Here is a 54,529-nt window from a genome sequence, read left to right on the forward strand (position 1 = left end):
GATGGGTGTGACTGACGAGCACACACAGCACGGACGGCGAAGTCGTGTGGTCCTGGCGCCCCGACGCTGGCGCTAAGTTTCGTGCGAACACATTCGCACTAGACGACGGTGGCAAGAAAGCCCGGTCACCGGGGAGAGTACGAAGTAAGCCGTAACACCATCGCGCAGGGAAAGCCGGAATGCTTCGGTTGAACCTGTGGTCCTACTCCCGTGCTTTTTGTTGCACGGGACCCATGGGTGCAACCGGCACCCGGCTTTCCCTGCGCCCTCTGTTCGATGAGAGGGTGAAAGTGATGCAAAGCTCGGGCAGCGAATGCCGCGAGAACGCGGACTCACATCCTCTCGCTGTTTGACAATTGAACCGTGATCTCTCCCCACGTCGTCCCGGGCTTGCCCGCCTCGGCGAAGCCCCTTGGCGTGGCCGGGACCCGGGACCCATAACCCCAGGCCTTTGTTGCATGCTCCGCTACCACCGCTTGCTTCTGCCACAACCACAGCCTGTGGTTATGGGTCCCCGCCTTCGCGGGGACGACAGCGTAGGATGGGTAGAGCGCAGCGAAACCCATCCTCCGCGGCTTGCGTCCAGCGGGCCCACAAATTCAGCAAACGTGTTGTGCCCGCCGGTGAGATCGTCGGCCGGAAGCCTTAATTGCTGCATGATGCTGTGCCGGAAATGGTGTGCACGTCGTAGGCATCTGCCTTGCTGGATGCAATCCAACGATGGCGGTACGCCGTGGCTTTACGCTGGCGCGCCCTGGCTTTACGCTAGAATGTACCTTGCTCCAATGCGGGAGGTGTGGCGATGCCGAGAAAGGGAATCACCGGCCACGACGAATGGGTCATCACCGAGGCGCTGGCGACGGCGCTCGTCGCCCTCGAGCAGCTTCCCTCAAAACACCAGCCGCGTCCGCACATGGAAGACATCCGAAAGCTGCTTGCCGCCGGCTGCGATCGCGGAACCGTCACCCTGCATCTGGCGCAAGCGAAGTGCCGGCTGTTTCCCGACGCCGATCCGCTGGCGATTTACGAGGAATACGGGCTCAGCGACGGGCAAGGCTAAGAGGCTAGCGGCTGATCCGCCAGATCGTGCCGTTGGCGTCCTCGGAGATCAGCAGCGTGCCGTCGCGGGCCACGGCAACGCCGACCGGGCGCGCCCAAACCTCGGAATCGTTGATCACGAAGCCGGTCGCGAAGTCCTCGTATTCGCCGGTCGGCACGCCGTCCTTCAACCGGATGCGGATCACCTTGTAGCCCGTGCGCTTCGACCGGTTCCACGAGCCATGCAGGGCCGCGAATATGTCGCCGCGATACTCGGCGGGAAAGCTCTGGCCGTCATAGAACGTGAGGCCAAGCGAAGCGGAATGCGCCTGCAGCAGCACGTCCGGGACCGTGACCTTGTCCTTCAGGTCAGGCCGCGCGCCAGCGTGCCGCGGATCCTGGTTGGCACCGATGTAGAGCCATGGCCAGCCGTAGAACGCGTTCTCGCGGACGCGGGTCACATAATCGGGCACGAGGTTGTCGCCGAGGCCATCGCGCTCATTGGTCGAGCACCAGGGCACGCCCGTTTGCGGCTGGATCGCAAGTCCGACGCAATTCCGGATGCCGGTGGCAAAGGTGCGCTGGTTCTTGCCGTCGGGATCGAAGGCCAGCACCGCCGCGCGGTCGGCCTCGTTGCCCCAGGCGGCACCGAGCGGGCGCTCGCGCTTCCAGGCTTCCAAGCCACCCGGTGGGGTACCCATACCCTCCCCCGAATTGCCTGCCGAGCCGACCGAGACCAGCATCCGCTTGTTGTCGGGCGTAAAGACAATGTCCCGGGTCGAGTGACCCGAGCCGTGCGGCAGCTTGGCGACGACTGTCTCCGGCTTGCCGGAAGCCTTGAGGTCGCCATTGCGATAGGCAAAGCGGACCACGCTTCCAGTGTTGGCGACATAGAGCCATTGCGGGTTGTCGCCATTCGGAAAGAAGGCGATCCCAAACGGACGATCGAGGCCGCTGGCGTAGACTTCGTTGATCGTGGGCTTGGTCGCCCCATCGGCGGCGCGCAGCACCCGGATACGCCCGGCGCGCGTCTCGGCCACGAAGATGTCGCCGTTCGGCGCGGTCTTGATGATGCGCGGCCCGTTCAAGCCGTCGGCGAACAGATCGGCCTTGAACCCTGGCGGCACTTGAGGAATTGCGGAGGCCGTTCGCGGCACCACCCGCGACATGTTCGCGCTCGATGGCGTCGCGCCGGGTTTGGGCAGATCCTGCGGCGTGATCAGGCGCAACGTGCCGGGCTTGTCGCGCCGCCAATCGCCATAGGCTTCCTGTCCCTTCAGCACAGCAGGCTGTGCGCTTGCAGCCGCTGCATTCATCAACTCAAGCAAGGCCGCCATCGCGACGCTCGCTGCAACTGGCTTCCAGGGCATTTCATATCCTCACGCGAGACGATGATCTCGCGAACACGCATCCATAGCCCAGAACCTTGGCTGGCTCATTTCACAATCGCGTCTGTGGTTGCGACGATTTGGCCGTCAATGTCCTCTTGCCGGCGCGTTGAGATCGATCGAGCGCATGCTCAGCGCGAGCGGGATCATCAGGGCGCCGATGACGGCGAGCGTCCAGAACACATCGATATAGGCGAGGAAGTCGATCTGGCGCTGCAATGTCTGGCCGACCCATGCGATCGCCTGCGAAGCCGCCTCGGAAGCGTTGGAGCCCTGCGTCTGGAAGTAGCGCGTCATCGCATCGATGGTCTGCTGGTAACCGATGTCGGATGGCGCGGCGTGCTCGACCAGCCGGCTCTGATGGAATTGCTGGCGTTGCGCCAGCACGGTCTGCGCCAGCGCGACTCCCATCGAGCCGCCGATGTTGCGCGCGACATTGATCAGCGCCGACGCCTGGTTGGTCTTCTCCGGCGGCACGCCATCGTAGGAGGCCGTCGTCACCGGCAGGAACAGGAACGGCAGCCCGATGCCGAGAAAGATGCGCGACCACGCCGCATAGCCATAGGAGATATCCTGGGTGAGCCCCGTGAGATGCCACATCGAGAGCGTCACGATGACGGCGCCGACCATGATCAGATATTTCGGCTGCACGCTGCTCACGAGCCTGCCGACGATCGGCATCATCATCATCGTGAAAATGCCGCCCGGCGACAGGGCGAGGCCTGCGAGAGTCGCGGTGTAGTTGAGCTCGGCCTGCAGCAGTTGCGGCAGGATCTGGGTGGTCGAAATCAACACTGCACCGGTACCGAGCATCACCAGGAAGCAGGCGGCGAACTGCCGCTGGCCGAGCAGGCGAAGCTCGATGATCGGCTCCTCGCGCGTCAGTTCCCAGGGGATCAGCGCCAGCAGGCAGAAGCCGGAAATCAGCGCAAAGCCCAGGATCATGTTGGATCCGAACCAATCGTTGCGCTGGCCTTCGTCGAGCACGAATTCGAGCGAGCCGAGCCCGATCGCAACCAGAGCGAAGCCGACATAGTCGACACGAAGTCCTTTGCGGAGCAATGCCCTTCGCTCCTCCTCCGCACCCGAGGGTTCGTTCACCAGCGTCCCGACAAGGAACAGCGAAAGCAATCCCATCGGTACGTTGATCAGGAACACCCAGTGCCACGAATAAGTATCAGTGATCCAGCCGCCGAGCGTCGGCCCGATCACCGGCGCCACCACGACCGCGATGCCGTAGATCGCAAACGCCTGGCCGCGCTTGGCCGGCGGAAAGGAGTCGGCGAGGATCGCCTGCTCGGAGGTCGCCATGCCTCCTCCGCCAAGGCCTTGCAGGATACGGAACAGCACCAGAGATTCCAGGCTCCAGGCAAACCCACACAACAGCGAGGCCACGGTGAAGGTTGCCACGCACATCATGTAGAAGCGCTTGCGTCCGATCACGGTGGCGAGCCAGCCGGAAATCGACAGCACAATCGCGTTGGCGACGAGATAGCTGGTGATGACGTAAGTGCTCTCGTCGATCCCGACCGCCAGTCCGCCCGCGATGTGGCGCAGTGCGACGTTGGCGATCGTCGTGTCCAGCACCTCCATGAAGGTCGCGATCGAGACGACGAAGGCGATGAGATAGGGATTGTGTCCACCGGCGGCGGAGCGCTCCGGCGACCAGCCGCCGGCCTGCGTCGCGTCCGTCATCGTACTTTCGTCCACGGCACGACCGACATGCCGGGACCGACGGGCACGTCGGCGGGCCAATGATCGACCACGATCTTCACCGGCACGCGCTGCACGACCTTGACGTAGTTGCCGGTTGCGTTCTCGGCCGGCAGCAGGCTGAACGCCGTCCCCGAGCCGGGCTGCACCGAGTCCACGCGTCCGGTCAGTTTGCGGTCCGGATAGGCGTCGATCCTGAACTCGACCGGCTGGCCTGGGCGCATGTCGCGAAGCTGGGTCTCCTTGTAGTTGGCGACGATCCAGACCTCGTCGGGCACGAACATCATGATGCTCTGCCCGGCCATCGCGTACGTACCCTTGGCGCCGCTCAGCTTGACGACGCGCCCGGACTGGGCCGCTGTGACGTTGGTGTATTCGAGATTGAGCTTGGCCTGATCGCGCTGCGCCTCTGCCTGTTGCAGCGAGGCCTTGGCGCTCTCGCGTTGGGCCTGCAGCGGCTTGATCCCAAGCTCCGCCACGGTTACCGCCGTCCTCGCACGCGTGGTGTTGGCCTGCTGCGCTTCGAGATCGGACTTGGTCTGCTGCTGACGCTGCAGCGTGCCGGCGCCCTTCTGCAGAAGATCGTCGGCGCGCGCGGCCTCCTGCTGCGCGAATTGCAGTTGCGCTTCGGCTTGCGCGAGTTGCGCTCTCGCCTGGTCGATCTGGGCCTGCTGGCTGGTGATCTGAGCTTCGAGATTGGCGATGTTGGCCTGCGCGGCTGCAACCTGCCCTTCGGCCTGGTCCACGGCGATCCTGTAGTCGCGATCGTCGATACGGGCGAGGAGATCGCCCGCATTGACGTGCTGATTATCGGTGACGGGTACGTCGACAAGGTAACCGCCGACCTTCGGAGCAACCGAGAAGCTGCGGGCAGCGACGAAAGCATCGTCGGTAGATTCGTAGTTGTGGACTTCGAGCCAATAGACGACGCCGCCAATCAGCGCAGCCAGGAGAACGCAGCCGCCTATGATCGCCAACAACCAATGCTCGCGGAGCCGATCGCGCATCGATGGCTTCTCGGGCGCAGTCGGCGGGCTGTCTTGCGTTTCGCTGACATCCCTGAATTCAGGCTTCTGTTCGGGAGCGCGTTCCGGAGGCCGCGTTTCTTCTGCGGACGGCCCATGCTCTCGGGTCATGGCATCCACGACAGCACCTCAAGCGAAGGAGATCATTTGCAATCGATTTGGCTAACCGCGCGGTCAGACCATGGTTCCGGCGAACGACCGGGATTACCGATTGGAATTGGAACCCTCACACAGAGTGCCGGTTCTCTGTGCTTCATTTCGCTCCAACGCATCGCGAGTTTATGGCGCGTATTTTGATCGGGACATCGGGCTGGCACTATGATTCCTGGCGCGGGCCGTTCTTCCCTAAAGGCCTGCCGCTCAAGAACCAGCTTCGCTACTACGCAAGCCAATTTCCGACCACGGAATTGAACGGCGTCTTCTATCGCACGCCAACGCCCGAAGCGGTGAAGGGCTGGCGCGAGCAGACGGATCAGGATTTTGTCTTCGCCTGGAAGGCGTCCAAGTTTATCACACATTGGAAGCGCCTGTCGGAGAACTCGGTCAACAGTCTCGAGCTGCTCGAAGCTCGCCTGTCGCTGCTGGGAAACAAGGTCGGTCCCATCCTGTTTCAACTGCCGCCGCAGTTTGAGGCCAAGCCGGATCGCCTCGCCTCCTTCCTCAAGCTGCTGTCGAAGGAGCGCCGCTACAGCTTCGAGTTTCGGCACCCAAGCTGGTATGCCCCGAAGGTCATGCGACTGCTGTCCGATGCGAACATCTCGCTGTGCATTTCGGACCATCACGACGCGCCGGCACCGTGGAGGCGCACCGCCGATTTCGTCTACGTCAGAGGCCACGGCCCCGGCGGCCGATATAAGGGCCATTATCGCGATGCGACACTGGTGGAGTGGGCCAAGCGCATTCGTTCCTGGAAGAAGCAGGGCTGCGACGTCTACGTCTATTTCGACAACGACCAGAAGAGCGCCGCGCCCGCCGACGCGGCTGCCCTGCGACAATTGATTGAAGGGGGAAAGTAGGAACCAGCAGATCGAGCGTCTCGATCAGCTGTTGCAGCCGGTTGATCAGGCAACTTTGCTGACGAAAAATGCCGGCTCATGGCCGACATTTTTCTTGATCGCATCGGTCTAATATCGGCCGCCCGATTGCGTCCCCTTGTCGCTCTTGGTCCCGGCACCATGGCTGGAAGGATGGGCCGCGCGGCTCGAACCGCCGCCAGCGCCGGTCGTCATGCCCTTCTTATTCATGTGCGTACTCGTATGCGGTGTCGCGCCAGGCCCGACATTGCCCTCGCTGGATGCACCGGGCGCGGGCTGGGCCTGCTGCGCGAGCGCGCCGCCGGCAGACAATGCCAGAACGCATGCAGAGGCCAGAATGATCTTCTTCATCGGTATCTCCTTGGATTGACCTTTCGGCACAACCCGGCGCCGCCCGAACCGGTTCCTACCGCCGTGGACGCAAGTTCGTGCGTTTCGCCATCCACGCTCAATAGATCGCGAGAACACTTAGGAACCAAACACGGCAAACCGGGTTCCCCAGTAAATTCGAGGAACCGACATGTCGGCATGGTTCAAGGACGAGTCCTTTCCCGTGCTGCTGGAGAGCGCGGTACAGATCGCGTGGGACTACCTCAGGCGGGCTGGCGAAATCGATGACCCGGTGGAAGCACACCATTTCCTGATCGAGAAAGTCGCCTTCATGATCAGCCAGGGCCAGCACAACAGGCTTGTGCTGTCAAACCGCGCCATTTCCGCGTTTCAGCAATACAAGCGCGCACGCACCATCGAGCTGTCGTTGATTTCGCGATAAGATCGGTCATAGGCGCAGCGCGCCTTGCCTAGTGGATGATGTCTAGCGGCAATCGACAAATCTCGTCACCGTCTTCGTTGGTGACAAGGATCGAGTAGTGCCTGTTCTTCAGGTCCGGGTGTTCGCCGAGCAGCCGCCGTGCGATGTTGTCGGCCGAATCCATCGCGGCAATATCGTCAGCGAGTTCCGCGCCGCCTTGATCGGCAACCGTCTTGGTGTTGACGAGATCGAAATGGTAGAGCGGCATTTTGCGCTCCCGCCTGGCATCGTCTCACCCGAGTCACCCGAGACTACGCACGACAGCCCGACTTGGTTCCCGGTCGCAGCCGCCGTTCGGTCCCGCCTTGAAAATCCTGCGGCCCGAAGGAACGCCGATCCGCAACATCGGTTAGGCGCTAAACGACGACAGCGAGGTCTGCCATGAGAGTTTGCGATGCGATGACCCCCGACGTTCAGCTCTGTACTCCTGAAGATAGCTTGAAGGATGCGGCAGAGGCTATGGGCGCACTCGGCGTCGGACTGCTGCCGGTCACCGAGAACGACCGCCTCGTCGGCATGGTGTCCGACCGCGATATCGCTATTCGCGGCGTCGGCATGGGCCGCGGGCCGGAGGCGCGGATCCGGGACGTCATGACTGCCGAGGTGAAGTACTGCTTCGAAGATCAGGATCTCGACGAGGTGACGGCAATTATGGGCGAGATTCAGGTCCGTCGCATGCCCGTACTCAATCGCGAAAAGCGTTTGGTCGGTATCATTGCGCTCGGCGATATTGCGCAGGCCAACGGCGGTGACAGCGCTGGCGTGGCGCTGAGCGAGATTTCTCGTCCCAGTGCCCAACATGCACAGCTATAGCGATGCACGAGCATCAACACGACAAAGTCAGCCTCAACCTAGACCTGCTTTGCGCGACATTGGCGATCGTCAGCGCGGCACTGCTCACGGGGATGCTGAGATATCTGCTGGGATGAACAGTCCCAACCATGTGCGGCAGACCGCCGGTTCGCCGACCGTGTCCCTATACTTGCCGAGTTTCCTGATCGCCGCTGGCGTCGTTATCGCCTTGGGTGCGATCGCTTGTTCGCGAATGGCTTATGTCGAATCCGACTAGATCCCGTCGGTTCTGGTTGACGAGGCTCGGACGTCGAAAGATGCGATCGGGGCGACGGCGCCATCTGACGTGAGCTGCTGCTCATCCTTCGTCTCGAAAGTCATCGAGAGGCCGCCCGTTGGATCGATGGCTCGCTCGAGCCATTTGATCGATTCTTCGATCCAGTGATCGCTATTTGCTGGATCGGCTTGCGCCCTCGCCCGGCAGGCATCGGCCTGCGCCAGACAGGCAGCCTTGCGATCCATCGTCATCTCAGCGCGGCGATTGCAGGCCGGGCGATGTCAGCCACTCGTTCAGATGAGCGGCGGTTTCCGCTTGCCTTGCCTTCTTCAGCAATGCGTCGCGCGCCTCACCTTGCGGCAACTGCTCGGCTGCCGCGCGTGCCTCGTCTGCCGCTCTCTGGAGCCGCTCGTCGAACGGCACGCTGTTCTTTCTTCGATTGCGCTTTGCCGTCATGGAAGTCTCCCGCTTCGCAAGTGAGTATAGAATCGCGCTTCCAACAATCTATCGTCGCTAACTCAGGTTACTTCGCGCGAACAAAATAAACGGCTAGGCGGGAACGGATCACTCGAAAAACAGCCCAACAGGCCTCTCTTGGCAACCCTCGCTCCTCCGCAGCTAAGGCTTGGACTGCATGGCGGCTTCGCCCTGCTCCCGCGCCGGCACGCTCACATGCACTTCATGGCCCTGCCGAATCGCCAAAGATGCAGCAGCGACGGCCGATTCGAACGCGGATTCCTTGGTCGCATATTCACCGTTCACAACGCCGTCATGCAGCACTCCCCATTGGTCGCGAATTGGCACGATGGCGTATTGCGCAAGTCCCATCTTCCTCTCCGTTGCAAACGTCTTCGCGATTACTTCTTGTCGGGATCGTTCGGGCGAACGGTCATGTTGCTCTCGGGCATTCTGTCCCGGCCGGCGTCGCCATTGTTGTCCCGCCCGCCTGAAGTCGATGTCCCGCTACCGCTCCGGCTCGGCCTCGTTGCACTGCCGGTTGTCGGTGCGGAGCCTGGCGTGGCGGAGCTCGCGGCCGGGTCTCCCGTGGTCGATCCGCGCCCGCTCGGTGCGCCACCCGTTTGCGCCAGTGCGAGCGCGGGGCACAGCATGAATCCGAAAGCCAACGCAATTCGTGTCAGTTTCATCGCAAGCCATCCTTAAGACGTCGATGAAACTAATCGGCCAGTGACGAGAACGTTCCTAATCGCGGCTTCCGATGCCTGATCCGTCGCGGCTATGCAGTGCGCGAACTGAGCGCCGGCTCCGATCCTGGCGCATTCATATCTCGATATGAAGCAGCCTCCGTGCGCGGCTTTCCCTGCAACGGCACCGTTAGGCGACAGACCAGGCCTTCAGGGCGCCAATCGAAATCGGCATTGCCGCCAAGCTGGGTCTCGATGCTGGCGATCACGCTCCTTGTGCCGAATCCCTTGGAGGTCGGCTTGGTCACGCGCGGCCCACCTGTTTCAACCCACGCCAGGATCAGCCTATCGCTCTGCACTTCCCAGGTGATGGCGAGCCGGCCTGACAGCGAGGAAAGGCTGCCATACTTCGCGGAGTTGGTGACGAGCTCGTGCAGCGCCAGCGCCAGCGTTTGCGCCGTGGCAGGCTCGAGCTGGACCTCCGCACCCTCGTACTGGATTTGTCCGGCTTCCGAATACGGCGCTACTTCTTCGGCCACCAGTCGCCGGATTTCCGCGCCCTGCCAGCTCGACAGCGACAGCACGGTGTGAACCCGCGCCAGCGCCGTGATCCGGCCCTCGACCGCCTGCACATAGGCGTTGACATTCTGCGCGCGCGTCAGCCGTACGATCGACTGCGCCAGCGCGAGAGCGTTCTTGGCGCGATGATCGACTTCTCGCGTGAGCAGGCTCTGCCGTTCTTCGGCACGCTTGCGATCGGTGATGTCGACGGTGACGCCGCTGACCCGCACCACGCGGCCCTTCTTGTCGGTGGTCGCAGCCGCCGTGCCGACGCACCAGCGCACCTCGCCGTCGGGACGGATGATGCGGAATTCGGCTTCATATGATTTCACGCCCTTCGCGAACTCGGTCCAGGCCTCGCGCAAGCCATCGAAATCCTCGGGATGAAACAGCGCTTGAATGTTCGCGGATGTCAGCTCGAAGCTCTTGGAATCGACGCCAAAGATCTTGTACTGGCCATCGTCCCACATCCAGTCGCCGTTGACCCAGTCCCAGTCCCAGGAGCCCATCTTGCCGGCGGCAATCGCCATGCTGCGGCGCTGTTCGCTTTCGACCAGCCGCGCGGTCGATTGCTCGAGCTCTGCGGTGCGCGCGCGGACGCGGTCCTCAAGCTCGGAATTGAGCCGCTCCAACTGCCGGGTCTTGCGGTAGAGCTCGGCGAAGACACGGATCTTGGCGCGCAGCACTTCCGGCACCACCGGCACCGGAACGTAGTCGACCGCACCCATCTCATAGCCGCGCAGCCGGTCGAAATCACTGACCTGGATCGCCGAGATGAAAATCATCGCGGTCTTCTGAAAGCGCGGATGTTCGCGGATCATGGCCGCGAGCTCGAAACCATCGAGCTCGGGCATGCAGACGTCGACCAGGATGACCGCGACTTCGTTCTTGAGCAGAAACTCGAGCGCTTCCCGCCCCGACGCGGCCACCACCAGATTCTCGCCGAGCTCCTTCAGGATCACTTCATAGGCCAGCAGCTTCGCCGGCTGATCGTCGACCAGAAGGATGTTTACCTTTTCATGGTCCATCATCTTCATGCCGCTTCAGCGATGTAGCCACATGCGGATGGCGAGCAGCAATTGCTCGGTGTTCACCGGCTTGGCCAGATAATCCGACGCGCCCGCTTCCAGGCATTTCTCTCGGTCGCCCTTCATCGCCTTTGCGGTCAGTGCGATGATCGGAAGACGGGCAAGCGCCGCATTCTGCCTGATCACGCCGATGGTCTGATAGCCGTCCATCTGCGGCATCATGATGTCCATCAGGACGATGGCAATCTTGGGATTGGATTCGACTAGCGCGATCGCCTCGTGGCCCGTCGTAGCCGTCAGTACCTTCATACCACGCCGTTCGAGCACGCTGGAAAGCGCGAAGATGTTTCGCGCGTCGTCGTCGACGAGAAGCGCCGTCTTGCCAATGAGATCCTCATCGGAACTGTTAAGTTTCTCGAGCATCCTCTGCTTTTCAATCGGCAATTCCGTGATGACACGATGCAAGAACAGTGACGTTTCGTCGAGCAGGCGTTCCGGGGATTCGACGCCTTTTACGACAATGCTGCGCGCCATTGTGTGAAGCTCGGCATCCTCCTCGGCCGAGAGTTCCCGTCCGGTGAAGACTACGATCGGAACATTGGACAGGCTTTCATCCTTGCGGATTTCGTCGAGCACCTCAAAGCCGCTCATATCGGGCAGCCGCAGATCAAGTACGACGCAGTCGCAAGGGATGCTTCGCAAGGTCGAGAGCGCCCCGGCTCCGGTACCGGTGGTGACGATCTCGACGTCCTTGTGATCCAATAGTTCCTTGATGCTGAGCCGTTCGGCCGGATTGTCCTCCACGATCAGAAGCCGCTTGCGTCGCGGCCTTGCATATTCCTTGATCTGGGCGAGCGCCGCGCTGACGCCCTCGGTCGTCGTGGGCTTGTTGACGAACGAGAAGGCGCCGCGCGCCAGCGCATGCTGCCGGTCCTCGTCGAGCGTGATGACCTGCACCGGTATGTGCCGGGTCAGCGGACTGTGCTTGAGCTGGCTCAGCACGGTCCAGCCGAGCATGTCGGGTAGGAACACATCGAGCGAAACCGCGGTCGGCTGGAACTGCTTGGCGAGGTCCAATGCCTCGGCGCCGCGGTTCGCGACCAGGACCTTGAAACCCTTGTCCCGTGCGAGATCGACCAGGACCCGCGCGTAATGCGGGTCGTCTTCGACGATCAGGAGGATCATATCTCCGGGCTCGAGATCGAGCCGGTCGTCCAGCACCTCCGCCACGCGCTCCTGCGTTGCGGGCGCCTGCAACGCCGGCGCACCGCCCTGCGATAAGGGCAGCGCGGGGGGCACGCGAAGCGCAACGCTCGGGCCGGAATATTTCAGCGGCAGATAGAGCGTGAAGGTACTGCCCCTGCCGGGCGCACTTCGCAGATGGATCTCGCCGCCGAGCAGGCTCGCGAGCTCGCGGCTGATCGCAAGGCCGAGACCGGTGCCGCCATATTTGCGGCTGGTGCCGGCGTCCGCCTGCTGGAACGCTTCAAAGATCAGCTTCTGCTTGTCCAGGGGGATACCGATGCCGGTATCGCTCACCTCGAAGGCAACGACCGCGGGTGCGGTATTGAGAATTGGATGCTCGGCGCTCCAACCGCCGACCGCGGCCGAGACGGTCAGCTTGACGCCGCCCTCGGCGGTGAACTTGAAGGCGTTGGACAACAGGTTCTTCAGCACCTGCTGCAGGCGCTTGGAGTCGGTGACCATGCTGCGGGAAAGCGTCTCGTCGACCTCGATGCTGAACGACAGATGACGGTTTTCCGCCTCATGGCGGAACGGTCGGCCGACGGTTTCGAGCAGGCTCGATGTCAGGATTTCCTCGGCGTCCACGGTCACGGTACCGGACTCGATCTTCGAGAGGTCGAGGATGTCGCTGATCAGATTGAGCAGGTCGGTGCCGGCGCCGTGGATGGTGCGGGCGAATTCAACCTGCTTGGGCGCAAGATTGCCTTCGGGATTATCCGAAAGCTGCTGGCCGAGGATCAGGATGCTGTTCAACGGCGTGCGCAGCTCGTGCGACATGTTGGCCAGGAATTCCGACTTGTATTTCGAGGTCAGCGCAAGCTCGCTCGCCTTTTCTTCCAGCGCACGGCGCGCCTGCTCGATTTCCTGGTTCTTGCGTTCGACCTCAACGTTGCGTTCGGCGAGCTGTTGCGCCTTCAGTTCGAGTTGCTCGTTGGTCTGCTGCAATTCCCGCTGCTGGGCCTGAAGCTCGCCCGCGAGTTGTTGCGACTGCTTCAGCAGACTCTCGGTCTGCATTGTCGCCTCGATACTATTGAGCAGGATGCCGACGCTGTCAGTGAGCTGCTCTACAAAGGTAATCTGCGAGGCGGTGAACGACGCGAGCGAGGACAGCTCGATCACAGCCTTGACCTGGTTCTCGAACAGGACCGGGAATACCACCACGTTCTTGGGCAGCACGCGCATCAGCGCCGAATTCACCGGGACCACGTCATCAGGAATGTCCGAAAGCAGCCGTTGCCGCTTGTCCAGTGCGCATTGGCCGATCAGTCCCTCGCCCAAGCGCACGATTGATGGATGCGGTTTGGCGCCGTCGTCGGCATAGGCGGACAACAGACGCAGTTGCGGGATCTCGGCGCTCTCGACCTGGTAGATCACGCCCATATGCGCGTTGATCACGGGCGCCAATTCGGTCAGCAGCAGCCGTCCCACGGTCGACAGATCGCGCTGCCCCTGCAGCATATTGGTGAACCTGGCGAGATTGGTCTTCAGCCAGTCCTGTTCGGTATTGCGGTCCGTCGTCAAACGGAGGTTACCGATCATGGTGTTGATGTTGTCCTTGAGCTCGGCCACCTCGCCGCGGACGTCGACCTGAATGGTGCGGGTCAGGTCGCCTTTTGTCACCGCGGTTGCGACCTCCGCGATGGCGCGGACCTGCGAGGTCAGGTTGGCGGCCAGCAGGTTGACGTTGCCGGTCAGATCCTTCCACGTGCCGGCGGCGCCGGGCACGTTGGCTTGCCCGCCGAGCCGGCCCTCGACGCCGACTTCGCGCGCCACGGTGGTGACCTGATCGGCGAACGTCGCCAGGGTCTCGGTCATGTTGTTGATGGTGTCGGCGAGCGCGGCCACCTCGCCTTTCGACTTCACGGTCAGGTTCTGCTTCAGATCGCCATTGGCGACCGCCGTCACGACCTTGACGATGCCGCGCACCTGCTCGGTCAGGTTGGCGGCCATCACGTTCACGGTATCGGTCAGGTCCTTCCAGGTGCCGGCGACGCCGCGCACCTCAGCCTGGCCGCCGAGCTTGCCTTCGGTGCCGACTTCGCGCGCCACGCGCGTCACTTCGCCCGCAAACGCGTTGAGCTGATCCACCATGGTGTTGATGGTGTTCTTCAGCTCGAGGATTTCGCCCTTCACGTCGACGGTGATCTTGCGCGAGAGGTCGCCGCGCGCCACCGCAGTCGTGACTTCCGCGATGTTGCGCACCTGCGTGGTGAGGTTGGCCGCCAGCAGGTTGACGTTGTCGGTGAGGTCCTTCCAGGTGCCGGCGACGCCAGGCACCACGGCCTGGCCGCCCAGCCGGCCCTCGGTGCCGACCTCGCGCGCCACGCGCGTTACTTCAGCCGCGAAGGAGCGGAGCTGCTCCACCATCGTGTTCAGCGTTTCCTTCAGGAGCAGAATCTCGCCGCGGACGTCCACGGTAATCTTCTTCGACAGGTCGCCGCCGGCGATCGCGGTCGCGACCTCCGCGATGTTGCGGACCTGGGCCGTCAGGTTCGACGCCATGAAGTTGACGTTGTCGGTCAGGTCCTTCCAGGTGCCGGCGACCTCCGGCACTTCTGCCTGGCCGCCGAGCTTGCCTTCGGTGCCGACCTCGCGCGCCACGCGCGTGACTTCGGAAGCGAAGGCGTTGAGCTGGTCCACCATCGTGTTGATGGTGTTCTTCAGCTCAAGGATTTCGCCCTTCACGTCGACCGTGATCTTGCGCGACAGGTCGCCGCGCGCCACGGCGGTGGTGACTTCCGCGATGTTGCGGACCTGGGCGGTCAAATTGCCGGCCATCGAGTTGACGCTGTCAGTGAGGTCCTTCCAGGTGCCGGCCACGCCGGGCACATTGGCCTGGCCGCCGAGACGCCCTTCAGTGCCGACCTCGCGTGCGACGCGCGTCACCTCACCCGCGAAGCGGTTGAGCTGGTCGACCATGGTGTTCAGCGTTTCCTTGAGCTGCAGGATCTCGCCGCGCACGTCGACCGTGATCTTGCGCGACAGGTCGCCGCCGGCGATCGCGGTCGCGACCTCCGCGATGTTGCGCACCTGCGCCGTGAGGTTGCCCGCCATCGAATTCACGGAATCGGTCAGGTCCTTCCAGGTGCCGGCGACGCCAGGCACTTCCGCCTGGCCACCCAGCTTGCCGTCGGTGCCGACCTCGCGTGCGACGCGCGTCACTTCGCCCGCAAACGCATTGAGCTGGTCCACCATGGTGTTCAGCGTCTCCTTCAATTGAAGGATTTCGCCTGACACGTTCACGGTGATCTTCTTCGACAGGTCACCCTTCGCCACCGCAGTTGCGACTTCCGCGATGTTGCGAACCTGGCCCGTCAGATTCGATGCCATCGAATTGACGCTGTCAGTCAGGTCCTTCCAGGTGCCGGCAACGCCGCGCACCAGCGCCTGTCCGCCGAGCTTGCCTTCGGTACCGACCTCGCGCGCCACGCGCGTGACTTCGGACGCGAAGGCGTTGAGCTGGTCGACCATCGTGTTGATGGTGTCCTTCAGCTCCAGGATTTCGCCGCGCACGTCGACCGTGATCTTCTTCGAGAGGTCGCCATTGGCCACGGCCGTCGTCACTTCCGCGATGTTGCGGACTTGGGCGGTCAGGTTGGACGCCATGAAGTTGACGTTATCAGTCAGGTCCTTCCAGGTGCCGGCAACGCCGAGCACGTTAGCCTGACCGCCGAGCTTGCCTTCGGTGCCGACCTCGCGCGCGACGCGCGTCACTTCGGACGCGAACGCGTTGAGCTGGTCCACCATGGTGTTCAGCGTCTCCTTCAATTGAAGAATCTCGCCTGACACATTCACCGTGATCTTCTTGGAAAGGTCGCCCCCGGCGATCGCAGTGGCGACGTCGGCGATGTTGCGGACCTGGGCGGTCAGGTTGGACGCCATGAAGTTCACGTTATCAGTCAGGTCCTTCCAGATGCCCCCGACACCGGGCACCTGGGCTTGGCCACCGAGCTTGCCTTCGGTGCCGACCTCGCGCGCGACGCGCGTCACTTCGCCCGCGAAGGCGTTGAGCTGGTCGACCATCGTGTTGATGGTGTCCTTCAGCTCCAGGATTTCGCCGCGCACGTCGACGGTGATTTTCCGCGACAGGTCGCCGCGCGCCACCGCGGTCGTCACGTTGGCGATGTTGCGCACCTGCGCGGTCAAATTGCCGCACATCGCATTGACGGAATCGGTCAGGTCCTTCCACGTGCCGGCCACGCCGGGCACGATCGCCTGGCCGCCAAGCTTGCCGTCGGTACCCACCTCGCGCGCGACGCGCGTCACTTCGGACGCGAACGAGCGCAATTGGTCGACCATGGTGTTGATCGCTTCCTTCAACTGCAAGATCTCGCCGCGGACGTCGACCGTTATCTTCTTCGAAAGGTCGCCATTGGCGACTGCGATCGTCACCTCCGCGATGTTGCGGACCTGACCTGTCAGGTTGTTGGCCATCGAGTTGACGCTCTCGGTCAGATCTTTCCAGACACCGGTCACCTCCGGCACCTGGGCCTGCCCGCCAAGCCGGCCCTCGACGCCGACTTCCCGTGCCACGCGCGTCACTTCCGACGTGAACACGCCGAGCTGCTTGATCATCGTGTTGACGATGTTCGCCGACTGCAGGAATTCGCCGCGCAGTGGCCGCCCCTCGACGTCAAGCTGAACGGTCTGCAGCAGGTCGCCTTGTGCGACCGCCGCGACCGCGCGCGTCACTTCCCGGGTCGGCCACAAAAGGTCGTCGATCAGCGTGTTGATCGAGCCTTCCATGTCCGCCCAAGAGCCACTTGAAAGGCCGAGATTCACCCGTTGGCGGGTCTGTCCCTCGCGGCCGACGACTTGGCCGACGCGCTCGAGCTGCTGGGCCATGCGCTCGTTCGCCGCGGCGATCTCGTTGAAGGCGTCCGCTATCTTGCCGTCGATCCCGAGATAGTCGCCGCGCATGCGCGCAGTGAAGTTACCGGCCCGCATCGCCTGGAGCGATTGCAACAGGTCCTGGGCGGGATCGATCTTGCCGTTTTGTTTGTTACGGCGGGGTTCGCCACGACTACGAGGAGCCGGACCCAAATCGCTCATAAAATTCCCCCTGCACGCTGGCCGGCTTTAGATTTTCGAAGTTCCGGACCATCGGATGCATAAGACGGATAGGTTGCGATCTAATCAAGACAGAAAAAATGAGCGATAACGCGCGGAGACAGCCGAACGATACCAATGAGAGATCTGACGGAAGGTTCCCGGTCCTCGGGAACTTTTTTGCGACTGCTCAGCAACCTGTTAGACCCAAGCCTAAAGCGGGAACGAAAGTCGCGCCTTGGCGTTTGCAGTCGGGGGGCAGGATTTCAAATGGCCAAGAAGACCAAACAGCTCGAACGGGATTATTTCGAGAGCGAACGCAATTTCCGTCTTCTGGTCAAGGCCGTTACGGATTACGCGCTCTACATGTTGAGCCCGCAGGGCATCGTCGCGAACTGGAATGCCGGTGGCGAGCGAATCAAGGGCTATTCATCCGAAGAAATCGTTGGCCAGCACTTCTCGCGTTTTTATACCCCGGCGGATCGGGCGGCAGGCAAGCCCGCTCGAGCGCTGAAGATCGCCGAGGAGACCGGCCACTACGAGGAAGAAGGTTGGCGCGTCCGCAAGGATGGCTCGTTCTTCTGGGCGAGCGTTGTGATCGACCCGATTCGCAACCGCTCCGGCCGATTGATCGGCTTTGCCAAGATCACCCGCGATATCACCGAGCGTCGCGAAGCGCAGCTCAAACTGGAGCAGATCCAGCGCCAGCTTGCGGAATCCCAGAAGATGGACGCGCTCGGCCAACTGACCGGCGGTGTCGCGCACGACTTCAACAATCTCCTGATGATCGTCTCGGGCAATCTGCACAAGATCAAGAAGGAGGTGACGAGCCCGGGAGCCCGGCGCGCACTGAGTGCGATTGAGACCGCTACTCAACGTGCTGCTTCCCTCACCAGCCAACTCCTCAGCTTCGCCCGACGACAGAGTGTCAATCCGCGGACCATCGACGTCGATCACCAGATCTCGTCCGTGCGTGAGGTATTGGCGAGTGCGCTCGGCAGCATGGTGACGTTGCAGATCGATATCCAGCCCGACGTCTGGCCAGTCTTCCTCGATCCCGCCGAGCTTGAAACCGCTCTCCTCAACCTTGTCATCAACGCTCGGGATGCGATGCCGGAAGGCGGCACCATCACCGTCTCGGCGCGCAATGATTTGGACAAGGATCAGGTCCTGATTTCAGTCGAGGATACCGGCACGGGCATTCCACAGGATGTGCTCAGCAAGGTGTTCGATCCCTTCTTCACCACCAAGCCCCTCGGCAAGGGAACCGGCCTCGGCCTCTCCCAGGTGCATGGCTTCGTCCATCAGGCCGGCGGGACGATCGACATCGAAAGCGCGCTTGGCAAGGGCACCATGGTCCGCCTCCGTCTGCCCCGGGGCAGCGCGGCGGAACAGCACGGACAGGAGAGTTTGAGCAAGCAAGCTTCCGCAACCGTCCTGCTGGTCGAGGACAATCCCGCTGTCGCCGACGCGAGCGCCGGGCTGCTCGAGCAACTTGGCTATACCGTCCGCTGGGTGCCTAACGCCGAGACGGCGCTGCAGGAAATCGAGGCTGACGATGTCGACCTCGTATTCAGCGACATCATCATGCCCGGCAAGATGGACGGACTGAAGCTGGCGCGCGCGATCAGAGAACGAAATCCGACGTTGCCGGTCCTGCTCACGACCGGTTATTCCGATTCCGCCAAGCACGTCAGGATGGATTTTCCAGTCCTCCGGAAGCCCTACCAGCTTCACGAGCTCAGCCGTGAGCTGTCCAAGCTGACCGGGCACGACTGACCCCGCGGCGCGGGTCGCCATTTCTTGCGGCTCGCAGGAACCTGCCCGCCCCCAGATATGTTGTTGCGGCAGCCATGGGAAATGCTGCTGGAGCATCGATGGCCAATGACCACCCGCAGGAGACCGCCGAAACGCAGCAAGCTCGCGCACGGGAGGGATTTGGCGGCATGCCGTCCGCTCGTGCTCGACGATTCCAGCTCCGATGAATTGCTGGACGATTGGATGGTCGCCTATCCGGGCACCGAGTTGGTCACGCAGGCGGCCTGATCTGAAGCCTTGGCGACCCCATCAACCGGCCTGACTCGTGGACGGCCAGCTTCCCCGGACCAGCCGGACCCGTTCGATGCGCCCGCATTGCTCGCAGCGATATTGAATGACGTCCTTGCCGTCCTCGCCCGGCGCGCTCCGCTCGAGCCGCATTGTCTTCCTGCAGATGACGCAGGAGATCAGTGTGAGCAGCGGGTTGCGATCGTCATTCATCGTTCCCGTCCGACACAAAACTCACCGAAGTTAACCTATGTGGCGGTTGCGGCGGCTGAAATGGGCTACGTTATCACTATTCGATGTAGTTGTTATCGATGGCCGCCGGGGGCCGAGCTTATGGAACGTAAGCGATCTCCATTGGAGCGACAGGCGGCCGACGCGCTGCGCCGCGCACGCCGGCTCCCCGTCGGCGCCGGCCGCAACGATCTTCGCCAGCTTGCAGGCGGACTGCTCTTATTGCACCGCCGTGGCATGGACGCCCTGCTGGAAGGTCGCCTCCAGGGGTTTTCCCGGCTGAACCGGCCTCTTTCCGAAACAATCGTCGATTGACAGTCCAAGCACGGGAGCATCGGGCCGACGCGGCGCAATACTCGCTGCGCCATTCCGGTTGCCAGAGATCGGCCAACTGCCCGGCCGCGGTTCACCGAGCAGATCGACTTGGTTCGCGTCAGCCGCTCTTTTCGGCGGTATCGATACTTTCGCGATGAATCTCGATGCCGGCATCATCAAGCACCACGACCGCATAACCTTTGCCGAGATATTCCTGCCCGCTCTCAGCGAGATCGATCGCAAGCCGCTTGGCGTGCACGAGCGCCTGGTCGCGGTCACCCACCGGTCGTCCGATGGCATCGAGCGCCCGATCGTGGTCAACAATCCAGAAGTGATAGCGGGTCATCGGTATGCTCGCGGCTGCGACCGCCTTCAGCTGGTATTGCTCTCCCGCCACTTTTCGAGGTCAGGTTTCGGATCGCCGGATCGCTGCTCCTTCTCCGGCTTCTCCTTCCACGGTTTGTCGGTCTGCTTGTGCGAACCCCAGTCGGTCTGCTGCCGGGGATCATCGAGTGGCGTTTCCTTGCTCATGCGACACCTCCTGGAGGAAGCAAGCGCAAGCGCTAAATCTGTTCCTAACGCGGACACTCCGTCGCGGTCACGTCGCAGGTTCGAGCTCTCGCCCGACCAGCATCGCGCGCCTGTGCTTGAAGCGCCGATAGTCGTCGATCGCCCTGTTCGCCAGCAGAAGGCGCCGCCGCTCTCCCCGTCGCACCATCAGTTCGATATCGTCGACCAGAAAGCGGCTCGCGACTGCGCCATCGTCAAGCTCGCCGGCGCGCTCGAGAAAGTCCCAGGCGATCTGCACCGAATCTTCGATCAATATGGGCAAGGGCTCAGTCATGGTCTCCTTGCGGTGAAAACGCGCGGAGACGACGTCCGTTCCTGGTCGGAAGCGGCGGGAGCACATCGTGCTGTGCTGTCGCGCAACTGCCCGCCTATCTATCCGCAAACGCGGCTAGCGAGGCTGGTTGGCGCGTCAATCCTTCTTCGGTCGCACAACCGGCTGGCGTTTCAGGTGCTCTCTGACGTCGGGCAGCCGTTCGCTGCCGCCGGCAGCTTTCCACTGACCGATCAGCTCAGTCATCTCCGAGCGCATGGCAAGCAGCCGGCGCGCCGCCTCCGTGCAATCGTGATCGTGATTGACCTGATCGCGGACCACGCCCTCGGCAACGATCATCTCGTCCCGTAGCGCACTGATCTTGCGACGGATTTCATTAATTCTATTGTCCATGGCTTGTTAGAACAAAAATAGAACATAAAGTCAAGTCACGGATTTGAGACTACGAGGCAGCGGACCATGAGGACACCGGTGGCGAAATATGGCGGGGTACGCGAGCGCGCCAGTGCTCAAATGACCCGCGCCCAGGCATTGCGATTGAAGCGTCTTGCGGAGGAGGCCTACCAGCCCGGGCAATACGCGGGGGATCTGAGCTTTGAAGAAGCCGAGCGGCGTATTCAGGCGCTCGAGGCGGAAATCGCGCTGGCGGATTCCTTCTAGCCGATGCTGGCAGCCCCTCGCCTCCTGTTAACAAATGATATAGCCGGGTGACTTAAGCGTCGGTTGGTCGTTGCCCGGAGCGTCTCTTGCTGGATATCGAAAGGAATTCGCCGCTCCCGTTCCCGCTTGCGTTGAGGGACGGGCGGACGATCGCGACCGTTGGCGACGTGGCGGATTTCTTTTCATCACTCACTGAGGATCAGCGCGAACGCGTTCACTGGCGAACGGCGATCCTGATGCTGAACAATGCCATGAAGGAATCGCGCTATCTGAAGATCGCCGCCATCAACCTGCGCTCCGCGCTCGCCTATGACCGCTTGCTGGCGGAGGACGCGCCGTGACCGTGTTCGTAGGGGCATGGCCGAATCGCGGCTCTCTGCGGCAATCCGGCGTGGCCTTGGAGACCAGGCGCCCCGTTTCCTGTCAGAGCAGTTTTGCGCGCACGAACAGCGCGCGCAGCGCATTAGTCGCCGGGATCGCCAGCATCGCGTTGTCGGCGGCTTTCTCCAGCGCGCTGACCGCCTCGTCGTGCAGCGTGCGGAATTCCATCCACTCCACCGAGTTCAGATTGGTGATGAAGCGATAGGCCTGGCCGACGGTCGCAATCGTGACGGTCTCGCCGTTCAGCTTGATCTTGAACGTCGCCTTCAGCGGTGTGTCGGAACTCGATACGTCACCCATGACGCGGTTGTGCAACGGGCGTAGCCAAAGTCAATCTAATTCTATCTCCCGCCCTGGACCTTCATCCCCACAGGCCCGATCTCTGTTAGCTTTCTCCGGGGTGATTCGTGCTCGCGGACAGCAAAGACACATATCTGGATGCGCTCAATCCTGCGCAACGGCGCGCCGTCGAGCACGGCGTCGGGCCGGATGGAACCATTGGCGCGCCGCTTCTGGTGATCGCCGGCGCCGGATCAGGCAAGACCAACACGTTGGCCCACCGCGTTGCGCATCTGATCGTCAGCGGTGCTGACCCACGCCGCATCCTCCTGATGACCTTCTCGCGCCGCGCGGCGGCGGAAATGACCAAGCGCGTCGAACGGATCGCCCGCCGCGTGCTCGGCGACAACGCGGGCGTCATGACCGATGCGCTCACTTGGTCCGGCACCTTTCACGGCATCGGCGCGCGGCTACTTCGGGAATATTCCGAGCGGATCGGGCTCGATCCTGCCTTCACCATCCATGACCGTGAGGATTCCGCCGACCTCATCAACCTCGTCCGGCACGATCTCGGCTTCTCCAAAACCGAGAGCCGCTTCCCGACCAAGGGCACTTGCCTTGCGATCTATTCCCGCTGCGTCAATTCCGAGACGCCGATCGATAGCGTGCTCGGCATGTTCTATCCCTGGTGCTCGGGCTGGGCGGATGAACTGAAGCGCCTGTTTGCCGCTTATGTCGACGCCAAGCAGCAACAGAACGTACTCGATTATGACGACCTCCTGCTCTATTGGGCGCAGATGGTGACCGACGCTGCGCTTGCCGACGAGATCGGTGGCCGCTTCGACCACGTCATGGTCGACGAATACCAAGACACCAACCGCCTGCAATCATCGATCCTGCTCGCACTGAAACCCGGAGGGAGCGGGCTTACGGTCGTGGGCGACGACGCGCAGTCGATCTATTCGTTCCGCGCCGCCACTGTCCGCAACATCCTGGATTTTCCGGATCAGTTTACGCCGAGGGCGGAGCTCATCACGCTCGATCGCAACTATCGCTCGACCGAGCCGATCCTATCGGCCGCAAACGGCGTGATTGCGCTGGCCAAGGAGCGTTTCACGAAGAATCTCTGGACCGAGCGGACATCGTCGCGCAAGCCACAGCTCGTCGCCGTCCGCGACGAGGCCGATCAGGCGCGCTACATCGTCGAGCAGGTCCTGGCGAACCGCGAGGAAGGCGCGTTGCTCAAGCACCAGGCGGTCTTGTTTCGCACCTCCTCGCATAGCGGTCCGCTGGAAGTCGAACTCACCCGCCGCAACATTCCCTTCGTGAAGTTCGGCGGCCTGAAATTCCTCGACGCCGCCCATGTCAAGGACATGCTGGCGTTATTGCGCTTCGTGGAGAATCCGCGCGACCGCGTCGCCGGTTTCCGCATCCTGCATTTGCTGCCGGGCGTCGGGCCAAGCTCGGCGCAGCGGGTGCTCGAACGCATGGCCGAGGCTGCCGACCCGATTGCCGCACTCTGCACCTTGCCTTCGCCGCCGCGCGCTGGCGAAGATTGGAAGGGATTTGTCCGCGCGATCGAGAACCTCCGCTATTCCGAGTGGCCCGTCGATATCGAGCGGGCACGGCTGTGGTACGAGCCGCATCTCGACCGCATCCACGAGGACGCCGAGGTCCGCCGCGCGGATTTGATCCAGCTCGAACAGATCGCAAGCGGCTATCCGTCGCGCGAGCGCTTCCTGACCGAGCTCACGCTCGATCCGCCGGATGCGACCAGCGACCAGGCCGGCCCGCCTTTGCTCGACGAGGACTATCTGATCCTCTCGACGATCCATTCCGCCAAGGGACAGGAATGGAAGTCGGTCTTCGTGCTCAACGTCGTCGACGGCTGCATGCCCTCCGATCTTGGCGCCGGGACCAGCGCCGAGCTGGAAGAGGAACGCCGCCTGCTCTACGTCGCCATGACCCGCGCCAAGGATGATCTGCACCTGATCCTGCCGCAGCGCTTCTTCGTGCACGGCCAGAGCGCCAAAGGCGACCGGCACATGTACGCCTCGCGCACGCGTTTCATCCCGGAGAGGCTGGTGCCGCTGTTCGAGCGCACCACCTGGCCGATTGCGCGTCCGGCGACCGCCGCGCCGGCAGATCGTGCAGCGCCGGTCGACATCCGCGCCAAGATGCGCGGGATGTGGCGTTAGCCGAGAGAGCAATCGGGAACGATCGCTACCGCGCTACGTTGATGCCAGGTCCAAAACTTTTGCGATGGCCCCCGTGGCGAACGATGAAGCCGCGAAAGCCGTCGTCCGATGAGCAGTCGTGAAAACCTTCCCGTGTGCCGTGCTGTTACTTTCTCGCGAAGATCTGCTTGAGGTAGCAGAGTCCATCGTAAGTCAGCCGCGTCTCGCGGGTCTCGCCCTTCGCTACTTCGCCTTCCAGGAACGTCTCGAGCTCCGGAAGCGCGCGCTCGAACTTCTCCGTGATGCCCATCATCACGCAGGTTTCCTTGATGCGTTCGATCGGTTTTTCGAGAACGTCGATTTGAACCATCGCCTTCAAATTCATGATCCAGCGCTTTGTTCCGACCGCTGCGGTGGAAGCCCGCCGTCGGTCTTGGAGAATCATCTGGTGATCGCTTAACCGGCCGAGAGTCTACTTGCCATGCGTGTCAGCAAGAAGAAGGAGCGATCGGACAAGGCGGCGCGGCTGTGGCCTCTGCTCGCTCTGAACTTCTTCATGGCCGACATGCAGTCCGGCATCGGGCCGTTCGTCGGCGTCTTCCTCCAGGCGCATGGCTGGGCGAGCGGCTGGATTGGGACCGCGATGACGATAGGCAACGTCGCGGGCATGCTGATCACGACGCCGATCGGCGGCTTCATCGATGCAAGCCGCCACAAGCGCGCCTGGGTGATCGTGCCGGGCGTCGCCGTTGTCACGGCCTCGGCCCTCATTCTGCTGTCGCAAAACTTCTGGGCCGTCGCCGCATCGCAAATCGCAACCTCGCTTGCCGGCGCCGCCATCGTTCCCGCCGTCACCGGCATCACGCTTGGCATCGTGAGGCAGAAGGGCTTTAACCGGCAGAACGGCCGCAACCAGGCCTTCAACCATGCCGGCAACATGGTCGGCGCGGCCGTATCGGGCTATCTCGGTTGGAAATACGGCTACACGGCCGTGTTCCTGCTGGCGGCGCTCTTCGGCGCCATTGCGATCGCATGCGTTCTTCTGATCCCTGCCGACGCCATCGACAACAGGGCTGCGCGTGGCACCAAAGAGGATGATCCGGAGAGCCAGCCAAGCGGCTTCACGGTGCTGGCGAGGCACAAGGCGCTGCTCGTCCTCGCATTGGCATTGGCGGCCTTCCATCTCGGCAATGCCGCGATCCTTCCGCTGTATGGGTTGGCGGCGGTTGCCGACGGCTTTGCCAAGGGGCCGGATTTCGTGGCGACCACGATTGTGATCGCGCAGGCCGTCATGATCGTGACCTCGATCGTCGGCATGCGCGCGGCGGAAAACCGCAGCTATTGGCCGGTGCTGCTCGCGTCCTTCCTGGCACTGCCGCTGCGCGGCATCCTCGCGTTCTTCCTCACGGGCTGGTGGGGCGTAGTGCCGGTGCAAATTCTCGACGGCATCGGCGCCGGCCTGCAGAGTGTCGCGGTCCCGGGAATGGTCGCCCGCTCGCTGAACGGGACCGGCCGTATCAATCTCGGACAGGGCGCGGTGATCACCGTTCAAGGCATCGGCGCTTCGCTCAGCCCCGCGCTCGGCGGCTGGATCGCGCAATGGATCGGCTATCCGCCGACATTCGTCCTGCTCGGCGCACTCGGCCTGGTGTCGGTCGCGCTGTGGGTCGGCTTCGCCCCCGAGATGAAGAAATATTGATGCCCGCTGGCCCGCTCTGGTTCCGGCGGACCGGAATGACTAGATCGACATGACCACCCTTCCGCCGATGTCCCTCTGTGAAGAAATCCGTGGTCATTCTCGTCCTGCTGATTGTCGTTCCGCTTGCCTTTTCGACGGGCGCCTATTTGCTAGGAGACAGGCGCGTCGATTGGCAGACGGCCGACCGATCGAGCGCCGGCCTGCTCCCGAAAGCCTCCGAGCATCCGGCCGCCGTCGTCCGCGTTTATGCTGCGCGCACCGTGCGCTGGCGCGGGATTTTTGCGGTCCACACCTGGATCGTGGTCAAGGAACAGGATGCGCCGCGCTACAGCCGCTATGACTACACGGCGTGGGGGCAACCGATCCGGGTCGACGGCTTCGAGGCCGACGGCCGATGGTCGGTGCCGTGCCGGAAGCAATCGTGAGCGTGGACGGCGCGAACGCCGTGCCGCTGATCCCGAAGATCCGGGCGGTCATCGAGAATTACAGGTTTCGCGACTATGGCGATTACAGCGCCTGGCCGGGCCCGAACTCGAACACGTTTGTTCAGGCGGCACTCGACGCCGTGCCGGAACTGCAAGCGGTGCTACCGCCGACGGCGATCGGCAAGGACTATCCTTACCGGGGCGAGTGGTACGGCGTCACCGCGTCGCGCACGGGTGTCTTCGCCACATTGGGCGGTTATCTCGGTCTGACGATCGGTTGGATCGAAGGGATCGAGCTGAACTTGTTCGGCGGAGTCCTTGGCATCGATATCCGTCGCCCTGCCCTGAAGTTCCCGGGCGTCGGCCGGCTCGGCCTGCCGCTTGCCCGGTCATAGCTGGCTGCCGGGCTGGTTGTCAGAAGAAGCTATTCACTCGCGGAGTATCTCGTTGCCTGTTCTCAGTCATATGACCAGCGCCGCCTTGGGGTTCATTGTCCTGCTTGCTTTCCTTGGTCCGCCGACAGATCGGGAGGCAAAGGCACAAAGCGCGACCGCTGCAGCCGTCGCCAAGCCCGTATCATTACCCGACATCGCAATCGGCTCACCGAAGGCGCTAGTAACGATCGTCGAATATGCCTCGATGAGCTGTCCGCATTGCGCAGCGTTCGGCGAGAATGTCTTTCCGATGCTGCGTTCGAAATATATCGACACCGGCAAGGTCCGGTTCGTGTTTCGCGAATTCCCGCTCGACATCAAGGCCGCAGCCGCCTCGATGCTGGTGCGTTGCATCGGCAAGGACGATCCGGAAAAGCATTTCGCCGTCATCGAGACGCTGTTCAAGCAGCAGGCCCGCCTGATGGATCAAACAAAGGAAACGCTGTTCCTGGTCGGCAAGCTGAACGGGATGAGCGAGCAGGACGTCGAAACCTGCGAGACCGACCAAGCGCTGCTCGACAAGATCGCCGCCGACCAGCGCTACGCAATGGAGACGCTCAAGGTCGACGCCACGCCAACCTTCTTCGTCAATGGCGAACAATGGAAAGGCGCGATGTCCTACGAAGAGCTGGACGCGAAGCTCAAGACCCTGCTCAAGCGCTAGAACGCCCCGCTCTCGCACATGCGATTGTGCAGAGCGGCATGCATCGCCTCATCGTCACAACGCAGATGTGCCCCGCGCGCTGGTGGGCTTGCCGTTCGCCGCGGCCCAAGGATAGCTTCGCTGACCATAGGCGGGGCGAAGGGCGCGACGCCCGCTTGAAATGAACAGGCGCCAAGGGGAAACGCCATGTTCGAGATTCTCGATCGCCGGAGGAGTCTGACCGGCAACCAGATCAAGATCCTTTCGGCTGCCATCATCGGCGACGCGCTGGAATTCTTCGATTATTTCCTGATCGGCTTCGTGCTCGCCTTCCTGATCGGGCCGTGGAAGCTCACCTTCGGACAGTCGGCGACGGTCCTGATGAGCTCCGGCATCGGCGCCATCATCGGAGCCTATGTCTGGGGCTGGCTCGCCGACCGGGTCGGCCGCCGGATCGTATTCATCGGCACCGTACTCAACTTCTCGATCGCCACGGGCCTTCTGTACTTTACCCCCGATAACGGCTGGATCTATCTCGCGGTGCTGCGCTTCTTCGTCGGCACAGGCGTCGGCGGGCTCTATTGCGTGGACCTGCCGCTGGTGCAGGAGTTCGTGCCCTCGCACAAGCGCGGCTGGGTCGGCGGCCTCGTCACCTGCGTGATCCCGCTCGGCGTCGGGCTCGGCGCCGTCCTTGGGGCGTTCATGGGCTCCGACCAGTGGCGGCTGATGTTTGCGATCGGCGTGCTGCCGTCCCTGCTCGTGCTGCTGGTCCGGCTCTGGGTTCCGGAGAGCCCGCGCTGGCTGTGCCGCCAGGGCCGCTACGAGGAAGCGCGCAAGTCGCTCGCCTGGGCGCTACAAGTGGAGCCGTCCTCCCTCCCGCTGCCGACGGCGGCCGATGCCGGCCCGGTGATCAAGACGAGCTGGCTTGATCTCTTCAAATATCCGCGCAGCCTGATCGTCTCCTGGCTCGGCAATGCGGGCGCGCAGACCGGCGTTTACGGCATCACCCTGTGGGCGCCGGCGCTGTTCGTACTGCTTCTGAAGGTGACGCCGCAGGAAGCCGCCAAGATGATGATCCTGCTCAGTGTGTCGGGTTTCCTCGGCCGCATCTCTTTTTCCTTTCTCTCGGAGCTCCTGGGACGGCGGACCTCCGGCGGGCTGCTCGGTTTCGGCGCGGGCGCGCTGACGATCATCGCAGGCTATCATTACGACGCCACGCTGTTCGGCGTCTCCGCGTTCTGGCTGCTGTTGACCCTGGCATTCTTCTTCGCCGATGGCGGCTTTGCCATTGTCGGGCCTTATGCGGCGGAGGTCTGGCCCTCGCATCTGCGCACCACCGGCATGGGCTCGGCCTATGGCTTCGGCGGCATCGGCAAGATCATCGGTCCGGTCGGTCTTGCGCTGATCGTCGGCTCCAGCAACTACCTGAAGCCTGATGTGCCGCTGACGCAAATCCCGACCGCCTTCGTCTATCTCGGATGCTGGTTCCTGATGGCGGGCGCCGTCTATTACTTCCTTGGCATCGAGACCAGGGGCAAATCGATCGAACAGATCGATCGCGAGCTGACGGGCGAAGCCGACGTAGCGGCGACCGCGTCGGTTCGGCAAGCCTGAGGAGCTTTGAACGATGATCGCGACATCTGCCGAACTTGCGGGCGATCCGGCCGTGATCGCCCGCGCGAAAGCGGTCCAGCCGCTGGTCGCAGCGGCCGCAAACGAGATCGAGCAAACGCGCCGGTTGCCGCCGGCGCTGCTCGACCAGCTCCATGACCACAGGCTGTTTCGCCTGTTGCTGCCGCGGTCGTCGCAGGGGATCGAGACCGATCCCCTCACCTTCTTCCATGTCATGGAGACCATCGCGCAGGCCGATGCCTCGACGGCGTGGTGTCTGAGCCAGGCCGGCGGTTGCGCGATGGCGGCTGCCTATCTCGATTTGCCGGTCGCGCATGCGGTGTTCGGCGATCCCCGCGCGGTGCTGGCCTGGGGTCCCGGCCCAAGGGTGAAGGCAGTCGAATGCGCAGGTGGCTACCGCGTCACCGGCGTCTGGTCGTTCGCTTCCGGCGGGCGACACGCCACCTGGCTCGGCGCGCATTGCCCGGTCTATGCGGCCGATGGCTCGCCGAAACGCGACGCCACTGGCGCGCCGATCGAGCGCACCATGCTGGTGCGGACTGAGGACGTCGAATGGACCGACATCTGGAACACGGTCGGCCTGCGCGGCACCGCCAGCGACCAGTTCGCACTGAACGACTTGTTCGTTCGCGCGGATCATTCGATCACCCGCGAGTTCGAGCGCGAACGCCGCGAGGCCGGCCCGCTCTACCGGATGGGGTCAGGCACCTGCTACCAGGTCGGCTTTGCCGGCGTCGCCTGCGGCATCGCCCGGGGCGCGCTCGACAACTTCGTCGACGTGGCGCGCAACAAGGTGCCGCGCGGTGCCAAGAGCCCGCTGCGCGACAACGCCGTGATACAGTCCGGCCTGGCCCTGGCCGAAGTTCATCTGCGTGCCGCACGCGGCTTCGTGCTGCAATCGATGGCCGACATCTGGAAGGACCTCGTCGCCGGCAACGATATTGCGGTCGAGCAGCGGATCACCATCCGCATGGCCGCCACCCACGCCATCCACAAGGCGCGCGAGGCGGTCGACTTCGCCTACAATGCCGCGGGAGCAACCGCGATCTTCGACGGCCATCCGCTCGAGCGCCGCTTCCGCGACATCCACACCGTGACCCAGCAATTGCAGGGCCGGCTCAGCCATTTCGAAACCGTCGGCGCCTGGATGATGGGTGCCGATTGCGACCTCACCTTCGTTTAGTTTCCAAGGAGCACACCATGCCGCTCGGCCCCCTGCAGCACTATACGATCGAACCCCAGGATCTCGAAAAGACCAAGAACTTCTATTGCGACGTGCTGGGTCTCGAGAATGGCGACCGACCGCCGCTCGATTTCCCCGGCTACTGGCTCTATTCCGGCGGCGTCGCCACCGTGCACCTGATGGGCACCCGCAAGCCGCGTGAGGGCATCGTGGTCCGCGGCACCGAGAAGAAATACGAAGACACCGGACGGCTCGACCACATCGCCTTTTCTGCCACCGACGTAGATGGCGTGCGCCGCCGCCTGCAGCAGCACAATATCAAGTTCCGCGAAAGCATCGTGCCACGGACCGGCGACACCCAATTCTTCTTCCACGACCCGGACGGGGTCGGCGTGGAACTCAACTTCGCCAAGGTCTAGAAAAAGGCTCCCCGGCGACAAGTTCCGTACGCGATGCATCGGCCCAGCCCGCGCTGGCCGATGCCATTTTGTAACGCTGCGCCAACGGGTTCCCGACAAGACCTTCAATCAGCCATAAGTCGGGCGTGAATCAGTCGAGGTTTCTTCAACTTTGCATGACGATTGGAGAGGCCGCGCCGCTGCGGCAGGATAGCCGGGTGCCGCGCCTTCAACCTACCCCAGGGCATGGTTACCCGGCTATTCGTGGCGGCCGTCGAAGTGCCCTCCCACTTAGTCCAGCCCCCGCTCGTGGCTTAGGCGGACCATTTCGTTGATGAAGATCTGCTTCTGCTTGTCGTCGAGGCTCGCATAAAGCGGCTCGGCGGCATCGGCGACGTTGCGCTGGTCGACGGCGCGGTCGTTGAGGAACTGGGCCTCATTGCGCATCTGCTCGACGATATCGTCCGGCGGGTCGCGCTTGGCGCGGGCAATGCGCAGGTTCACGCGATCGGCGCCGTTGTGACCGAGATAGTGCATCGCACTATTGAAGCCCGCCCAATACTTCTCCTGCTCCGGCGTGAGGTTCAGCTCTTTCTTGATCCGCTCGATATTGGAGTCGCTGTTGGCGACAATCTGCTCGGCCGTAAGCTGCGGCACGTTCGCCTGGGTCAGCATCTGCGGTTGCTTGGCGGCCTTATCCTTGGCGGCCTTTGCGGCCTTGCTGCTCTTGGCCGGAGCGCCTTGCTTGTCGGCCGGCGCCGGGTTGGTGCCGGTGAGCACGCCGGTCACCCCCGTGACCACGCCAACCACACCTCCAATTGCGCCGCCCAAGACGCCACCGACCGGCCCGGCAGCCTTGTTGCCTTCACGAGCCCCCTGCTGGACGCCCTGGATCAACCCTTGCGCCTCCGCGCGCGGGGAGGCATTGAAGGACAGGATGGCAGCCGCCGCCAGCGCGGCGCAGAGCCTCAAGCGCGCACGCTGCTTCGATACCAAGCTTGGCATTATCGGAGTCTCCATGATCGATCGTGATCGCGGCTGAAGCGCCGCCGATCCCCGGACTTTATCGTTCTCCCCGCAAGCAGGTCTACCTGTCGCGTCCCTTCACTCGCGTGCGCCGCAAAAAAACGCCCTGCGGCAGGCATAGCGCGAAGATTAACAGATGCGACTGCCTGCAATTTGTACACAACGTTAGTTCTACGAAAGCATTCACCTGATTTCTCGACAGGCGCCGACAATTCTGCTCTGATCTCCAACGAGGAAATCGCCCCGTCGCCTCGAATGCGGCGAGCCAAAAAAACAAAAACGAGATTTCGCAAGTCTTTGACCGTCGGCTCACCAGGGAGGGAACGCCATGTCACGGAAGAAGCTGTCTCGACGAGAATTTGTTGCGGCTACAGCGCTGTCATCGGCAGCGCTGGTTACGGCTCCTTACATCCGCGGCGCCTATGCCGCGGGCACGCTCTCGATTGGTTTCTGGGATCACTGGGTGCCCGGAGCCAACAAGGCTTCGACCGAGCTCGTCAATGAATGGGCGGCGAAAGAAAAGGTCGAGGTGACGATCGATTACATCCCGAGCCAAGGCAATAAGAACCTGCTGACGATCGCCGCCGAAGCCCAGGCGAAGTCCGGTCATGACATTCTGCAGATGCCCACCTGGTGGCCCCATGCGCACGCCGAACTGCTCGAGCCCGTCAACGACATCATGGACCAGCTCGTCAAGCAGAACGGCAAGGTCAACGGAACGGTCAATTATCTGGGGCAGGCCAACGGCAAGTGGCTCGGCGTTCCCGCCAGCGTCGGCAGCCAGATCAAGGGCCCCTGCTCGCGCATCGATCTGATGAAGAAACATGCCGGCATCGATGTGCAGGAAATGTATCCGGCAGGTTCGCCGCCCAAAGACGAGAACTGGACATTGGACACGTTCCTGAAGGCGGCCGAAGCCTGCCACAAGGCCGGCGTTCCCTTCGGCATCGGCCTCGGCGAGACCAGCGACAATGTCGACACCGCGGGCGCGATCTTCCAGTCCTACGGCGCCGAGCTCGTCGATGCCAAGGGCAACCTGACCGTGAAGACCGATGCGGTGCGGCAGTCGCTCGAATTCTACAAGAAGCTGATCGCGTTCCTGCCGCCGGATGTGTCGGCATGGGACGACGCTTCCAACAACAAGTGGCTGGTCTCGGGCAAGGGGGCGATGATCATGAATCCGCCCAGCGCCTGGGCCGTCGCCAAACGCGACGCGCCGCAGATCGCCGAACAGTGCTGGACGCACGGCTTCCCGGCCGGACCGAAAGGCCGCTTTGCGCCCTATCTGCCTTTCTTCTGGAACATCTGGGCGTTCTCGAAGAACAAGGCAGCCGCCAAAAGCCTCTTGGTCCACCTGTCGCAGCCGGCATCGGTCGAGAAGATGGTGGTGGCGAGCGGCGGCTATGACCTGCCCGCCTATGAGAATCTGACGAAGCTGAAGGTGTGGGAGGAGGAAGGGCCCCCGAAGGGCACTCTCTTCAGCTATCCGGACCCCTACCATAGGCAAACGCTGTCGATCGCGGCCTCGCCGGCGCCGCCCAAGGTCGCGCAGCAAATCTATGCGCAGGCAACCCTAACCAAGATGTGCCTGCGTTTTGCCCAGGGCGAAGCGATGGAAAAGACGCTCGCCTGGGCCGAAGGCGAGTGTGAAGGCTTCATGCGGAGCTGAGAGCGAGCGTGTCGTCGCGGTGGCCGTAACCGGCCGCCGCGGCGCGGACCGTCACCGCTGTTGGCGGCATCAGGTCCGACGTTCCGGATTCTCCGTTGGAATAACTCTCGCGAGGAAGATCGATCATGGCCGATGTCGCCCTTCACCCGAACCGTGTCCCGGCAACAAAAGCCACACGGAGGCGCAACGGTTTACACAATGCGCTGAGGCGCAAGTCGACGGTCGCGTTCCTGATGACGCTGCCGCTGATCCTCCTCGTCGCGGCGTTCGTCATCTATCCCGCGCTCTACTCCCTGCATCTGGCGACGCTGAACAAGTCGATGACGAAATTCATCGGCCTCGGCAATTTCGAGTTCCTGTTCAAGCGCGACACGTTCTGGCTGGTCGTGAAGCAGTCCTGCATCTTCGCGATCTCGGCCGTGATCTTCAAAGCGTTGATCGGCTTCATCGTCGCGCATTTCGTGCACAACGTTCCCGCCAACAAGCAGCGCAGATGGCGCGGCATGTTGCTGGTGCCGTGGGTGATCCCACCGGCGATGAGCACGCTGGCCTGGCTGTGGCTGTTTGATCCCTCCTATAGCGCCTTCAATTATACCCTGTCCTTCTTCGGCATCGGGCCTATCCCATGGACCGGCGATGCGAATTGGGCGCGTTTCTCCGTCATCCTCGTCAACGTCTGGTATGGCGCGCCCTTCTTCATGATCATGTATCTGGCGGCGCTGAAATCGGTGCCCGAGCAGCTCTATGAGGCGGCCGCGATCGATGGCGCCAATTGGTGGCAGCGCATCTGGTACGTGACGCTTCCGATGATGCGCAACATCATCGCGATCACGACGCTGTTCTCGCTGATCGTCACCTTCGCCAATTTCGATATCGTCCGCATCCTCACCGCCGGCGGCCCGCTCGACCACACCCACATCTTCGCGACCTGGGCGTTCCGGGTCGGCATCGAGGGCAGCGACATTCCGCTCGGCGCAAGCGTCTCGCTGTTCATGGTGCCGATCCTCGCGGTGGCGGCGATCTTCATCCTGCGCGATATCTCCAAGCGGGGGAACGAAGCCTGATGAGCACAATCACGATCGACAAGGCCGGACCGACCCGTAAGGTCAAGAAATACGGCAGCATCAGCCGCGACCGCGCCTGGGCGCTGCGCTGGTCGTACTTCTTCCTGGTGCTGTTCGCGATCTTCTCGCTGACACCGCCGCTCTATATGCTCATCACTTCGCTGAAGAGCAGCGCCGAGATCTCGGCGGCGACCAATCCATGGTGGGTATATCATCCGACGCTTGAGAACTATATCGGGCTGCTGACATCGAACCAGTTCCTGCGCTTCTTCTGGAATTCGGCCTGGGTCTCGATCATCGTCGTCACCATCACCATGCTGATCAGCGTCCCCGCAGCATTTGCACTCGCACGGATGAAGTTCTGGGGCTCGGCAACGCTCGCGACCGGCGTGTTCCTGACCTACCTCATTCCGGATACGCTGCTCTTCATCCCGCTGTTCAAGATGTTCGTCCTGATCGGCGACTGGACCGGCATCCAGCTCATCAACCGCTGGTACGTGCTGCTCTTCATCTATCCGACGCTGACGGTGCCGTTCTGCACCTGGATCATGATCGGCTACTTCGCCTCGATCCCGAAGGAGCTCGATGAGGCCGCGATCATCGACGGCGCGTCCTGGTTCCAGACGCTGACGCGGATCTTCATTCCGGTCGCGCTACCCGGCCTGATCGCGGCGACGATCTTCGCCTTCACGGTCTCCTGGGCCCAGTTCCTCTATCCCCTGGTGTTCACGACCTCGACCGACCAGCTCGTGCTCCCGGTCGGCATCATCACCACCCTGATCAAGGGCGACGTGTTCAACTGGGGACAGATCATGACCGGGGCGCTGCTCGGCGCCGCGCCGCCGCTGATCATCTACGCCTTCCTGATGGACTATTACATTGCCGGCCTGACCGCCGGCGCGACAAAGGGTTGAACTCATGGCCGAAGTTTCGCTGCGGAAAGTCGTGAAGCGCTATGACGAAGTCGAAGCGGTGCGCGGCATCGATCTCGACATCGCCGACCATGAGTTCGTGGTGCTGGTCGGTCCATCCGGCTGCGGCAAGTCGACCACGCTGCGGATGATCGCGGGGCTGGAAGACATCTCGGACGGCGATATCACAATCGGCGGCGACATCGTCAACGACGTGCCGCCGAAGGACCGCGACATCGCGATGGTGTTCCAGAACTACGCGCTCTATCCGCATATGACCGTGGCCGAGAACATGTCGTTCGGGCTGCGGCTGAAGCACTATCCCAAAGCCGAGATCAAGAGCCGTGTCACGGAAGCGGCCCGCATGCTCGACATCACCGACCTGATCGACCGCAAGCCGAAGCAGCTCTCCGGCGGCCAGCGTCAGCGCGTCGCCATGGGTCGCGCCATCGTGCGTAATCCCAAGGTGTTCCTGTTCGACGAACCCTTGTCCAACCTCGACGCCAAATTGCGCGTGCAGATGCGGATCGAGATCAAGAAGGTGCACCAGAAGGTCCGCACCACCACGGTGTACGTGACCCATGACCAGGTCGAGGCCATGACGCTCGCCGACCGCGTGGTGGTGATGAACCACGGCCGCATCGAGCAGATCGGCGCGCCGAATGAGCTCTACCACAAGCCGGCGACCCGCTTCGTCGCCAGCTTCATCGGCTCGCCCGCGATGAACTTCATGCCCTGCCGGCTCGAGGATGTCGACGGCCGGCTGCATCTGCGCCTGACCGACCGCCTCGCCTTTCCGGTGCCGCCGGCACGTTCCGCCCGCTACCAGGCGGTGCCGCGCACCGAGAGGCTCCTGCTCGGAATCAGGCCGGAACACATCGCCGAGGCCCGACCGCATCTGCACCCGGGAGTCGAGCCGTTCGAGGCCGTGCTCGACGTCACCGAGCCGATGGGCATGGAGACCCTGGTCTATTTCACCCTCGAGGACACCCCGATCTGCGGCCGGGTCAATCCCAACGCCGGCGCGCAGGATGGTGCCCCGCTCCGCTTGGCTGTGGACCTCAACAACATGCATTTGCTAAACGAGGTGACCGGCGTCGTCCTTTGACGACGCAATTCACGTACTAGCCAAGGGCAGGAAATGGCCACCAACAAGAAGAAGATTTTTGTCACTCAGACACTCTCATCGGGAGCACGGGCTCTCCTCAACGAACGGGACGACGTCGAACTCGTCGAATTTCCCAACCTGATCTCCGCCAGGGATTTCGCGGCCTTGCTGAAGCAGCATGCGCCGGTCCATGGTGTCGCCCTTGGCCCCACCCCATTCGGCGAGCCGGAGCTCGACGCGTCCGGAGACATGCAGGTGGTGACGCGGATCGGCGTCGGTTACGACGCGGTCGACGTCCCTGCGCTCTCGCGCCGCAAGGTACCACTGATGGTGGCAGGTACGGCGAACTCGCCGTCAGTGGCCGAACAGGCCCTGTTCATGATGCTGACGCTGGCCAAGCGCGCACAGGAAATGCATGCCGTGGTCAAGGACGGCACCTGGGCGAACCGGCTCGGCGTGCTGCCCTTCGATCTCTATGGCAAGACGGTATTGATCGTCGGCTTTGGCCGCATCGGCAGCCGCACCGCCAAACGGTGCCTGGCGATGGAAATGCAGGTGCTGGTTTACGATCCCTACAAGCCGGCCAGCGAAATCGCGGCCGCCGGCTGCGAGGCGGTGCCGGATCTCGACGCGGCCCTGCCGCGTGCTGATTTCGTCACCATCCATTGCCCGAAGACGCCGGAAACAATCGGCATGTTCAACGCGGCGCGCTTCAGACTCATGAAGCCGACCGCCTATCTCATCAACACCGCCCGCGGCGGCATCGTCGATGAGAAGGCGCTGCACGATGCGCTGGTATCGGGCAGGCTTGCCGGCGCCGGCCTTGACGTGTTCGAGCAGGAGCCGCCGCCAGTCGGCCAGCCGCTCCACAGCCTGCCGAACGTGATCATGGCCCCACACGTTGCCGGGGTCACGGTCGAAGCCGTCGACCGGATGAGCGAGCAGACCGCACGCAACATCCTGAGCGTCCTTGACGGCGCGCCGCTGCGGCAGAACGTCATCAACCAGGACGTGCTAAACTAATCCGATAAAACCGTCTATCTTCGGGCGGGCCGACAAGGATCGGCCCGTCATCAGCGCATGACCTGTGGATACCACTTTCTTCCCAAAGGTCATTGCTCCAGCAAGAGGATAGAGACGAATCCGCGCCCGAAGATGCGCCGTTCGCTCTAGGTGTGGAATATGGCTTTCAAGGAATTCGGCAATTACGACGCGGTGGGCCTCGCCGAGCTGGTCCGCAACAAACAGGTTAGCCCGCGCGAACTGCTCGACGAAGCGATCGCCCGCACGGCCAAGGTTGACCCGCAGATCAATGCCGTCGTCGTCAAGCACTACAATTATGCCGAGCAGCAGATCGACAAAGGGCTGCCGGACGGACCCTTTACGGGGGTGCCGTTCCTTCTGAAAGACCTCGACCTCCTGCAGGGAACGCGCACGACCTCCGGCGCCAGCGTTAACAGGGATTTCGTCGCGGACCACAGCAGCACCCTCACCCAGCGTTTCATCGACACCGGCGTGACCATCTTCGGCAAGACCGCGAGCCCCGAATTCGGGCTGATGCCGACCACGGAGACGCGTCTGTTCGGGCCGACCCGCAATCCCTGGAATCTTGCGCATTCCTCCGGCGGTTCCTCAGGTGGCGCCGCCGCCGTTGTCGCAGCACGCATCCTGCCCGTGGCGCATGCCAGCGATGGCGGCGGCTCGATCCGCATCCCCGCTTCTGCCTGCGGCGTGTTCGGCATGAAGCCGAGCCGGGCCCGCAATCCGGTCGGTCCTGATCGTGGCGAGGGCTGGGGCGGCTTTTCGACCGCGCATGTCGTCAGCATCAGTGTGCGCGACAGCGCCGTGATGATGGACGCGATCCACGGTCCGGAGCCGTGGAGCCTCTATGTCGCGCCGCCCCCGGCGCGGCCGTTCTCGCAGGAAGTCAGCCGCGATCCCGGCCAGCTTCGCGTCTCCTTCACGGACAAATCGCCCAATGGGGAGGCGATCGACCCGGAGGTCGCCGCAGCGGTCCGCGACACCGCAGAACTGCTCGCCGGCCTCGGCCATCACGTAGAGGAGCGCGCCCCCACCCTTCCAGCGGATCCCTCCACGGTGATGACGACGATTGTCAGCGGCAACACCGCGGTCGCCGTGCGAGCGATCGAGCAGCGCATCGGCCGCACCGTGACGGGCGACGACCTGGAAGTCCTGTCGCTGGCAAGCGCCCACAACGGACAAAATATCACGTCGGCGGACTACATCGCCGCGCAGCTCGCGGCGTTCCAGATCTCGCGCAGCCTCGCGATCTTCTTCGAGGGCTGCGACGTGTTCCTCAGTCCGACGCTGTGCACGCCGCCGATCCGGCTCGGCGAGATCAACACCATGTCGGAAGACCTGGCACAGATCGGGCCGATCCTGCGGCGCTACATGCCGGGTACCTCGATGTTCAACATGTCCGGCCAGCCTGCGATGTCGGTACCGCTGGCCTGGAGCAAGGACGGTCTGCCGCTCGGCATGATGTTCGCCGCCAGGCTTGGTGACGAGGCAACGCTATTCCGCCTGGCCGGCCAGCTTGAGCAGGTACGGCCCTGGAAGGACAAGCGTCCGCCGGTATGTGCGTAAGGAAAAAACTGCAGCAGGGCCAAAACTCAGCCTCATTCCGGGGTTGAGTAGATGGGAAGTGTCGGCAACCATCTTTGCCGACCAACCCCTAAGGAAAGAGATTTTGAGCCAGAGCGATCCTACCGATAATGCGCTTGCCGCCATCGCCAGCATTTTGGACGAGCAGCACGCGCCCGCGCCGATCGAGAAGCCGCAGGCCGAGCCGGGGGCGGTCGAAGAGCAGCCCGCGAGCCCGCTGCCGCAGGAGGCCCATGGCTATTCGAAAGTCGGGCCCGGCCCGATGGCCGCCCTCCGCTTCAAGTGGACGGTTCGCGAGCAGGATGGCCAGTATTATGTCGACGAGACCATCGGCGAGAATTCGAGGCCCCTGGTCAGCGGCCCGATGGATCGGGAGGCCGCGATCAGGTTCGTGGATGACCGCGAGGCCGACGCAGGTCACCGCTTCGAGGTCTTGAAGCAGGAAATGGCCAGCCGCGCCGCCGTCGCCAGCCTGGTCCGGGAGGAAGGCGGCGAGATCTAGCTTCCGCATCGAGATCATGATCCGATTAGACGAAATCGGATCATGATCTCGTCTCCTTGTTTGAGCATGATCTCCGCGCAAACGCTTCGCGTTTGTCGCGAGCGAAAACCGGTCTCCACTTTTCCGGATCATGCTCTACGCCGGTCTTGGCGGTCCCAGGAAATCCTTCTTGACGAGATCGACGCCGGCGTGACGCAGGATGTCGTAGGCGGTCGTGACGTGAAAGAAGAACTGCGGCACGCTGAAGCCGAGCAGCAGCGACCGCCCGGTGAACGCGCGCTGCGCGCCGCTCTTGAAGGTGAACACCCACCTCCTTGTCGCTGGCCTCGTCGATCGCAGCACGCGGCAGGCTTTGGACGAAATCGATCGTGGCCTCGATCCTGCGCTTGAGCTCATCAAGATCAGGCTCGATGTCGCCGAAGCTGAGCGGCTCGTGCCCGGCCAGCAGCGCGCAACAGGCGATCGCATGGCGGTTGGCCTCGCTCACCTGCTGCTTGAGACTGTACATGTTCGGATAGAGCCGCATGCCGAGCAGCACGGCAGGATCGATGTTTCGCGCCCTTGCGTAGGCGGACGCGTGATCGAGTAGCTCGGAAAGATTGCGAAGATATGGCATGAACACGCCGACCGATGCTTCGTAAACTGAGATTGTCACGATTTGACTTCCTTTGACTGGCTCGACACGCTCATTCCATCTAAAGCCGTGGCAACAGATTATCGTCGAGGCAATCGATGGAGGAAACTTTGATGATGCGCGCATTCGTCGGCCTTGCGGCTGCCACGTTGATGATAGCTTCCGCCCATGCTCAGCCAGCGGCGTCGCCTTCGCGGCTCGACGACATCATCCAGCGCGGGACGTTGCGTGTGGGCATGACCGGCGACTATGCGCCGTTTAGTTTTGTTGACCGGACGACGCCCGGCTTCAGGGGATTCGAGGTCGACATGGCGGAAGCGCTCGGCAAGGCGCTCGGCGTCAGGGTCGAATATGTCAAAACGGCCTGGCCGCAGATGACGAAGGATTTGGAAGCCGACCGCTTCGACATTGCGATGAGCGGCATCTCGATCACGCTGGAGCGCCAGAAGAAAGGCTTCTTCTCGATCCCGATCATGCGCGAAGGCAAGACGCCGATCACCCGCTGCACCGATATCGACAAATACCAGACGCTTGCCGAAATCGACCATGCCGGCACGCGCATCATCGTCAATCCCGGCGGCACCAACGAGCGCTTTGCGCGGGCGCATGTGAAGAACGCCGAGATCAAAGTCTTCGATGACAACACCAGGATCTTCGACGAGATTGCCAAGGGCGATGCCGACCTGATGATGACGGATGCGTCCGAGACGCGCTACCAGCAGAAACTCCACCCCGGCGTGCTCTGCGCGGTGCATCCCGATCACCCGTTCGACTTTGCGGAAAAGGCCTACTGGCTGCAGCGCGACGTCGCGCTGAAGTTGTTTGTGGATCAATGGCTGGACATCGCAATGAAGGACGGCACCTTCAAGCGCGTCTATGCTGCCTGGTTTGAATGATCCGATCCGCGTCGGACTGCAAGTTTGACCATCAGGCGAGCCCTAACTAGACTGTCGGTCAGCCGTTTGAACCAAAGCTGGTGGTACACGACTTACGTTTCGATTACGTATTGAAAGTGATCTAGGTCACGTTGCATCAAGTTACTGAGGTGTAGCTTCACTGACTGGGGATTCCTGTTCTGGAGGTCATCATGAAGAAGCTTCTGGCTATCGCTGCGCTTTTGCTTGCCAGCTCCACAGCGCAGGCCCAGTACACCTTCGAATATGGCGGCCGCACCATCCGCATCGATCCCGATCGCGGCACCGTCTCGATCCCCGGCGTCTACGACAATACCGGCCGCAAATCCAAGCGCGCCAAGGGTGAGGAAGGCACTCGCAAGCAGAAATCGCAGCAGCAGGAGGCGAAGACCGATTCGCAATCCGCGCCGGCTGCGGCGGCTCCCGCTCCGTCCGGACAAGCCGCAGCACCGGCGGCCGCACCGCCCGTCCCTGCTGCGCCGCCGACGGCAGCTTCCACCGCACCCTCGACCACGACAATAGCCGTTGCGCCGAGCGATAGCGCGACCGCGCCTCAGCCCTCACCACCCAGCGCGCCAGCACCGCAGACCCAGCAGACCGCAGTGCCCGCTCCGGCCCCGGCTCCGACGGTCGCCACAGCCACTCAAGCGCCGGTCGCGAAGCCCGTGACACCAGCGGCGGCAGCGCAAGCCAATTCGCCGATCGGCATGTGGCTGACGGAGGAAAAGGAGGGCAAGATCCGCATCGAGCAGTGCGGCGCCAACCTCTGCGGCTATGCTGTCGACGAGACCTCGAACCAGAATGGCGAGCAGGTCCTGATCAACATGAAACCTGCCAAGGACAAATGGAGCGGCCGCATCCTCGATCCGAACACCGGCAGCACCTATGACTCGACGATCGCGCTCAAGGGCTCCGACACCCTGCGCGTGCAAGGCTGCGCCTTCGGCGGCATGTTCTGCGGCGGCCAGACCTGGACGCGGGTGAACTGATCTAGCCTTACGAATGCTGCGTAGCCCGGATGAAGCGAAGCGCAATCCGGGGAAGTGTCCGTGTGGCACGAGCGGTCCCGGGTGACGCTGGCGCTTCACCCGGGCTACGGAACTCTCGCGTCCTTGGGAAAACTACCCGACCTTCACATTGTATTGCTCGTCGGTGACGTGCTCCATCCAGTTCGAATAGACGCCATCGAGCGCTTCCTGCATCGCGATATGGGTCATGGCATTGGTTGGCGACGCGCCATGCCAATGCTTCTCGTTCGGCGGAATCCAGACTACGTCGCCCGGCCTGATCTCCCTGATTGGACCGCCCTCGGCCTGGACCCGGCCGATGCCGGAGATCACGTAGAGCGTCTGGCCGAGCGGATGAGTGTGCCAGGCCGTGCGCGCGCCCGGCTCGAAGGAGACGCGCGACGAGTTCAGCCGCGCCGGCGCGGGCGCCATGATGACGGGATCCTGCAGCACCGTGCCGGTGAAATATTCGGCCGGCCCGCGACGGGTCGGCCGCGTGCCAGCGATATGGATTTCCATGGGCTTACCTCGCTTCTCTGAAGTTATTTCTTGCTCGCGGCGTAGCGCGCCTTGGTTTCGGCATTCATCGGATAGAGGCCCGGCAGTTGCACGCCATTGTTCACCTCATTGACGATCCAGGCTTCCATCCGTTCCTGCTCCGGTCCCTCGGCCAGCACCTGGTCGAGGAAGGCCTGCGGGATCAGCACCGCGCCATCCTGGTCGGCGACCACGACATCGTTCGGGAACACCGCCACGCCGCCGCAGCCGATTGGCTCGCCCCAGCCGACGAAGGTCAGTCCGGCGACGGATGGCGGCGCGGCAAAACCGTTGCACCACACCGGCAGTCCCGTGCCGAGCACGCCTTCGAGGTCGCGCACCACGCCGTCGGTGATCAGCGCGGTGACGCCACGTTTCACCATCCGCGCGCAGAGAATGTCGCCGAAGATTCCGGCGTCGCTGACGCCCATCGCGTCGACCACGGCGATGCAGCCTTCCGGCATTGCCTCGATCGCCGTGCGGGTCGAGATCGGTGACGACCAGGATTCCGGCGTCGCCAGATCCTCGCGCGCCGGCACGAAGCGCAGCGTGAAGGCCGACCCGACCAGCCGCTTCTGGCCCGGCTTGAGCGGCTTGGTGCCGCGCATCCAGACGTTACGCAGCCCCTTCTTGAGCAGGACCGTGGTGATGGTGGCGGTGGACACGTGCGACAGCGTCGCGATCGCTTCTGCAGTGAGGGACATCTTGAAAGATCGGCTCCGGTGGGAATGAATTGGCGCGCGCATCTTGCGAGCCGCGGCCTTCGCGTCAAGGGCGAGAATGCGATCATCGATTACGCTATCTTATCGCCAGCCCTCGGTTTAATTTATTGAAGTTGCTTGGTGATTTTTCGCTAGCCGAATTCCACTGCGCAGCAAAACACGCTAGCTTGATGCTCGATGAGCAATGATGCCATGGCCGCGCGCGAAGCCCCACCCCGTCTTCTCCCGAGTGGCGACAGCGCCATCACGGTGGAATTCAGCCGCAACATCGATGACGCCGCCAATCGGCGGGTGCTGGCGCTCGACCGTACACTTGCCGCGGCGCCGATCGCCGGCGTGACCGAAACCGTTCCGACCTATCGTTCGCTGCTCGTGCACTATGATCCCGTGCAGATCGACTTCGAAGCGCTCGGGGAACAACTGCTCACGCTGGCACGGCGCCCCGATCCGGCCGCCGCAAGAACCCGGCGTTGGCGCATCCCGGTGGCCTATGGCGGCGAACATGGCATCGACCTCGAGGACGTCGCCAATACCCTCGACACCACGCCTGACGAGATCGTCAGGCGCCATGTCGGCGGCGACTACCGCGTCGCCATGATCGGCTTCACTCCCGGCTGGTCCTATCTCAGCGGCCTGGACAAGTTCCTGCACATGCCGCGTCGCCAGAATCCGCGTGTGCTGACGCCGGCTGGCACGATTTCAATCGGCGGCGTGCAGACCGGAATCCAGTGCATCGCCGGACCCAGCGGCTGGCACCTGCTCGGCCGCACCGCCGTCCGCACCTATCAGCTTCACCGCGATCCGATCTTCCTGCTCGAGCCGGGCGACACTGTCAGCTTCACGGCGGTCGACGCCAAGACTTACGTCGAGCAGGATCGCGCCGCGGAAGCCGGCGAGTTCGTCGCCGAATTGGTCGCCGCATGAGCAAGCTCATCGTCTCCTCGATCGGTCCGGCGAGCTCCGTGCAGGATGGCGGCCGTCCCGGCTCGCAGCGCTATGGGCTGACGCCGAGCGGTGCAATGGATCGCCTCGCCCTCGCCGCCGCGAACACGCTGGTCGGCAATGAGCCGTTCGCAGCTGCAGTGGAGATCGGACCGTTCGGTGCGAGCTTCACCGCACGTTGCGGCGCGGTACGTATTGCGCTTGCGGGCGCCTCGCGCAGCGCCGACGTCGCGGGACGAGCCGTGGCGTTCGATACCTCGGCGACCCTCGCCGAAGGCGAGACGCTGACGCTCGGTTTTGCCAAGCGCGGCGCGTTCAGCTACCTCGCAATCGAGGGCGGAATTACGGGAGAGCCGATGTTCGGCAGCCTCGCCGTGAACGCGCGCGCAGGCCTCGGCAGCCCCTATCCGCGCCCGCTCCAGAGCGGCGACGAGCTCCAGGTGCAACGTGCCAGCGGTGCGGCCGAGCGGCGGATCGCGTTGCCCGAACGGCCGGACGCACCGATCCGCATCCTGTTCGGTCCGCAGGACGACGAATTCTCCGAGGACAACAAAAAGCTGTTCCTCGACGGCGAATGGAAGATTTCCGCAACCAGCGACCGCATGGGCTACCGGCTCGAAGGTCCGGTGATCAAGCATCTGCACGGGCACAACATCGTCTCCGATGGCACCGTGAACGGCAGCATCCAGGTGCCCGGAAATGGCCAGCCGATCGTGCTGATGCCGGATCGCGGCACCAGCGGCGGCTATCCCAAGATCGCCACCGTCATCTCCGCGGATTTCGGCCGCTTTGCCCAGATTTCCGCCGGACACGCGTTCCGCTTCAAGACAGTCACTATGGCCGAGGCGCAGGCCGAAGCTCGAAAATTCGCCGAATTGCTCGCTACCCTGCCGGATCGGCTGCGCCCGCTCGAAGGCCTTGATCTCAACCTCGAAGCACTGAGCGCGGCCAACGTCGCGGGCCACGCCGTCAACGCCGTCGATGCCGCGACATGGCAGGTCGCGGAATCAGCGACTAGCTAACCAAAAGCCAACCGACGCAAAGCGGGACCAGCACCATGACTGCTACCATCGACCTCAACTGCGATCTCGGCGAAAGCTTCGGCCCATGGGAGATGGGTAACGACGCCGCGATGATCGAGCTTGCGACCTCCGTCAACATCGCATGCGGCTACCATGCCGGCGACGCCGACATCATGCGCCGCACCGTGGATCTGGCGAAGGCGCGCGGGGTGAGCATCGGCGCGCATCCCGGCTACCGCGACCTGCACGGCTTCGGCCGCCGTCCGGTTCCCGGTCTCAAGTCATCAGAGATAGAGAACCTCGTCGCCTACCAGATCGGCGCGCTGCAGGCGATCGCGACCGCGGCCGGCCACAAGGTGACCCATGTGAAGGCACATGGCGCGCTCTCCAACGTCGCCTGCGAGGACGACATGACGGCGAAGGCGATCGCGAGCGCGATCAAGGCGGTCGATCCAAGCCTGATCTTCGTCGTGCTCGCCAACTCGAAACTGGTGCGCGCCGGCGAGGAAGCCGACCTCCGCATGGCGCATGAAGTGTTCGCCGATCGCGCCTATGAGGACGACGGCAATCTGGTCTCGCGCAAGAAACCGGGTGCCGTGCTACACGATCCCAAAACGATCGCCGATCGCGTGGTGCGGATGGTTCAGGACGGCGCGGTGGTGTCGGTGTCAGGCAAGGTGATCAAGATGCGCACCGATACCGTCTGCATCCACGGCGACACGCCCGGGGCGGTCGAAATCGCGCGCGGCGTACGGCAGGCCTTAAAGGATGCCGGGATAGCAGTCGCGCCGTTCAAGACGGCTAAGTGACAATCCGCTGAAGTGCCGGCGTGCCCGTCTGCGTCATTGCGAGCGCAAGCAATCCATCTCACCACTTGCGGAGACATCGATTGCTTCGTCGCTATCGCTCCTCGCAATGACGGCCGGAGACGATCGAGCCAAACAATGTTCTTAGAACGGATGGACGGACAGCGTGCCGAACACGATCGCTGCGATCACGGCGAAAGCGCTGTAGAGCGCAACCGTGTGAAACCCCGTCCCCGATTTCCGCGACAGGCTGCGCGCGTAAAGATGCAGGCGGGCTTCCGCCGATAGTTCGCGCATCGTCGATCTCCAATGCAACATTTGCTGCATATGGAATAGCGTTCGCGCTCGAACGCAAGACGGGCCGAAAAATAGCGATGCCGCCGCTTCCGGCCGCTTCCTTCGAAGGGAAAACTTCTCCGCGTTGTGGGCGGAGAAGAATATTATTCGTTCGAATTTGAGCTCGGATTTACCGCTCAGTAAACGTCGAGCTGGAACCTGCTCTTCTTCTTGAGGTCGGCAACGAAGGCGATCGCTTCGTCCACCGAGCGGGCGCCGAACTGGGCGACGATATCGACCAGCGCGCGTTCGACATCCTTGGCCATGCGCTTGGCGTCGCCGCAGACATAGACATGCGCGCCTTCCGCAAGCCAGCTCCACAGCTCTCGGCCGACCTCGCGCATGCGGTCCTGCACGTAAAACTTCTTCTCGCCATCCCGCGACCAGGCGAGCGACAGTCGCGTGAGCAGGCCCGCCGTCTTCATCGCGTTGAGCTCGTCGGCATAGAAGAAATCGCAGTCGCTGCGCTGATGGCCGAAGAACAGCCAGTTCTTCCCTTGCGCTCCGGTGGCGCGGCGGTCGAGCAGGAAGGCGCGGAACGGCGCGATGCCGGTGCCCGGCCCGATCATGATGATCGGCGTCTTCGGATCCTGCGGCAGGGCGAATCCGTGCGCCTTCTGCACATAGACCTTCAACTCGTCGCCGGGATTGATGCGTTCGGCCAGGAAGGTCGAGGCCAGGCCGAGCCGCTTGCGCTTGTTGACGAGGTAACGCACGCAGTCGACCGTCAGCGACAATTTCCCGGGTGTCGCGTTATGCGACGAGGAGATCGAATAGAGCCGCGGCTGCAGCGGCTCCAACGCCTCGACGAAAGCTTCCGGATGTGGCCGCACCTTCGGGAATTTCTGCAACACCGCCATCACGTCGAGCGTCGCAGCGTCCCCGTCGGGGTCCTCGCCTTGCGCGAGCGCCCGCGCCTTCTCGCGCTGCGCGCCACCGGTCAGATAGGTGATCAGTTCGAACAGGGAGTCCGGCGCCGGCGACAGCGAGACGTCATTGAGCAGCACGTCGCGCAATGTCTTGCCGCGGACTTCGGTGACATGCGAGGCGCCGAGCAGAGCGATGATCTGGTCGACGAGGCCGAGATCGTTCCTGGCGAAAATGCCGAAAGAATCGCCCACGACATAGTCGAGCCCAGAGCCGGAGAGATCGAACTCGATATGCCAGGTCTCCTTCTCGGAGCCGGGCTTGTTGAGCAGTCGCCGCGAGACGAATTTTGCGGGCACCGGATTGTCCCGCGAGCGTCCGGGCTCGCCGGCAGGCGTTGCGGCGGCAGCCGCTGCTTCGGACGGTGCAGCAGGCGCCTTGTCGAGCTCTTCATAGAGAGCCTTCAGCATCCGCGCGGTGTCCTTGCCGCCGGGGACGCAGAGGTTGAGCCGCGCTTCGCTCTTGCCGGCGATTGCTTCCGAATAGTCGTGGCAGTTATATCCGCACTGCCCGCAATCCTGCTGCGCCATCGCCGCCATCATGCGCCGCCGCAGCGGGCGTCCCTCGGCGAGCTTCATGCGCTCGGCGATCGGCATGGTCTGATCATGCCACGCCGCTTCGCCGTCATCGCCGTCGCCGATTGCGCCTTGCATGACGGCCGCGCCTTGCTCTGCAGACAATGGCGTTGCGACGTCCGGCGACAAAAGTCCGGCAAAGAAGCCGTTGAGCCAGGAGCGCTGCGCTTCAGAGAACGGCGCGCTGGCGGGGATGATGTCGAGTTTCGGTGGAGGCGTGATCTGGTTCATGCGGATGCCTCGGCGAGCTTGCGCAGCGTCTCGCCATCATGGCGGCGCGCGAAGGAAAGGAAGGGTTCGTCAGCAGATGAACGATGCGCGAGATAGGCCTTCAGCAGCTTCTCGATCGTCTTCGGCGCGTCTTCGGCCTTGAGGTCGTGATAGATCTCCTGCCCGACATCGGCATCGGGGCCGAAGCCGCCGCCGGTGAAGAGATGATAGCCCTCGACCGGATCGGCATCCTCGCCGACATCCACTTTCGCCGCGATCAGGCCGATATCGCTGATGTAGTGCTGCGCGCAGGAATGATGGCAGCCGGTGACGTGAATGTTGACCGGCTTGTCCATGGCAACACGCGGCTCGCACCAGTCGCCGATCTCGGCGGCGTGGCGCTTGGTATTCGAGGCGGCAAAGCGGCAGCCGGCATTGCCGGTACAGGCAATCAGCCCGGCGCGGATGTGCGAGGCCTCGACCGCAAGCCCGATCGTCTTGATCGCGGCGATCGCGAGTTCAAGCTCCTGGTCGCGCACGCCTGATATCAAAAGGTTCTGCCAGACGGTCAGGCGGATCTCGCCGTCGCCAAGATCGCGCGCGATCTTGGCCAGCCCACGCATCTGGTCGCAGGTGACCTTGCCGAGCGGCAGCGATACGCCGATCCAGTTCAATCCCTCCTGCTTCTGCTTGTGCACACCGATATGCGCCATGCGGTCCGTCAAAGGCCGCGGCGCCAGCGCCTCAGCCGGCACGCGGGTGAAGGGTTGCTTCAGCCGCTCCTCGACCAGCTTCAGGAACTGGTCGTGACCGATCCCATCCAGGACATATTTCAGCCGCGCCTTGTTGCGGTTGGTGCGGTCGCCGAGATCGATGAAGACGCGGACGATCGCGTCCGCCACCTTCGTCGCCTCGTCCGGCTTGACGATGATGTCGGAGTATTTTGCAAAATCCTTGTGCCCGGTAATGCCGCCGAGGCCGAGCCGGAACCAGACCCCTCGCTCCACGCCAAACCCGTCCTTCACCTCCACCGCCGTGAAGGCGATGTCGTTGGTCTCTTCCAGCACCGCGATCCGGCCGCCGCCATCGAAGGCGACGTTGAACTTGCGCGGCAGGCCGTAGAGCGAGCGCTCGTTGAGGATGTGGTAGTGCCACTCGCGCGCGTAAGCGCGCGTGTCCAACAGCTCCTGCGGATCGATGCCGGCGGTTGGCGTGCCGGTGACGTTGCGGATATTGTCCGCGCCGGAGCCGCGCGAGCACAGGCCGAGGTCCTGTATGCCTTCGATCAGTTTCACCGCGTGCTTCGGCGGGATTTCGCGCACCTGCAAATTCGCGCGCGTGGTGACGTGGGAGTACGGGCCGCAGAGTTCTTCGGCGAGATCGGCCAAGCCTGCGAACTGCCAGTGCTTCAGGATGCCGTTCGGAATGCGCAGGCGGCACATGTAGGAATCCTGCGCCGGCGCGACGTAGAACAGGCCGAAATAGCGCCAGCGGAAATTATCGGCAGGCGACGGCGGCGCGTTGTCGAGCGCCTGTTGCTTCAGGCGCGGATAGGCATCGAAAGGATGCTCGTCGCGTTTGAATTTTTCCTGGTCGACGAGCTTCTTGCCTGAGGCGATGACCTTGTCCTGCGCCTTGATATGCGCGGCATCCGGGCCGGTCGGCTCGGCGCTGGTTTGGGGGGCGCCCCCGCCAAGCCCGCGGCCGACCCGGCTGATCTGCAGGCCGGTGGCAAAGCCTTCGAGGTAGCGTTTCTGCTCGTCGGAGAAGTCGACTGAGAGCGGCTCGATTTTCATGGTCTGCGACGAAGCTCCTGCGGCCACGGCGAGTGGCGTCAACGAGGTGAAAGCGACCGCTCGGAACCGGCGTGGCCTTACGACGGCCTTGCTCGATTCCTGGGAACGGTCCGATCAGCCTCGTTGCTGCGGAAATCCATCTTGGACGTGAGCCAGCAGGCATCTGCGACAGGCTGGCCGCACTGCAACATTCAAGTTGCGTGCCAGACGTTGCCGGAGAAAATATCACGCTATTTCAGTGGATTAGCCGAATGGCCGGCGAGCCCGGCGACGAGCGGCGTTGCGAATTTTCGAGCAGCCCGCTCAAAATTTAGCCGACCTGTGGCCACTGCCTACGATCGCAGCATGGGCGTTACGGCTTCCAGCAGCCGATCTTGAACGCGGCCAAATGCCCTCGGATGTCGTTGGGATCGAAGGGCGGCCCAGCGAAAGCGCCGATCGGCTGCGGCGCATCGGTCGCTGCCGGGCGACGTCCCACAGCCGCGTCATAGAGGTCGGGCCGGAACACGTCCATGGCCATCTTCAGGGCGTCCGGCTTCATGGCCGTCTGCCCCCACCGCACCATCTGCGCATAGAGCCACGCGGCCTGCACCGGGTCGGGCCGCGCCGCGCCGTGCCGGCCGACCAACAGGTAGCGACTGCTTTCGCGCTTGACGCCGTCGGGCGAGATCTTGAGCCGGCCGTCGAGGGTGCGCTGGATCACCTCGGCGTCGACGCCGATCCGCTCCGGCTGCGCCAGGATCGCAGCCGCCTCGGCACGGTTTTCCGGCTGCTCGATGAATTCAGCGGCGCGCAGATGCGCCCGCACCAGCGCTGTGACGACGTCAGGATTCTTCTCCGCCCAGTTCTGCCTGATCGCCAGCACTTTCTCGACCGCGGCGACCAGGATATCGGAAACGAAATGCAGGATGTGGCCGATGCCGAGATCGACTGCGACCGAGTTCCAGGGCGCGCCGACGCAGAACGCATCGACATGGCCATTGGCGAGGCTGTCGACCATGTAAGGCGGCGGCAGCACCACGAGCCGCACGTCCTCGTCCGGGTCGACGCCGCCCGCCGCCATCCAGAACCGCAGTTGATAATTGTGGGTCGAGAACGGGAACGTCATGCCGAACGTCAGCGGCTCCGCCCCGCGCGTGCGCCGCTTGGCGACCACGCGCGAAAGCGCAAGCGCTGTTACCATCGGGTCGAAACGGTCGCCGGCGATCTCCTCCATGATCGCAGCATGCAGCGACGGCGAGACCGTGATCGCGTTGCCGTTGAGGCCGAGATTGAAGGGCGCCACGATCGGCACCTTGACGTGGCCAAGGCCGAGGCTTGAGGCGATCGCGACCGGCGCCAGCAGATGCGCGGCATCGAACAGGCCGATATTGAGCTTGTCGCGAACGTTCGACCACGACACCTCCCGCACCAGGGTGATGTCGAGCCCTTCGGCGGCCGCAAAGCCCTTGTCGGCGGCGACGATCAGGGCGGCGGCGTCGACCAGCGGAATGAAACCGATGCGAAGCGGTGTGGTCATTTGAGCAACTCCGACGCGGTCAGGATCGACTGCGCGATCTCGCCGATCTTCTTTTTCTCGCGCATCGCCGTGGAACGCAGCAGCACATAGGCTTCATCTTCGGTGAGGCCCTTCAATTTCATCAGGATGCCCTTGGCGCGGTCGATCACCTTGCGCTCCTCCAGCGCGTGCTTGGTGCGATCCAATTCGTCCTGCAGTCGCGCGAACGCGTTGAAGCGGGACACGCAGAGGTCGAGGATCGGCTTGATACGCTGCTTGTTGAACCCGTCGACGATATAGGCCGACACGCCGGCCTCGACGGAGGCCTGGATCGAGGCGGCGTCGCTCTGGTCGACGAACATGGCGATCGGCCGCCGCACGGCTCGGCTGACCTGGAACATCTGTTCCAGCACGTCGCGGCTGGGGTTTTCGAGGTCGATCACGATGATATCGGGGTCGACGGCGTAGATTCGCGCCAGCAGGCTGTGCATTTCGCTGATATGCACGACGCTGGTATAACCGGCCTCGCGCAGGCCCTCCTCCAGGATCGCGGCGCGGATCGGACTTTCATCGACGATGACGATTTTCGGAGACGACTCGGCGGCCATCGCTCACTCGTGTTCTCTAAAAACTATCCATAGCACGACGGAAGCCAGCTCAAAGCCTTGTAATTATGGACAATTGGGACTAGCTCCTGCCCATCAATCAGGCAGATCTAGATATGCAGCAGGCGGCCGCGCCAAAAATGTCGTTCGTTTCGCTTGGACGTCCCTGGGACAACGAATGTAAAGTTTCGGGGCTCTCATGAAACCAGCGCCACGCATATCTTTTACGAGTCTGGGCTGCCCCAAGGCGCTTGTGGATTCCGAGCGCATCATCACGCGGCTGCGGGCCGAGGGCTATGAGCTCGCGCGCAAGCATGACGGCGCCGATATCGTGATCGTCAATACCTGCGGCTTCCTCGACAGCGCCAAGCAGGAATCGCTCTCGGCGATCGGCGAGGCCATGGCCGAGAACGGCAAGGTGATCGTGACCGGCTGCATGGGGGCGGAACCCGAGCAGATCGAGAGCGCCTATCCCGGCGTGCTGTCGATCACGGGTCCACAGCAATATGAGAGCGTGCTCGATGCCGTGCACCGGGCGCTGCCGCCCGCGCACAACCCGCATCTCGACCTGGTGCCGCCGCAGGGCGTCAAGCTGACGCCGCGCCATTATGCGTACCTGAAGATTTCCGAGGGCTGCAACAATCGCTGCACCTTCTGCATCATTCCGAAGCTGCGCGGCGACCTGGTGTCGCGGCCTGCCAACGATGTGCTGCACGAGGCCGAGCGGCTGGTGAAAGCCGGAGTTAAGGAACTGCTTGTCATCTCGCAGGATACCTCGGCCTATGGCGTCGACCTGAAATATGCCGAGAGCCCATGGCAGGATCGCGCCGTGCGTGCCAAATTCTTCGACCTTGCAAAAGAGCTCGGCGAACTCGGCGCCTGGGTGCGGCTGCAATATGTCTATCCCTACCCGCATGTCGACGAGGTCATCGGCCTGATGACCGAGGGCAAGGTGCTGCCCTATCTCGACATCCCGTTCCAGCATGCGAGCCCGGATGTCCTGAAAGCCATGAAGCGCCCCGCCGCGCAGGACAAGACGCTGGCACGGATCAAGCAATGGCGCGAGCAGTGCCCGGAGCTTGCGCTGCGCTCGACCTTCATCGTCGGCTTTCCCGGTGAGACCGATTCAGATTTCGCTTATCTGCTCGACTGGCTTGACGAAGCCGAGATCGACCGCGTCGGCTGCTTCAAATACGAACCGGTTGCAGGTGCGACCTCCAACGCACTCTCCGGCGCCGTGCCGGATGAGGTCAAGCAGGAGCGCTACAACGCGCTGATGGCGCGCCAGCAGAAGATCTCCGCGCGTCGGCTGAAGCGCAAGGTCGGCACGCGCCAGCAGGTCATCGTCGACGAGGTCGGCCCCACCGTCGCGCGAGGCCGCTCGAAGGCCGATGCGCCGGAGATCGACGGCGCGGTCTATCTCTCGAGCCGCCGCCCGCTAAAGGTCGGCGAGATCGTCACAGCGAAGATCGAGCGCTCGGACGAATACGACCTGCACGGCAGCGTCGTCGGATTCTGAGCGGCTTCTACATCAATAGTTGCGGCCACCTCGGGCGTTTTGATCCAGCGCAATGCTCGTTGGGCGTCCGCGAAACGATATTCAAAATTCAGAGAGTCATGCTGCCACCTCGGCGGCAAGGAATTGGCGTCGCCCGATAAATTCGCAGCCTGCGAAGCCGCTTTCGCGCGTGCCCAATCTTAGATACCCATCTATAATTATAACAACTTCAAGATGTCACGCTCCATTCACGGACTCGGCCTATGGCTCGCGCACCTTCAAATCTTAAGGGGTGAATGATGAGCCGCATCTCGGACACACTGCGAACGCAACGTTGGGACGATTACCGCTACTACCACCAGAGCCGCATCAATCAGACGCTGCACCTGATCAGCGCTCTCATATTCCTGGTCTGCTATGGGCTGCTGTTCACCGATCCGGCGATGGCCGGCTTGGTCGGCTGGCTCGCGATGTTGACGCGGCAGACCGGGCATTTCTTCTTCGAGCCCAACGGCTATGACGCCGTGAACAAGGTCACCAACGAATACAAGGAAGCGATCAAGGTCGGCTACAACCAGAGCCGCAAGATCGTCCTGCTGGTCGTCTGGGGCCTCGCGCCGGTCGCGCTGTTTGCCTTTCCGACGTTGTTCGGCCTGTTCTCACCGCCGGTCACCAGGCTCGATTTCATCCGCCACGTCGGTACCGTGTGGCTCGCGATCGGCATCGCCGGCGGGCTCGCTCGCATGATTCAGCTCTTCGTCATCAAGGACGTGCCGACCGGGCTGATCTGGGTCTGGAAGGTCCTGACCGATCCGTTCCACAACATCGCGCTGTACTACAAATCGCCGCTTGCCCTGCTCCGCGGCGAGCTGATCGACACATCGATTGTCGATGCCGATTGGGGCGAGGAGGAGACCGAAGAGGCGCGGCGCGCGACTTGACATTCCCTGCCCTTGGGCTGTATGGCCCATCGCCATGAAGCTGAACCGGACCATCCGCCGCGCCACTTTCCGTCGTCGCACCCGCGACGATGATGGGTTGCGCCATGTCCGACGCCAGCGCTGACTAGCTAGTTCAGCCTAAGGTTTTCGAGAAGGCCGCACCCTCAAAAGTGCGGCCTTCTTGCGTTGCCGCCTGCCCTTTCATCA

The 54,529-nt window shown here is 62.9% G+C and carries 56 protein-coding genes and 2 pseudogenes; 30 read left to right on the plus strand and 28 right to left on the minus strand.

The window, feature by feature from the left end:
- The first annotated feature begins 802 nt into the window (after positions 1-802).
- Positions 803-1,060, plus strand: a complete 258-nt coding sequence (locus YY7_RS0129755; RefSeq protein WP_028166417.1) for a hypothetical protein — start codon at positions 803-805, stop codon at positions 1,058-1,060.
- A gap of 4 nt (positions 1,061-1,064) precedes the next feature.
- Here the strand turns inward: YY7_RS0129755 and YY7_RS0129760 are convergent, their stop codons facing one another.
- From YY7_RS0129760 to YY7_RS0129770, 3 genes are all read right to left on the minus strand, one after another.
- Positions 1,065-2,408: a PQQ-dependent sugar dehydrogenase gene (locus tag YY7_RS0129760; protein WP_028166418.1), complete on the minus strand. Its 1,344-nt coding sequence runs from the start codon at positions 2,406-2,408 to the stop codon at positions 1,065-1,067.
- Positions 2,409-2,513: 105 nt separating this feature from the next.
- Positions 2,514-4,121: a DHA2 family efflux MFS transporter permease subunit gene (locus tag YY7_RS0129765; protein ID WP_028166419.1), complete on the minus strand. Its 1,608-nt coding sequence runs from the start codon at positions 4,119-4,121 to the stop codon at positions 2,514-2,516.
- A complete protein-coding gene (locus tag YY7_RS0129770; protein WP_433994535.1) occupies positions 4,118-5,146 on the minus strand; it encodes an HlyD family secretion protein in 1,029 nt (342 codons plus the stop codon). Before YY7_RS0129770 ends, YY7_RS0129765 begins: the two co-directional genes overlap by 4 nt.
- A 299-nt stretch (positions 5,147-5,445) precedes the next feature.
- On the opposite strand from YY7_RS0129770, the gene YY7_RS0129775 reads away from it, so the two are divergent.
- On the plus strand, positions 5,446-6,180 hold the full coding sequence (locus tag YY7_RS0129775) for a DUF72 domain-containing protein (RefSeq protein ID WP_028166421.1): 735 nt from the start codon (positions 5,446-5,448) through the stop codon (positions 6,178-6,180).
- Positions 6,181-6,288: 108 nt separating this feature from the next.
- Here the strand turns inward: YY7_RS0129775 and YY7_RS0129785 are convergent, their stop codons facing one another.
- A complete protein-coding gene (locus tag YY7_RS0129785; protein WP_028166422.1) occupies positions 6,289-6,549 on the minus strand; it encodes a hypothetical protein in 261 nt (86 codons plus the stop codon).
- Positions 6,550-6,718: 169 nt separating this feature from the next.
- On the opposite strand from YY7_RS0129785, the gene YY7_RS0129790 reads away from it, so the two are divergent.
- Positions 6,719-6,970, plus strand: coding sequence for a hypothetical protein (locus YY7_RS0129790; protein ID WP_035691250.1), 252 nt, complete (start codon positions 6,719-6,721; stop codon positions 6,968-6,970).
- A gap of 28 nt (positions 6,971-6,998) precedes the next feature.
- Here YY7_RS0129790 and YY7_RS0129795 read toward each other — a convergent pair whose 3' ends face one another.
- Positions 6,999-7,217, minus strand: coding sequence for a DUF6894 family protein (locus YY7_RS0129795; protein ID WP_028166424.1), 219 nt, complete (start codon positions 7,215-7,217; stop codon positions 6,999-7,001).
- Between the two features lie 173 nt (positions 7,218-7,390).
- Between YY7_RS0129795 and YY7_RS0129800 the strand changes: the two genes are divergently transcribed.
- A complete protein-coding gene (locus YY7_RS0129800) occupies positions 7,391-7,822 on the plus strand; it encodes a CBS domain-containing protein (RefSeq protein WP_028166425.1) in 432 nt (143 codons plus the stop codon).
- A 252-nt stretch (positions 7,823-8,074) separates the two neighbouring features.
- Here the strand turns inward: YY7_RS0129800 and YY7_RS53200 are convergent, their stop codons facing one another.
- The 5 genes from YY7_RS53200 to YY7_RS0129840 all read right to left on the minus strand — a co-directional run bounded on the left by YY7_RS53200 (position 8,075) and on the right by YY7_RS0129840 (position 17,106).
- The gene (locus YY7_RS53200; protein WP_155255372.1) at positions 8,075-8,323 is read right to left on the minus strand and encodes a hypothetical protein; all 249 of its coding nucleotides are present in this window, start codon (positions 8,321-8,323) and stop codon (positions 8,075-8,077) included.
- A gap of 7 nt (positions 8,324-8,330) precedes the next feature.
- Positions 8,331-8,534, minus strand: coding sequence for a hypothetical protein (locus YY7_RS0129820; protein WP_028166426.1), 204 nt, complete (start codon positions 8,532-8,534; stop codon positions 8,331-8,333).
- Between the two features lie 162 nt (positions 8,535-8,696).
- On the minus strand, positions 8,697-8,906 hold the full coding sequence (locus tag YY7_RS0129825; RefSeq protein ID WP_028166427.1) for a hypothetical protein: 210 nt from the start codon (positions 8,904-8,906) through the stop codon (positions 8,697-8,699).
- 406 nt (positions 8,907-9,312) lie between these two features.
- Positions 9,313-10,809, minus strand: a complete 1,497-nt coding sequence (locus YY7_RS0129835) for a sensor histidine kinase (protein ID WP_035691260.1) — start codon at positions 10,807-10,809, stop codon at positions 9,313-9,315.
- 15 nt (positions 10,810-10,824) lie between these two features.
- The gene (locus tag YY7_RS0129840; RefSeq protein WP_028166430.1) at positions 10,825-17,106 is read right to left on the minus strand and encodes a HAMP domain-containing protein; all 6,282 of its coding nucleotides are present in this window, start codon (positions 17,104-17,106) and stop codon (positions 10,825-10,827) included.
- A gap of 267 nt (positions 17,107-17,373) precedes the next feature.
- Between YY7_RS0129840 and YY7_RS0129845 the strand changes: the two genes are divergently transcribed.
- Both YY7_RS0129845 and YY7_RS0129850 read left to right on the plus strand, forming a co-directional pair.
- Positions 17,374-18,882 carry a PAS domain-containing sensor histidine kinase gene (locus YY7_RS0129845; RefSeq protein WP_028166431.1) on the plus strand — a complete coding sequence of 503 codons (1,509 nt, stop codon included), beginning with the start codon at positions 17,374-17,376 and terminating at the stop codon, positions 18,880-18,882.
- Between the two features lie 105 nt (positions 18,883-18,987).
- Positions 18,988-19,149: a hypothetical protein gene (locus YY7_RS0129850; protein WP_155255373.1), complete on the plus strand. Its 162-nt coding sequence runs from the start codon at positions 18,988-18,990 to the stop codon at positions 19,147-19,149.
- Positions 19,150-19,170: 21 nt separating this feature from the next.
- Here YY7_RS0129850 and YY7_RS0129855 read toward each other — a convergent pair whose 3' ends face one another.
- Entirely contained in the window at positions 19,171-19,362 is a 192-nt protein-coding gene (locus YY7_RS0129855) for a hypothetical protein (protein WP_051397000.1), read from the minus strand.
- Positions 19,363-19,482: 120 nt separating this feature from the next.
- Here YY7_RS0129855 and YY7_RS0129860 point away from each other — a divergent pair, with 120 nt between their 5' ends.
- A complete protein-coding gene (locus YY7_RS0129860) occupies positions 19,483-19,695 on the plus strand; it encodes a hypothetical protein (protein WP_155255374.1) in 213 nt (70 codons plus the stop codon).
- A gap of 118 nt (positions 19,696-19,813) precedes the next feature.
- Here the strand turns inward: YY7_RS0129860 and YY7_RS53205 are convergent, their stop codons facing one another.
- From YY7_RS53205 to YY7_RS53215, 4 genes are all read right to left on the minus strand, one after another.
- The gene (locus tag YY7_RS53205) at positions 19,814-20,041 is read right to left on the minus strand and encodes a DUF6894 family protein (protein ID WP_035691254.1); all 228 of its coding nucleotides are present in this window, start codon (positions 20,039-20,041) and stop codon (positions 19,814-19,816) included.
- A 26-nt stretch (positions 20,042-20,067) separates the two neighbouring features.
- Positions 20,068-20,226, minus strand: a complete 159-nt coding sequence (locus YY7_RS62120; protein ID WP_165435335.1) for a hypothetical protein — start codon at positions 20,224-20,226, stop codon at positions 20,068-20,070.
- Between the two features lie 67 nt (positions 20,227-20,293).
- Positions 20,294-20,539 carry a hypothetical protein gene (locus YY7_RS53210; protein WP_051397001.1) on the minus strand — a complete coding sequence of 82 codons (246 nt, stop codon included), beginning with the start codon at positions 20,537-20,539 and terminating at the stop codon, positions 20,294-20,296.
- A 135-nt stretch (positions 20,540-20,674) separates the two neighbouring features.
- Positions 20,675-20,929, minus strand: a complete 255-nt coding sequence (locus tag YY7_RS53215; RefSeq protein ID WP_245287457.1) for a hypothetical protein — start codon at positions 20,927-20,929, stop codon at positions 20,675-20,677.
- Between the two features lie 78 nt (positions 20,930-21,007).
- On the opposite strand from YY7_RS53215, the gene YY7_RS0129885 reads away from it, so the two are divergent.
- The gene (locus YY7_RS0129885) at positions 21,008-21,196 is read left to right on the plus strand and encodes a DUF3072 domain-containing protein (RefSeq protein WP_028166436.1); all 189 of its coding nucleotides are present in this window, start codon (positions 21,008-21,010) and stop codon (positions 21,194-21,196) included.
- An 86-nt stretch (positions 21,197-21,282) separates the two neighbouring features.
- Positions 21,283-21,537: a hypothetical protein gene (locus YY7_RS0129890; RefSeq protein ID WP_028166437.1), complete on the plus strand. Its 255-nt coding sequence runs from the start codon at positions 21,283-21,285 to the stop codon at positions 21,535-21,537.
- Between the two features lie 82 nt (positions 21,538-21,619).
- Here the strand turns inward: YY7_RS0129890 and YY7_RS0129895 are convergent, their stop codons facing one another.
- Positions 21,620-21,877 (minus strand): hypothetical protein, encoded by a 258-nt coding sequence (locus YY7_RS0129895; protein WP_028166438.1) that lies wholly within the window; start codon positions 21,875-21,877, stop codon positions 21,620-21,622.
- A gap of 107 nt (positions 21,878-21,984) precedes the next feature.
- On the opposite strand from YY7_RS0129895, the gene YY7_RS0129900 reads away from it, so the two are divergent.
- A complete protein-coding gene (locus tag YY7_RS0129900) occupies positions 21,985-24,054 on the plus strand; it encodes an ATP-dependent helicase (protein ID WP_028166439.1) in 2,070 nt (689 codons plus the stop codon).
- 145 nt (positions 24,055-24,199) lie between these two features.
- Here the strand turns inward: YY7_RS0129900 and YY7_RS0129905 are convergent, their stop codons facing one another.
- On the minus strand, positions 24,200-24,478 hold the full coding sequence (locus YY7_RS0129905; protein ID WP_028166440.1) for a hypothetical protein: 279 nt from the start codon (positions 24,476-24,478) through the stop codon (positions 24,200-24,202).
- Positions 24,479-24,514: 36 nt separating this feature from the next.
- Here YY7_RS0129905 and YY7_RS0129910 point away from each other — a divergent pair, with 36 nt between their 5' ends.
- The 6 genes and pseudogenes from YY7_RS0129910 to YY7_RS0129935 all read left to right on the plus strand — a co-directional run bounded on the left by YY7_RS0129910 (position 24,515) and on the right by YY7_RS0129935 (position 30,468).
- Complete coding sequence (locus YY7_RS0129910; protein ID WP_051397003.1) at positions 24,515-25,732, plus strand: MFS transporter; 1,218 nt, start codon at positions 24,515-24,517, stop codon at positions 25,730-25,732.
- Positions 25,733-25,821: 89 nt separating this feature from the next.
- A pseudogene (locus YY7_RS53220) lies at positions 25,822-26,552 on the plus strand (DUF3750 domain-containing protein).
- A gap of 70 nt (positions 26,553-26,622) precedes the next feature.
- Positions 26,623-27,255 carry a DsbA family protein gene (locus YY7_RS0129920; protein WP_051397004.1) on the plus strand — a complete coding sequence of 211 codons (633 nt, stop codon included), beginning with the start codon at positions 26,623-26,625 and terminating at the stop codon, positions 27,253-27,255.
- A gap of 186 nt (positions 27,256-27,441) precedes the next feature.
- Positions 27,442-28,848, plus strand: a complete 1,407-nt coding sequence (locus tag YY7_RS0129925) for an MFS transporter (protein ID WP_028166443.1) — start codon at positions 27,442-27,444, stop codon at positions 28,846-28,848.
- Positions 28,849-28,861: 13 nt separating this feature from the next.
- A complete protein-coding gene (locus tag YY7_RS0129930) occupies positions 28,862-30,049 on the plus strand; it encodes an acyl-CoA dehydrogenase family protein (RefSeq protein ID WP_035691257.1) in 1,188 nt (395 codons plus the stop codon).
- Between the two features lie 17 nt (positions 30,050-30,066).
- Positions 30,067-30,468 (plus strand): VOC family protein, encoded by a 402-nt coding sequence (locus tag YY7_RS0129935; protein WP_028166445.1) that lies wholly within the window; start codon positions 30,067-30,069, stop codon positions 30,466-30,468.
- Positions 30,469-30,738: 270 nt separating this feature from the next.
- Here YY7_RS0129935 and YY7_RS0129940 read toward each other — a convergent pair whose 3' ends face one another.
- Complete coding sequence (locus tag YY7_RS0129940) at positions 30,739-31,452, minus strand: Spy/CpxP family protein refolding chaperone (RefSeq protein ID WP_080663906.1); 714 nt, start codon at positions 31,450-31,452, stop codon at positions 30,739-30,741.
- Positions 31,453-31,801: 349 nt separating this feature from the next.
- On the opposite strand from YY7_RS0129940, the gene YY7_RS0129945 reads away from it, so the two are divergent.
- Positions 31,802-33,142, plus strand: coding sequence for an ABC transporter substrate-binding protein (locus YY7_RS0129945; RefSeq protein ID WP_028166447.1), 1,341 nt, complete (start codon positions 31,802-31,804; stop codon positions 33,140-33,142).
- Here the strand turns inward: YY7_RS0129945 and YY7_RS60750 are convergent.
- Positions 33,129-33,269: a hypothetical protein gene (locus YY7_RS60750; protein WP_155255375.1), complete on the minus strand. Its 141-nt coding sequence runs from the start codon at positions 33,267-33,269 to the stop codon at positions 33,129-33,131. The genes YY7_RS0129945 and YY7_RS60750 overlap by 14 nt on opposite strands.
- Between YY7_RS60750 and YY7_RS0129955 the strand changes: the two genes are divergently transcribed.
- The 6 genes from YY7_RS0129955 (at position 33,268) to YY7_RS0129980 (ending at position 39,352) form a co-directional block, all read left to right on the plus strand.
- On the plus strand, positions 33,268-34,206 hold the full coding sequence (locus tag YY7_RS0129955) for a carbohydrate ABC transporter permease (protein ID WP_028166448.1): 939 nt from the start codon (positions 33,268-33,270) through the stop codon (positions 34,204-34,206). The two genes, YY7_RS60750 and YY7_RS0129955, sit on opposite strands and share 2 nt — an antisense overlap.
- Entirely contained in the window at positions 34,206-35,120 is a 915-nt protein-coding gene (locus YY7_RS0129960) for a carbohydrate ABC transporter permease (protein ID WP_028166449.1), read from the plus strand. The genes YY7_RS0129955 and YY7_RS0129960 overlap by 1 nt, the downstream gene beginning before the upstream one ends.
- Positions 35,121-35,124: 4 nt before the next feature.
- Complete coding sequence (locus YY7_RS0129965; RefSeq protein WP_028166450.1) at positions 35,125-36,225, plus strand: ABC transporter ATP-binding protein; 1,101 nt, start codon at positions 35,125-35,127, stop codon at positions 36,223-36,225.
- A 33-nt stretch (positions 36,226-36,258) separates the two neighbouring features.
- Positions 36,259-37,248, plus strand: coding sequence for a hydroxyacid dehydrogenase (locus YY7_RS0129970; RefSeq protein WP_028166451.1), 990 nt, complete (start codon positions 36,259-36,261; stop codon positions 37,246-37,248).
- A 159-nt stretch (positions 37,249-37,407) separates the two neighbouring features.
- The gene (locus tag YY7_RS0129975) at positions 37,408-38,832 is read left to right on the plus strand and encodes an amidase (RefSeq protein ID WP_028166452.1); all 1,425 of its coding nucleotides are present in this window, start codon (positions 37,408-37,410) and stop codon (positions 38,830-38,832) included.
- A gap of 103 nt (positions 38,833-38,935) precedes the next feature.
- Complete coding sequence (locus YY7_RS0129980; protein ID WP_028166453.1) at positions 38,936-39,352, plus strand: hypothetical protein; 417 nt, start codon at positions 38,936-38,938, stop codon at positions 39,350-39,352.
- A 135-nt stretch (positions 39,353-39,487) separates the two neighbouring features.
- On the opposite strand, the gene YY7_RS63555 is transcribed toward YY7_RS0129980, so the two are convergent.
- Positions 39,488-39,658, minus strand: a complete 171-nt coding sequence (locus YY7_RS63555; protein WP_245287459.1) for a DUF1993 family protein — start codon at positions 39,656-39,658, stop codon at positions 39,488-39,490.
- 37 nt (positions 39,659-39,695) lie between these two features.
- Positions 39,696-40,112, minus strand: a pseudogene (locus tag YY7_RS63560) (DUF1993 family protein); the annotation flags it as partial.
- Here YY7_RS63560 and YY7_RS0129995 point away from each other — a divergent pair.
- Together YY7_RS0129995 and YY7_RS0130000 are read left to right on the plus strand one after the other, a co-directional pair.
- Positions 40,100-40,882 (plus strand): transporter substrate-binding domain-containing protein, encoded by a 783-nt coding sequence (locus YY7_RS0129995; RefSeq protein ID WP_245287460.1) that lies wholly within the window; start codon positions 40,100-40,102, stop codon positions 40,880-40,882. The pseudogene YY7_RS63560 and the gene YY7_RS0129995 sit on opposite strands and share 13 nt — an antisense overlap.
- A gap of 191 nt (positions 40,883-41,073) precedes the next feature.
- A complete protein-coding gene (locus YY7_RS0130000) occupies positions 41,074-41,889 on the plus strand; it encodes a DUF2147 domain-containing protein (RefSeq protein ID WP_028166456.1) in 816 nt (271 codons plus the stop codon).
- A gap of 132 nt (positions 41,890-42,021) precedes the next feature.
- Here YY7_RS0130000 and YY7_RS0130005 read toward each other — a convergent pair whose 3' ends face one another.
- Positions 42,022-42,426, minus strand: coding sequence for a (R)-mandelonitrile lyase (locus tag YY7_RS0130005; protein ID WP_028166457.1), 405 nt, complete (start codon positions 42,424-42,426; stop codon positions 42,022-42,024).
- A 23-nt stretch (positions 42,427-42,449) separates the two neighbouring features.
- On the minus strand, positions 42,450-43,148 hold the full coding sequence (locus YY7_RS0130010) for a ribonuclease activity regulator RraA (protein ID WP_028166458.1): 699 nt from the start codon (positions 43,146-43,148) through the stop codon (positions 42,450-42,452).
- Positions 43,149-43,358: 210 nt separating this feature from the next.
- Between YY7_RS0130010 and pxpB the strand changes: the two genes are divergently transcribed.
- The 3 genes from pxpB to YY7_RS0130030 are packed head-to-tail and all read left to right on the plus strand — an operon-like array spanning position 43,359 to position 45,939.
- Positions 43,359-44,090 (plus strand): 5-oxoprolinase subunit PxpB, encoded by a 732-nt coding sequence (gene pxpB, locus YY7_RS0130020; RefSeq protein ID WP_028166459.1) that lies wholly within the window; start codon positions 43,359-43,361, stop codon positions 44,088-44,090.
- Entirely contained in the window at positions 44,087-45,130 is a 1,044-nt protein-coding gene (locus YY7_RS0130025; RefSeq protein ID WP_028166460.1) for a biotin-dependent carboxyltransferase family protein, read from the plus strand. The genes pxpB and YY7_RS0130025 overlap by 4 nt, the downstream gene beginning before the upstream one ends.
- 35 nt (positions 45,131-45,165) lie before the next feature.
- A complete protein-coding gene (locus tag YY7_RS0130030; protein WP_028166461.1) occupies positions 45,166-45,939 on the plus strand; it encodes a LamB/YcsF family protein in 774 nt (257 codons plus the stop codon).
- Positions 45,940-46,080: 141 nt separating this feature from the next.
- Here YY7_RS0130030 and YY7_RS60755 read toward each other — a convergent pair whose 3' ends face one another.
- The 5 genes from YY7_RS60755 to YY7_RS0130055 all read right to left on the minus strand — a co-directional run bounded on the left by YY7_RS60755 (position 46,081) and on the right by YY7_RS0130055 (position 51,886).
- The gene (locus tag YY7_RS60755) at positions 46,081-46,233 is read right to left on the minus strand and encodes a hypothetical protein (RefSeq protein ID WP_165435523.1); all 153 of its coding nucleotides are present in this window, start codon (positions 46,231-46,233) and stop codon (positions 46,081-46,083) included.
- Positions 46,234-46,409: 176 nt separating this feature from the next.
- The gene (locus YY7_RS0130040) at positions 46,410-48,005 is read right to left on the minus strand and encodes a sulfite reductase subunit alpha (protein ID WP_028166462.1); all 1,596 of its coding nucleotides are present in this window, start codon (positions 48,003-48,005) and stop codon (positions 46,410-46,412) included.
- On the minus strand, positions 48,002-49,780 hold the full coding sequence (locus tag YY7_RS0130045; RefSeq protein WP_028166463.1) for a NirA family protein: 1,779 nt from the start codon (positions 49,778-49,780) through the stop codon (positions 48,002-48,004). Before YY7_RS0130045 ends, YY7_RS0130040 begins: the two co-directional genes overlap by 4 nt.
- Before the next feature lie 352 nt (positions 49,781-50,132).
- Complete coding sequence (locus tag YY7_RS0130050; RefSeq protein WP_028166464.1) at positions 50,133-51,299, minus strand: CmpA/NrtA family ABC transporter substrate-binding protein; 1,167 nt, start codon at positions 51,297-51,299, stop codon at positions 50,133-50,135.
- Entirely contained in the window at positions 51,296-51,886 is a 591-nt protein-coding gene (locus YY7_RS0130055) for an ANTAR domain-containing response regulator (protein WP_027578578.1), read from the minus strand. Before YY7_RS0130055 ends, YY7_RS0130050 begins: the two co-directional genes overlap by 4 nt.
- A 196-nt stretch (positions 51,887-52,082) precedes the next feature.
- Between YY7_RS0130055 and rimO the strand changes: the two genes are divergently transcribed.
- The gene (rimO, locus tag YY7_RS0130060; protein WP_028166465.1) at positions 52,083-53,402 is read left to right on the plus strand and encodes a 30S ribosomal protein S12 methylthiotransferase RimO; all 1,320 of its coding nucleotides are present in this window, start codon (positions 52,083-52,085) and stop codon (positions 53,400-53,402) included.
- 278 nt (positions 53,403-53,680) lie between these two features.
- Entirely contained in the window at positions 53,681-54,322 is a 642-nt protein-coding gene (locus YY7_RS0130065; protein WP_028166466.1) for a membrane protein, read from the plus strand.
- The last annotated feature ends 207 nt before the right edge of the window (positions 54,323-54,529 follow it).

This window comes from Bradyrhizobium elkanii WSM2783 (assembly GCF_000472865.1).
Classification (GTDB): Bacteria; Pseudomonadota; Alphaproteobacteria; order Rhizobiales; family Xanthobacteraceae; genus Bradyrhizobium; species Bradyrhizobium elkanii_A.

Coding starts and splice junctions, on each gene's coding strand:
- YY7_RS0129790 (WP_035691250.1), top strand. CDS start 6,719: ATGTCGGCATGGTTCAAGGACGAGTCCTTTCCCGTGCTGCTGGAGAGC.
- YY7_RS0129760 (WP_028166418.1), bottom strand. CDS start 2,408: ATGCCCTGGAAGCCAGTTGCAGCGAGCGTCGCGATGGCGGCCTTGCTT.
- YY7_RS0129945 (WP_028166447.1), top strand. CDS start 31,802: ATGTCACGGAAGAAGCTGTCTCGACGAGAATTTGTTGCGGCTACAGCG.
- YY7_RS53200 (WP_155255372.1), bottom strand. CDS start 8,323: ATGGATCGCAAGGCTGCCTGTCTGGCGCAGGCCGATGCCTGCCGGGCG.
- YY7_RS0129775 (WP_028166421.1), top strand. CDS start 5,446: ATGGCGCGTATTTTGATCGGGACATCGGGCTGGCACTATGATTCCTGG.
- YY7_RS0129925 (WP_028166443.1), top strand. CDS start 27,442: ATGTTCGAGATTCTCGATCGCCGGAGGAGTCTGACCGGCAACCAGATC.
- YY7_RS0129850 (WP_155255373.1), top strand. CDS start 18,988: ATGACCACCCGCAGGAGACCGCCGAAACGCAGCAAGCTCGCGCACGGG.
- YY7_RS0130030 (WP_028166461.1), top strand. CDS start 45,166: ATGACTGCTACCATCGACCTCAACTGCGATCTCGGCGAAAGCTTCGGC.
- YY7_RS0129855 (WP_051397000.1), bottom strand. CDS start 19,362: ATGAATGACGATCGCAACCCGCTGCTCACACTGATCTCCTGCGTCATC.
- YY7_RS0129770 (WP_433994535.1), bottom strand. CDS start 5,146: ATGCGCGATCGGCTCCGCGAGCATTGGTTGTTGGCGATCATAGGCGGC.
- YY7_RS0129935 (WP_028166445.1), top strand. CDS start 30,067: ATGCCGCTCGGCCCCCTGCAGCACTATACGATCGAACCCCAGGATCTC.
- YY7_RS0129895 (WP_028166438.1), bottom strand. CDS start 21,877: ATGGGTGACGTATCGAGTTCCGACACACCGCTGAAGGCGACGTTCAAG.
- YY7_RS0129820 (WP_028166426.1), bottom strand. CDS start 8,534: ATGACGGCAAAGCGCAATCGAAGAAAGAACAGCGTGCCGTTCGACGAG.
- YY7_RS0129755 (WP_028166417.1), top strand. CDS start 803: ATGCCGAGAAAGGGAATCACCGGCCACGACGAATGGGTCATCACCGAG.
- YY7_RS0129835 (WP_035691260.1), bottom strand. CDS start 10,809: ATGGACCATGAAAAGGTAAACATCCTTCTGGTCGACGATCAGCCGGCG.
- pxpB (WP_028166459.1), top strand. CDS start 43,359: ATGGCCGCGCGCGAAGCCCCACCCCGTCTTCTCCCGAGTGGCGACAGC.
- YY7_RS0129955 (WP_028166448.1), top strand. CDS start 33,268: ATGGCCGATGTCGCCCTTCACCCGAACCGTGTCCCGGCAACAAAAGCC.
- YY7_RS62120 (WP_165435335.1), bottom strand. CDS start 20,226: ATGAGCAAGGAAACGCCACTCGATGATCCCCGGCAGCAGACCGACTGG.
- YY7_RS0129795 (WP_028166424.1), bottom strand. CDS start 7,217: ATGCCGCTCTACCATTTCGATCTCGTCAACACCAAGACGGTTGCCGAT.
- YY7_RS0129785 (WP_028166422.1), bottom strand. CDS start 6,549: ATGAAGAAGATCATTCTGGCCTCTGCATGCGTTCTGGCATTGTCTGCC.
- rimO (WP_028166465.1), top strand. CDS start 52,083: ATGAAACCAGCGCCACGCATATCTTTTACGAGTCTGGGCTGCCCCAAG.
- YY7_RS0129970 (WP_028166451.1), top strand. CDS start 36,259: ATGGCCACCAACAAGAAGAAGATTTTTGTCACTCAGACACTCTCATCG.
- YY7_RS0129905 (WP_028166440.1), bottom strand. CDS start 24,478: ATGATTCTCCAAGACCGACGGCGGGCTTCCACCGCAGCGGTCGGAACA.
- YY7_RS53215 (WP_245287457.1), bottom strand. CDS start 20,929: ATGGACAATAGAATTAATGAAATCCGTCGCAAGATCAGTGCGCTACGG.
- YY7_RS0129845 (WP_028166431.1), top strand. CDS start 17,374: ATGGCCAAGAAGACCAAACAGCTCGAACGGGATTATTTCGAGAGCGAA.
- YY7_RS0129995 (WP_245287460.1), top strand. CDS start 40,100: ATGATGCGCGCATTCGTCGGCCTTGCGGCTGCCACGTTGATGATAGCT.
- YY7_RS60755 (WP_165435523.1), bottom strand. CDS start 46,233: ATGCGCGAACTATCGGCGGAAGCCCGCCTGCATCTTTACGCGCGCAGC.
- YY7_RS0130065 (WP_028166466.1), top strand. CDS start 53,681: ATGAGCCGCATCTCGGACACACTGCGAACGCAACGTTGGGACGATTAC.
- YY7_RS0129825 (WP_028166427.1), bottom strand. CDS start 8,906: ATGGGACTTGCGCAATACGCCATCGTGCCAATTCGCGACCAATGGGGA.
- YY7_RS0130025 (WP_028166460.1), top strand. CDS start 44,087: ATGAGCAAGCTCATCGTCTCCTCGATCGGTCCGGCGAGCTCCGTGCAG.
- YY7_RS0129960 (WP_028166449.1), top strand. CDS start 34,206: ATGAGCACAATCACGATCGACAAGGCCGGACCGACCCGTAAGGTCAAG.
- YY7_RS0129930 (WP_035691257.1), top strand. CDS start 28,862: ATGATCGCGACATCTGCCGAACTTGCGGGCGATCCGGCCGTGATCGCC.
- YY7_RS53205 (WP_035691254.1), bottom strand. CDS start 20,041: ATGACCCGCTATCACTTCTGGATTGTTGACCACGATCGGGCGCTCGAT.
- YY7_RS0129910 (WP_051397003.1), top strand. CDS start 24,515: ATGCGTGTCAGCAAGAAGAAGGAGCGATCGGACAAGGCGGCGCGGCTG.
- YY7_RS0130055 (WP_027578578.1), bottom strand. CDS start 51,886: ATGGCCGCCGAGTCGTCTCCGAAAATCGTCATCGTCGATGAAAGTCCG.
- YY7_RS0130050 (WP_028166464.1), bottom strand. CDS start 51,299: ATGACCACACCGCTTCGCATCGGTTTCATTCCGCTGGTCGACGCCGCC.
- YY7_RS0129965 (WP_028166450.1), top strand. CDS start 35,125: ATGGCCGAAGTTTCGCTGCGGAAAGTCGTGAAGCGCTATGACGAAGTC.
- YY7_RS60750 (WP_155255375.1), bottom strand. CDS start 33,269: ATGATCGATCTTCCTCGCGAGAGTTATTCCAACGGAGAATCCGGAACG.
- YY7_RS0130040 (WP_028166462.1), bottom strand. CDS start 48,005: ATGAACCAGATCACGCCTCCACCGAAACTCGACATCATCCCCGCCAGC.
- YY7_RS53210 (WP_051397001.1), bottom strand. CDS start 20,539: ATGACTGAGCCCTTGCCCATATTGATCGAAGATTCGGTGCAGATCGCC.
- YY7_RS0129860 (WP_155255374.1), top strand. CDS start 19,483: ATGGAACGTAAGCGATCTCCATTGGAGCGACAGGCGGCCGACGCGCTG.
- YY7_RS0129840 (WP_028166430.1), bottom strand. CDS start 17,106: ATGAGCGATTTGGGTCCGGCTCCTCGTAGTCGTGGCGAACCCCGCCGT.
- YY7_RS0129765 (WP_028166419.1), bottom strand. CDS start 4,121: ATGACGGACGCGACGCAGGCCGGCGGCTGGTCGCCGGAGCGCTCCGCC.
- YY7_RS0129975 (WP_028166452.1), top strand. CDS start 37,408: ATGGCTTTCAAGGAATTCGGCAATTACGACGCGGTGGGCCTCGCCGAG.
- YY7_RS0130045 (WP_028166463.1), bottom strand. CDS start 49,780: ATGAAAATCGAGCCGCTCTCAGTCGACTTCTCCGACGAGCAGAAACGC.
- YY7_RS0129940 (WP_080663906.1), bottom strand. CDS start 31,452: ATGCCAAGCTTGGTATCGAAGCAGCGTGCGCGCTTGAGGCTCTGCGCC.
- YY7_RS0129800 (WP_028166425.1), top strand. CDS start 7,391: ATGAGAGTTTGCGATGCGATGACCCCCGACGTTCAGCTCTGTACTCCT.
- YY7_RS0129920 (WP_051397004.1), top strand. CDS start 26,623: ATGACCAGCGCCGCCTTGGGGTTCATTGTCCTGCTTGCTTTCCTTGGT.
- YY7_RS0130005 (WP_028166457.1), bottom strand. CDS start 42,426: ATGGAAATCCATATCGCTGGCACGCGGCCGACCCGTCGCGGGCCGGCC.
- YY7_RS0130010 (WP_028166458.1), bottom strand. CDS start 43,148: ATGTCCCTCACTGCAGAAGCGATCGCGACGCTGTCGCACGTGTCCACC.
- YY7_RS0130000 (WP_028166456.1), top strand. CDS start 41,074: ATGAAGAAGCTTCTGGCTATCGCTGCGCTTTTGCTTGCCAGCTCCACA.